This window comes from Enterococcus sp. 3C7_DIV0644 (assembly GCF_002141235.1).
Taxonomy (GTDB): Bacteria; Bacillota; Bacilli; order Lactobacillales; family Enterococcaceae; genus Enterococcus_D; species Enterococcus_D entomosocium.
This window is the reverse complement of sequence record NZ_NGLK01000001.1, coordinates 3234238-3290457: the sequence shown is the minus strand read 5'-3', so window position 1 is coordinate 3290457 and position 56220 is coordinate 3234238. Positions and strand designations below refer to the sequence as shown.

Sequence of the window (56220 nt, the reverse complement as noted above, 5' to 3'; positions counted from 1 at the left end):
AAGGCTGCTTTTTCCTGCTGACGGCGCAACGGTGTAGGGATGCCTAAAAACTCAAACTGATGCCGCATATAGGCGGCCATTTTTTCCCTTCGTTCTTCATCAGCCAAAGCAATCATCGTTTCATATACTTGATAGATCGTCATATTGGTCCTCCTTTTTAGGTCTACTGATCGTCAGATGTTTGCCATAAAGGCAGTACGATATTTTCATAGGTCAGAGGATCGAGATTTGTGACGGTGATTCCCAAAAGACGAATGCCTTTTTCAAGACCTAAAATCTCTTCCCAAATGAGACTGGCTTCTGAAAATAACTGTTCTTTTTTATGAACGTAAATCGGCAAAGTCACTCGTTTAGTGATCGTAGAGTAATCACTGTAACGGACTTTCAACACGACTGTTTTGCCATGTTTCTGTGTGCGCTTTAGTGATCTCTCAACTTCTTCTGCGATGGCGCGTAATTGACTTAAAACTTGTTCTTCACTCGTTAATGGATTGCCGTATGTATGCTCCTTACCGACTGATTTTCGTTCTCTGGTCACACTGACTGGTGAATCATGGATTCCTCTAACTTTGCGATACAAAGAATACCCCATTTTGCCAAATTCGCGGATCAACGCCATCTCACTCCAAGCGTATAGATCTGCTCCTGTAAAAATGCCTAACTCATGCATCCTGGGGACAGTTTTCTTCCCGATCCCATGAAATTTATCGATGGGTAGTTGTTGTAAAAAGGCCACTGCCTCATCCGGCATCACCACTGTTAACCCTCGTGGTTTATGATAATCCGAGGACAATTTTGCCAAAAACTTGTTGTAACTGACGCCTGCCGAACAAGTCAAATGGGTCTCATGCCAGATGTCTCGCTGAATCAGACGAGCGATCTTAATTGCTGAAGGACAGTTGATTTTGTTCACTGTGACGTCCAGATACGCTTCATCAATTGAAACTGGTTCGATGATGTCGGTGTATCGGTGAAAAATTTCTCTGACTTGCTGGGACACTTCACGATACTTTTGATGATTCCCCGGTTTAAAAATCGCTTGCGGACAAAGCTCGTAGGCTTTTTGTGCGCTCATTGCCGAATGGATGCCATATTGTCGCGCCAGATAATTCGCTGTCGTGACCACTCCTCGGCCGCCGGTATCACTTGGGTGACGGGCAATGACAAGGGGATGCTTGGCCAGCTCAGGATCATCCCGTTCTTCCACCGAAGCAAAAAAAGCATCCATATCAATATGAATAATTTTGCGGCTCGTATCATTTTTTAAGGGAAATTGCAGTTCCGACATCGTTGCTCACCTCGCTTCTTATTATAAACGAACAGAAGTTCCCTATCAAGCAAGGAATCGAGGGAAGCACGCAAAAAGGACCAATCTTCATTGGTCCTTCCTTCTACATTCACTGCTTTTGCGGCCCTCTTCATGGTCCAAGAAGTTCTACTATAAGGCAGCTTCCCCTCGTTCATTAGTGCGAATCCGAATCGCTTCTTCCAAAGGGTAGACGAATATTTTGCCATCACCGACTTCATCTGTCCGACAGATCGATACAATCAGCTCAATCACGGCATCGACTTTTTCATCTGCCAAAACAAAGCGGACATTTACTTTCGGTAAAAGAGTCGTGATCACTTCTTGGCCACGAATAAACTCTTTTAACCCTTTTTGATTGCCACACCCGAGAACTTGACTGACCGTCATCCCACTGATCAGATCCGATTGATCCAAAGCGGCTTTTAGCTCCTCTAATTTTTCTTGGCGAATAATCGCTTCAACTTTTTTCATGACTGCTCCTCCACTCTTAAGAATCTAACCCCATAAAGGTAGGATAGGCCGTTTCATCATGTTCGATCCGATCCATCCCCACCGCTTCTTCTTGCTGAGATACGCGAATCGGCATCACCCATTTAATCAAGGTAATTATGACAAAGGATAGGATACCAGCGAACAAAATCGTAAATACGATACTTTCGGCTTGTGCGATAAAAAGATCAACACCGCCATAAAGCAATCCTGAATGTCCACCAACAGCGGGATCGGCAAAGATCCCGGTCATCAAACCACCGAAGATTCCGCCTACCCCGTGACAACCAAAGGCATCCAATGCATCATCTAACCCTAATCGATGTTTGATGACGGAAATAAAGAAGTAACAAAACGGACTGACTAAAGCGCCAATGATAAAGGAAGACCAAAGGGAGACAAACCCCGCCCCTGGTGTGATGGCAACTAAGCCCACAACTGCACCTGTACAAGCACCGACGATTGTCGGTTTTCCCACGACGATTTTTTCGATCAGCATCCAAGAAAGCATCGCACTGGCTGCTGCTGTATTCGTGGTCATTAGGGCGTGGATCGCTAGACCATCAGCTGCTAACGCAGAGCCAGCATTAAAGCCAAACCAGCCAAACCATAAAAGACCGGCACCTAGTACAACAAAGGGAATATTATGAGGACGATATTCGGTTTGATGAAATTCTCGTCGCTTACCGACAACGATCGCTAAGACTAGCCCACTGATTCCCGAACTGATGTGAACGACATTGCCTCCTGCAAAGTCGATCGAGCCGATCGCATCTAAGAAGCCACCGCCCCACACCATATGCGCCATTGGAAAATACACGAAAACCAGCCAGAAGCCAATAAATAGAAAAATAGCAGAGAACCGCATTCTTCCAACGACTGATCCAGTGATAATCGCCGTTGTGATCAAAGCAAACATCATTTGAAAGGCAGCAAACAACCCTTCTGGAATTCCCTCTCCTTCTGACATCGAAACATGATTGAAAAAGACTTTGTCTAAATTGCCAATAAATGATCCTGTCCCGCTAAAGGATAATGTATACCCTAGAGCGACCCAGAGGACGGACGCCAAGCCCATCGTACAAATCACCATCATCATGGTATTGAGGATGTTTTTGCGTCGTTCCAATCCTCCATAAAAAAATGCCAATGCTGGAGTCATTAGAAAAACCATACCGCTACAAATTAAAATAAATGCAATATTCCCTGTATCCATTTTACACGCCTCCCTTTCTATATGTTAGCTATCCTAACACCATATTTTCGAATAATCTAGATTTTTCTGAGAAAAACATGAATTTTCTGAAAATAGCTGACTTTATATGTTAGGTAATATCACATAAGTGAGCGTGTAGTACAAAAAAATACCGAGAGAAGTCTCGGTATGATTACTCTTCTATTTGGTGATACGCTTGATAGACAAGCTGTTTCTTTACTTGATTACGTTTAGCCACTTCTTTGATTGCTTCTTTTGAGGACATTTCGGCCTCTTCCATCAAGGCAGCTACTTGTTCTGAGTAACTTCCTTCATAAACAATTTCATGTATTTCAGAAGAGCCTTCCACCAACAGACAGCATTCTCCTTTGATTGGCTGCTGCTCTAAATAGTCGATCAATTCAGAAAAGGTCCCTCGCAAGTATTCTTCATGGATTTTTGTCAATTCTCGGCAAATGACTGCCTGACGTTCACCAAATACCTCTAGCATTGTTTCAATCGTCGCTGCGATTCGATAGGGTGACTCATAAAAAATCATCGTTGCTTTCTGGGTCGCTAATTCACTCAAGGCTTGTTTTTGTTCTTTTTTCTTACGAGGTAAAAAGCCATAAAAAAGATTTGGTTGCGGCGATAAGCCTGAAGCAATCAACGCTGTCAAACCTGCCGTAGGTCCCGGAAGCGCAATCACCGCGATTCCTTCAGCTAGACAGGCCTTGACTAATTCATGCCCCGGATCACTGATGGAGGGCATACCAGCATCGCTGCATTGGGCAATGGTCTTGCCCATCTGCAGCTGTTCTACCAAATGCGGAACTCGCTCTTTATAATTGTGTTCATGTAAGCTTTTTTGCGGTGTCGAGATCTCAAAATGATTCAACAATTTCTGGGTATTGCGAGTATCTTCACTTGCAATCAGGTCCGCTTCTTTTAAAATTTTGACACAACGGACCGTCATATCTTCCAAGTTCCCGATCGGTGTCGGAACAAGATACAGTTTTCCAGTGTCTTGTTTATAACTTTGTTGCTTTTGCATGTACTGCTCCTTTCGAAAAAAAGACCAGTGGAAACTGATCTTTTTTCTAACGAACCTATTAGACTGTCAGTCAGTTATTTGCCGCTTTCACGATAGATCACTTCTAGACAAAATGCACAAGGTTCATCATGTTCTCTGCGAGAACCGTATAAGTCATAACAAACATGAAATCCTTCTTCGTAAATCTTTTCTAAATTCATTCGTGATTTAGAAAGTTCTTGTTTGACCGATTCAGCGGGTGCATCTGCCACTTGGTTCAACTCACGAATGTGTTCACGTAAGCGTTGATTTTCCAATTCTAATGTCGTATTTTTTTCGACGATTTCTTGCAAAGACTGCTTCATTTCCGCTAGATTATTTAAGGAATTTTGCAACTCCGATTCTAACTGATTCAATCCGTCATATATTGATCGTTTGTCCATGCTCATTATGGTCACCTACTTATTTTGTCACTAGTTCTTCATAATCATATTCGATTGGTGTTTGCCGATCATGCAAACGGACTTTGATCACTCGGCTCAACAGATCCAGCCCAACCACACGTCCTTTGCCATCTGGCGTTTCAACTTCCTTGCCGCGATCCGGCAATTCTTTTTTCGCCCGCTCATATTCTTCACTTTCATACTTAAGACAGCACATCAAACGACCGCATAATCCTGAGATTTTCGCAGGATTCAAGGAAAGTCCTTGATCTTTAGCCATCTTGATGGATACAGGGATAAAATCCCCTAAAAACGTCGCACAGCATAGTTTGCGACCACAGGGCCCAACTCCGCCTAGTGCCTTCGCTTCATCCCTGACACCGATTTGGCGCAGTTCAATCCGGGTATGAAATTCACTTGCCAAGTCTTTGACTAATTCGCGAAAGTCAACACGGCTTTCTGCAGTAAACGAAAAAATCAGTTTTGTCCGCTCAAAGGTATAGGCTACTCGAATCAGTTTCATTGGCAACTGATGTGCGCGGATTTTTTCTTTTCCAATTTTTAACGCTTCATCTGCCGCCTTTTGATTGGCTGCTGCCTGTTCCAAATCTTTCTTCGTCGCCCGACGTAAGATAGGTTTGACTACCTGAGGCAAATCGCTCTCATTCATTTCTCTGCTTTTGGTGACGACTGTGGCAAGACATTTAGCATCTTGTGCTTCCACGATGACTTGGTCATTTATAGTATAGGTCTGTTTTTTCGGTGTGTAAAAATAAATCTGGCCTACGTCATGATAACGCACTCCGACAACTTCGATCATCTCTGGTCTCCTTTTCCGGCTGCTGCGTTTTATCCATAGATGATTTTCACGGAAAATTGTTCTGCCACACCTTGGAAAGACACATTGGCTTGCAACTTTTTTTGTGCTTGCAATGCGGCTTCAATGGCACGATTGATCTCTTTTCCCCATAAACCTTGCCCCAACAATCGATCCCGCTCCTCTTGAAAGTAAAATAACAAGAGCAAAAAGATTTCTGATTGCTGATTTTTTTCTTTTGCTAGACCCAATAATTTTTTCTGAACAAAAATAAATGCTTGCGGGTCTTTCTTCAAAAGGTAATTCACCCAACGCTTAACAGCATCCTTAGTTTCATTAAACCATTCATCTTGCGAGATTTCAACTGCTTTATGATAACTATTGGTCAAGTGGCTTAGAAGTCGGCTTGTCTCTTTAGAAAGTCCCTCTTCTTGTAACTTTTCTTGCAGTTTTTCTTTTGACAAAGGAGAGAAATGAATGATCTGACAGCGAGACTGGATGGTTGGCAAAATACGACCAAGGCTCTCCGTTTCTAAGATCGCCAGAAAGTTTCCCACTGGTTCTTCTAAAAACTTTAGTAAACTGTTGGCAGCGCTGTTGTTCATTTTGTCAGCTTGAGACAAAATAAAGATTTTCAAACGGCTTTCAAAGCCGCTTTTTGAGAACTCCTCTTGCAGCTGTCGAATCTGGTCGACTTTGATCATCTGCCCATCAGGTTCAATTTGGATAACGTCAGGATGCTCTCCTTGGGCGATCCGTAGACAATTGCTGCATGCACCACATGGCGCTTCTTCTTGTACATTGGCACAAAAAAGGCGTTTTGCGAGCCATAGACTTAGTTCATGCTTGCCAGTCCCCTTGTCCCCTTCAAAAAGATAAGCATGAGCAATGCGCCCATGCTTGATACTTTTTTTTAGTTGGGCAAAAACAAGAGGCTGGTATTCTTGTAGAAATAACTCCTCCATGAAATGCTCCTTTTTTAATATTGATGGAATCCGTCAACTGGCAGCACGAATACGGTGGCGCCACCGACTTCGACTTCGACTGGATAAGGAACTTGACCATCTAAGGATATATCTAGTGACATCGGTGTCGAGACATATTGCTTTCTTGATTGACAGGTTTTTTTAATCAATTCTAACGCATCTTGCACACGGTCATCTTCAATACCAATGATAAACGTACTATTACCAGCCTTTAAAAAACCACCCGTTGATGACAATTTTGTAGCACGGATATTGGCATCAATAAACTCATTTGCCAAACGATTACTGTCTTTGTCTTGTACGATTGCCATAATTAATTTCATGGGACCATCTCCTTTGTGTTATCCAACCTACCCTAGATTGATTTGAAGTAAGCAGGATACGATTCAACGATTGCTGAATAGCTGGATTCAACAACTTCTTGTAACCCCATTCTAGCATCAATCTTATGAATGCGTACAGGATTTTCTTCCGCTAGCTTTAGATACGCATGACGAACCCGTTGATGAAACTCCAATCCTTCCGAATCTAGTCGGTCATATTGATGTGCACGATTTTCTTGGATGCGACGCAAGCCAGTATCAGAGTCAACATCTAGATACAAGGTAAAATCAGGGGTCGTTCCTTCCGTCGCAAACTCGTTGATCCGTGCGATCTCAGGAATCCCGATGCGACGTCCAGCTCCTTGATAGGCAAGCGAACTGTCAACAAAGCGGTCACAGATCACGATGTGTCCGGCGTTCAATGCCGGCAGGACAACCTCAATCAAGTGTTGGCGGCGTGCCGCTGCATAAAGTAAGGCTTCGGTCCGCTCATCCATTTCTTCATTTCGCGGATCTAAAATAATTTTACGAATTTTTTCAGCGATTTTAACTCCGCCAGGTTCTCTTGTTTTAACGATTTTTCTTGTTGCTTCAAGCTGTAACCGAGGATACAATTCTTCGATCACACTGGTTTTTCCAGCACCATCCGGTCCTTCGATGGTTATAAACAATCCATTCACCCTAATTGCCTCCAATATCTTTATAATTCTCGGCGACCTTCTACTGCTTTTAGCAAGGTCACTTCATCCGCGTATTCAATATCGCTGCCCACAGATAAGCCATGAGCCAAACGCGTGACTTTAATACCGGCAGGCTTGATCAAACGCGACATATACATCGCCGTCGCTTCGCCTTCCGTGGTCGCATTGGTCGCAATGATCACTTCTTTGACCTGATCATCATGCAGCCGCTGTATCAGGGATGCAATGTTGATATCTTCTGGACCTGTCCCTTCCATCGGGGATAACACGCCATGCAGCACATGATAAAGTCCATGATACTCGCGGACTTTTTCTAATGCCATGACATCTTTAGGCTCTTCAACTACTAAAATCGTTTCTTTGTCTCTTGTGGGATCACTGCAGATTTCACAAGGATCTTCTTCCGTTATATTTCCGCAAATACTGCAAAAGTGCAAATCTCGTTTAACACTAAGCAACGATTTAGCAAACTCATTGACGACTTCTTCTTTCATATCAATCGTATAAAATGCCAAACGTGTTGCGGTTTTTTGTCCAATTCCCGGCAGTTTCATGTAACTGTCGATCAATCGGGCGATCGGTTCAGGATATTGCACCGTCATTTCTCCTTTTATAGACCCGGAATGTTTCTTGTATATTTGCCCATTGTTTGTTCCGATTCTTTTTCAATTTTCTTTAATCCGTCATTGATGGCTAAAATGATCATATCTTGCAGCATTTCCACATCGTCAGCATCAACGATTGCTTCATTGATAGCAATGTCTTGTAACGTCTTATCGCCAGTAAAGGTCGCTTTGACATAGCCATTTGTCGATTCGCCGATAAATTCTTTGCTGTTTAGTGCTTCTTGTTCTTTCATCATTTCTTTTTGCATTTTTTGCATTTGTTTCATCATGCCTTGCATATTTCCCATGCCTCGCATCATTATTCATCACTCCATATTCATTAATTTTCTTCAATGCTGGTTAATTCACCAAATAACTCTTGCGCTTTTGTTACTAAGTCGTCATTTTCTGGTTCGACAGGAGCGGCTTCGGTCTCTTCTTGCTCTACTTCAATTTCTGACTCTTCCGTTGCTTGACCGCCAGCCAAAAACTCTTGTCGTAGCGTCGGCCAACTTTCTTTTGTAATAAAGACAGCCTGTGGGGCGTAGTCTTTGATCATACGGGACAATTGATTATGGATCATCAATTGAAACTCTTGGTCGTTACTTGCTCGCTGACATAAGATCTCATAGTCAAAAGCGATCACGACGCCCGATTCGCTGGCAGCTTTAGCTTCACTGGAGTGCAGCATAGCTCTTTGCGTCACGGAAAGAGACATCAAAAGATCGTCCCAAACATTACGAACATTTGCCAAGTCTTTCTTCGTTGCACTTTTCAGTACTTGGAACACGCGTTCCTTTGGTAAACGGAACGTAGTGGTCGCCTTGGTTTTCTTCACTGGCGCGGTGGTTTCAGCAACGGCACCTGTCGGTCGATTCTCTTGCAGTCGTTGCACCTCTGCCTGAAGTTTTTGCAGTGCTTGACGTAACTGCGCCACTTCTTGACTATTGTCAGCTGAATTGCTGGCAACAGCAGCACTTTCTGGATCATTGGCTAATTTGACCACAGCCACTTCCAAATAGATCGTAGGATTGTTCGTAAATCGTACTTCATTTTGCGTATCGTTTAAGACCGTGATCCAGTGATAGATTTTTGATGGCGGGGTAATTTTTGCCAGTGTTTGAAACGCTTCAGTCAACTGCAGAGACTTTTCAGATAGCAGCTGCGGCGCTTGTTGATACATCAGCAAGTCTCGACAATAAACCAACAAGTTTTCCAATAAACGGCGGGCTTCTTTACCAGAGGCTAATAACTCCCGCAAGGTCGCTAACGCATCGGCAACTTCTTTTTCCCCACAAGCCTGCATCAGACGGTCCATCATTTCATAGGACAAGCTGCCCGTCACTTCTAAAGCATCTTGGGTCGTTACGGTTCCATCACTAAAAGCGATCGCCTGGTCGGTGATACTCAAGGCATCCCGCATACCGCCTTCTGCGGCTCGCGCAATGATCTGTAAAGCTTCTGCTTCGTAATTGATCTCGCTAGTAGTAAGGACCGTTTCCAAATGACCCACGATGTCTTGCGTATTGATCCGTTTGAAATCAAATCGTTGGGTTCGGGAAATAATCGTTGCTGGAATCTTATGGGGCTCTGTTGTTGCCAAAATAAAGACAACATTTTTCCGTGGTTCTTCCAATGTTTTTAGTAATGCATTAAATGCGCCTGTTGACAGCATGTGCACTTCATCAATGATATAAACTTTGTATTCTGCTTGGGTCGGTGCATAGTTCGCACGATCACGAATAAAGCGAATTTCTTCTACACCGTTGTTACTTGCCGCATCGATTTCGATCACGTCTTCTTGCGTTCCAGCTGTGATTGAGCGACACATGTCACACTCATTGCAAGGCTCGCCATTGACTTGGTTCGGACAATTGATGGCTTTGGCAAAAATTTTCGCTGCACTTGTTTTCCCGGTTCCTCGAGGGCCCGTAAACAAGTAAGCATGCGAGATTTGATTTTGATCGATTGCATTTTTTAAGGTTTGGGTAATTGCTTTTTGTCCGACAACATCATCAAAACGCTGAGAACGCCAAACACGATATAATGCTTGATAGGCCATAGTTTTCCACACTCATTTCAAAATTCGCTACCTTCTATTATACGTAATATCAGCTAAAAAAACCACCGTTTGCGTGGTGGAATCTCAAAAGAAATGGAAATTTAATTCGAAGAGCCATTCCGCGCGCTTTCACTCACTATATCCTTTTATTCCTCCCTATTTTCAAGAAAAAAGACCATTCCTCTTCTCCAACTTTAGACTGATAACGTAAATCTCACCTCCTATGGTATAATGAATCTACGTTCATCTATTGTGATGAAAACAATTTAAAGGAGGACTGAAAATGGGTATTATCAAAGCGGCAACAAGCGCAATTGGCGGCGGATTAGCAGATCAATGGCTAGAGGTGATCGAGCCTGACAATATGAGCGATTCGACAGTAATGACAAAAGGTGTCAAAGTGCGGCGTAATGACAAACGCGGTTCTAACAGAAAAGGCACGGAAGATGTCATCACTGATGGGTCAGTGATCCATGTCTATCCGAATATGATGATGTTATTGGTTGATGGCGGGCGAATCATCGATTATACCGCTGAAGAAGGCTACTATACCGTCAAAAATGAATTAGCGCCTTCGATGTTGAACGGTTCATTGAAAGATGCGATTTCTGAAACCTTCGACCGCTTTAAGTTTGGCGGCGTTACACCACAAAAACAACAAGTTTTTTATATCAATCTTCAAGAAATCAAAGGAATTCGCTTCGGTACTTCATCGCCTTTGAACTATTTTGACAACTTTTATAACGCAGAACTATTCTTACGGGCGCACGGAAACTATTCCTTACGAATCACCGATCCAATTTTGTTCTATACGAATGCGATCCCAAAAAACAAAAGTCAAGTCGATATCAACGACATCAATGAGCAGTACTTAGCTGAATTTTTGACCGCCCTACAAACAGCGATCAACAAAATGTCCGCTGATGGCGAACGAATTTCTTACGTTCCATCTAAGAGCATGGAATTAAGCAAATATATGGGAACGGTTCTTGATGACAGCTGGCGAGAACTCCGCGGCATGGAAATCGTTTCTGTTGCCGTCGCAAGCATCTCTTATACGGATGATTCCGTAAAACTGATCAACATGCGGAACCAAGGGGCAATGTTAGGCGACCCTTCGATTCGTGAAGGCTATGTTCAAGGTTCGGTTGCTCGTGGTATGGAATCTGCCGGTAGCAATGCCGCTGGGGCTACGACTGGGTTTGTTGGCATGGGCATGGGGATGAACGCTGGTGGCGGTTATTTGAACCAAGCGTCACAAAACAACCAACAGCAAATGCAGCAACAGGCTTCTGCACAAAACAACGCAGATCATTGGGACTGTCCACAATGCGGCACCTCTAATACTGGTAAATTCTGCAGCAATTGCGGGACGCCAAAACCAACGAGCGATGGACCAAGCCTGAAAATGAAATGCAGCGATTGTGGTGAAGTGATCGATTTAGCCAACGGCATTCCAAAATTCTGTCCGAATTGCGGCAAACCTTTCAAAGGTGTCCCAGTAGACTAATTGAGGAGGATTGCTGATGGATGTTATCACACATAAGTGCCCCAATTGTGGGGGCGCTTTAACCTTTGAACCTGGTGATCAAAAATTTCATTGTCCATTTTGTCTGAGTATTTTTACTGAAGACGAAGTCACTGCCTTCGAAGAAAAGCAAAAAGAAGCGCAGATGGCCGATACTCCTGTCTCAGATACTTCTGCAGCGACCGAGACTGAACCGTCCCTTCAAGAAGAAGTTAGAGAGCAAGCCGATGCACAAGCGGGGCAGATGGACCTTTTCACCTGCCCCAGCTGCGGTGCTGAAATCGTGACGGATGCGACTACAGCCGCAACCTATTGCTACTTTTGCCATAACCCGGTCGTTTTGTCGGGACGGCTTTCAGGAGAATTTTTACCTAACAAAGTCCTCCCTTTTGCCATCGAAAAGGAAGAAGCAACTGCGAAATTCTTAGAATGGGCGCAAAAGAAAAAATTTGTGCCACGGGATTTCTTCGATCAAGCACAAGTAGAGAAATTGACTGGTGTGTACTTCCCTTATTGGGTCGTCGATGCTGAGATGAATGGCTCGCTTTCAGGTATGGGTACCTCTTTGCGTATTTGGCGCGTTGGTGATATTGAATATACTGAGCACAAACAATACGATGTCTTGCGACGAGGAAAAATCAAGGTGAATGAATTGCTCAAGCATGCGCTGTCAAAAAACGTTCAGCAAAAAATGGTGACTGGCGTTCAGCCGTTTCCCCTTGAAAAAGCTGTTAATTTTCGCAGTCAATATTTAGCCGGCTTCCAAGCAGAAAAAAGAGACATTGAATACATTGATCTTTCTGACGAAGTCAAAAACGAATTATCGGGTTATGCTGAAAATCTGCTAGCAGGTACCGTCAATGGCTATACTAGTTTTAAACGCAACAATCGTTCCATCAATCTAACAAAAGAAGAAAACAACTACGTTTTGCTTCCTGTATGGCTAGTGACCTATCGAGCCGATGATGAAAACAAGAGTGCCTTTTATTATGCGATGAATGGGCAAACCGGAAAAGTCAGCGGTGTTTTACCGATTAGTTACAAGCGCTTGGGAATCGTCAGTGGCGCAATTTTCGCGGCAACGACCATCCTCGCATTGATTGGAGCGTATTTCTTATGAAAAAACTATCTTATTTGTTGTTACTGCTGGTTGGTTTTTTCTTAACCGCCCTGCCCGCCTTCGCAGCCGAAGAGACAGTCGCAGACCACGCTGGACTCTTTACCGAACAAGAGATCCAGAAGTTGAACGAAGAAGCAGAAGCGCTGAATGCAAAGATCAAGGGCGAAGTTTTTATTCAAACAACAAACAGCAATACGGGAGATATCGAGTTGTACACTGATCGATATCTTTCAAGACGGATCGGCAACGACAACAACGGTTCGGCATTGGTGATCGATATGGCGCAACGGAAATTTCACGTTTCGACTTCCGGAAATATGATCGATTATCTTACCGATTCACGTCTAGATAAGCTACTTGATTCGGTATTTGACCAGATGGCAGAGGGAAATTATTATCAAGCTGCATTGGTCTATCTGCAAAAAGCAGAGGGTTTTGTGGAAGCAGGTGTTCCAGCCGATCATTATCGTATCGATCGTGATACCGGAAAAATTACTTATTACAAAGTGATAACGCCACTAGAAATTGCTATTTGCTTAGCGATCGCGGCAGTGATCAGTATCGCTTTTTTCATCATTGTTAAATCCCGTTACCAATTAAAAATGGGCGGCTACAAATTTAACTATCTAGAAAAATCAAGTATTGATCTGACCCAAAAAGAAGATCGCTTAGTCAATTCCTTTGTCACAACCAGACGCATCCCCCGTCCTTCGAATAATGGTGGAGGCGGTGGTGGCGGTTTTTCTGGCGGCGGCGGTGGCAGTACGACCCACTCTTCTGGTGGCGGAACATTCGGCGGCGGCGGACGCAGCTTTTGATTTTTCAAGAGTTCCTTTAATCAGGAACTCTTTTTTTATTGACAATTTTCATAAAAACATCTACCATTTAGGAAAATATAGGAAATAAGTTGATTTTATGTTTGAAATTATTAGAAACAATAAACTTTTTATCAGTTTGAGTAGTTTGCTAGTTTTTTTGACTGTCCTGACAAACCTCGCTTTCCCTTTGCTTCTACAAGAAGATCACGCACTGCGCTTTGATCATCTCGTCGGCTTATTAGCGTTCATATTAAGTATCACTTATTGCGCGCAATTCTTATTGATTTTGATGAAAGAGCGCTATGCAGCTTCGATGAATGTTCGCCATCTCTTAGAATTGTTAAAAAAAATGAAAAGGAAGAGTTATGTAGAACTCTCTGAAAAGGAGCCCACTTATCTATTAAACCGCATCTTTGGCGTTGTTGATTCCTTATACTTGTTTATTTGCGGTAGTTTTAGCGAATCCATTCGCTGCTTTTTCTTATTGCTGATCCCACTTTTTTTGTGTTTCCAATTGCATTATTTACTGGGTTTCATTTTACTATCGCTATTTCCCATCAATGTTTTTGGGTTTCGATGGATCAATCAACAGTTGAGTATTAAGATGAAAAATATGCAAGAAGCATTTGCTCTTAGCAATAAGGAAATGTTAACAACATTGTCCCATATTGATACAATGAAGCAATGGAGTGACGCTGTTCTTGAGCAGCTGTTTTCCTCTCAATTGACATCGATGTATCAAACATTAGCAAACACCAATACTTTTGCCCAAACGACTAGTTTAGTCCTTAATGCGATCAATCAGATCGCCCAGATCGGCGTCTATTTGTTTATGATTCAAGGAATATTACAAGATGAACTGCCAACCTCTGCGTTGATTTTGATTGGCGTGCTATTACCCATTTACTTTTCTGCATTAAGTGGTTTAACGAAAATCAATCTTGATACAGCTACTCTGAGGACCAATCAACGTTTTGTTAACGAAGAATTGGCTGCTCCCGATGACCGCTGGAACCAAACGTGTGAAGCTACTCTGAGTCTTACTTTCGACCACCCTGTCGTATCCATTGGCAACCACAGCTTTTCCTTTCCCATTGAAGAAACCTTGAAACCTGGTGAACATATTTACTTGGCTGGCGCTTCAGGAAAAGGAAAATCAACGTTTTTAAAGGCAATTGCTGGCCTTTATCCATCAGAAGGAATTTCGCTTTCAACGAAGAGTAAACGCATCAAGCCAAGAAACCCTGAAACAGATAAAACCCTCTACCTTGCTCAAGACCCTACGATTCTCTCTCGGACAATTGAAGAAAATCTTGTATGGGGAAGAAAAATGACGAGAGAAGAAAAAATAATTATCGAAACCTCTGGTATTTTAGCGCCCATTTTTCAACAGCGCTCATGGACTAGCAGGCTTACGGAAAATGGTGCCGACTTGTCTGGAGGAGAAAAGCAAAGAATCGCTCTAGCTCGCATATTATTAAGTGATGCCGAAATCATTCTTTTAGACGAAGCTACCAGCAGCCTTGATGATGAAGCTGCCGAAAAGATTATGAAGTATTTAAAAAAACATGCAGAAAAACGCATGATCATCTATACTAGTCATAAGAAAGAGGAGCAACGCTTTTGTGATCGTACAATCGCTTTGTAGGAGGAACCGATGAAAGATTATTATACCGTTGAAGAAGTCGCTGAAAAACTGGGCGTAACGACTCGAACCATCCGAAATTATCAAAAGACCAACCAACTTAAAGGGACAAAAATTGGCGGGCAGTGGCGCTTTTCTTACAAAGATGTGGCTTCGTTGATGGGCGAACCATTTGAAGATCCCCTGCTTTCTTTTGCTTCAATACGTTCAGAAAAACAGATACCCGAAAGCTTACTTGCCATTGATTTCTTTATTGAATCAGAGGAATTGCTACAACAGCAAAAAAAAATCGTTATTGATGAGTTCAATGCACTTTACTCAGGGGAAAGTCGGCGTTTTTACTTTGAAAAAATCAACCCAACGATGGCACGATTTACATTGATCGGACCGTTGAAATATGTAACAACCTTTGGACAGTGGATCGAAACAATACTTTCTCTCCCAAAGTAATCATCTGAGCGCCTGCTTTGAATTTAAAAGAAGAGACCCAATTAGGAGAATGTCTAATCAGGTCTCTTCTTTCTTTTTTTAAAGGCTTGTTGCACTCAGATGATTTCCTTAAACACAGAGAAATCAATATTGCCGCCGGAGACCAATGCCACAGTTTTCTTTCCTCGAAGCAAATGATCGATCTGTCCGCTTAAAATCGCCGCCGTACTTAATGCACCAGCCCCTTCTGCGATGACTTTTTCCCTCAATGCTAAGTAATGGATCGCTTGTTCGATATCGGATTCTTCAACTAAGACCGTTTCATCGATACGGGTCTTTAAAACATCATAGGTCAGTTCCCCTGCCAAAGCAACATCACAGCCATCGGCGATCGTTCTACTGCGGCGATTGGCTACTAGCTTTTGCTGCCAAAGTGAGGCGATCATGCCATAAACGCCATAGGATTGAACGCCGATGATTTTGACTTCTGGACGAAGTTCTTTTAAGGCTAAAGCAATCCCAGCAATCAACCCACCACCGCCGATGGGAATAATGACATTATCAACATCTGGAAGATCCTCCAACAGTTCGATCGCAATCGTTCCTTGCCCCTCCATTACTGCACGATCATCAAAGGGAGAGACAAATACTTCGCCACTATCTTTCATGGCGTCTAGTGTCAGTTGTTTGGTTTCATCAAACGTCTCTCCTGCTAAAACGACTTGTGCGCCATAACTTCTTGTCGCCTCTATTTTTGTTTTGGCAGCCGTTAATGGCATAAAGATTCGGACATTGATCCCCAGTAACGATCCGGCGAGAGCAACACCTTGCGCATGATTTCCTGCAGAACAGGCAATGACACCGCGAAGTTTTTCTGCATCAGTCAATGACGCGAGTTTGTTATACGCCCCCCGCGCTTTAAAGGAGCCGGTACGCTGTAGATTTTCTAATTTCAAAAATATCGTGCCCTCTTTTTCTTTGCCTAAAATATTACTTGGTGCAAGTGGTGTATGGATCATGATTGGTTTCAATCGTCGATACGCAGCAGCGATCCCCAGACTGTCCGTCAACACTTCCTCAATCACAAACGTTCCCCCTTTTTTGTTTTTTTATACTCTCATTGAAGCACAGAACTTGTAGAAAAACAATCTGGGGAACTCGTACAAGCAAAGATCGGTTCCCCTTTCTTTACACGTCACTGTCACCAAATATTCTTACAGAAGAATTTTCAGAAAATAATGACATTTCTTTTCTGAAGTGCTATACTTAGAAAAATTAAAAAAGGGTGTGAACGAATGACAATCGATTGGTCAAATTTAGGGTTTTCTTATATCAAAACGCCATGGCGTTTTTTGGCAACATGGAAAGACGGTTCTTGGAATGAAGGCGAACTTACCGAGGATAATTATCTGCATATCCACGAGGGATCAACCGCTCTTCATTATGGACAGCAATGTTTTGAAGGACTAAAAGCCTACCGAAGAAAAGATGGCGGCATCAATTTGTTCCGTCCAGACGAAAATAGCAAACGGATGAACCGCAGTGCCTATCGCCTGCGTATGCCAGAGGTTCCTGAGGCCTTTTTCTTAGATGCGGTAAAACAAGTAGTAAAAGCAAATCAGGAATATGTTCCGCCTTATGGCAGCGGCGCCACCTTGTATATTCGTCCTCTATTGATTGGCGTCGGAGAAAATATCGGTGTCAGCCCAGCACCAGAGTATATTTTTACGGTTTTTTGTATGCCGGTCGGACCTTACTTTAAGGGCGGATTGACACCAACCAATTTCATTGTTTCTGATTATGATCGCGCGGCACCAAATGGTACTGGCGCAGCCAAAGTTGGTGGAAATTATGCGGCGAGTTTGTTACCTGGATACGAAGCCCATCAACGGAAATTTTCCGATTGCATCTACCTTGATCCAGAAACGCATACCAAAATCGAAGAAGTCGGTTCTGCCAACTTTTTCGGGATCACGGCTGCTAATGAATTTGTGACACCAAAATCTCCTTCTATTTTACCAAGTATCACAAAATATTCATTGCTGCATCTAGCGCAACATTCATTAGGATTAACCCCTGTGGAAGGTGATGTTTATCTCAATGAGCTGGATCGTTTTGTCGAAGCGGGTGCCTGCGGAACAGCTGCTGTTATTTCCCCGATCGGCGGGATCCAAAACGGCGAGGATTTCCATGTGTTCTATAGCGAAACGGAAGTTGGTCCACAAACAAAAGCATTGTATGACCAATTGACCGGCATTCAATTCGGCGATATTTCGGCACCAACCGGTTGGATCTTTGATGTTCCATTGGATTAAGCGAACCGGGCTACATCCTCTTCAACCGAACGATCACTACGGACCGTTCGGTTTTTCTCTTTCTATCGATCAATTTATCATCACTGCATCAGAATTGATTGCCACAACTCTTTTGACTTGTTACAATCATAGCAAAGGGAGGCGTAATGATGGGCAAACGATTCGGCTATTCTTTGCTAGCAACAGCCTTGTATTTGGTGGTTTCCAATATTGGTAATCTCGTTTTTGGTATTAACCGCAGCTTTAGTTGGACCACAACGTTGTGGGAAGCATTTTTCTTTTTTATTTTCGTGTTCTTATTCCAACAATTTCGAAAAAAATAAGCAGCGATCCTCGCTCATAAAAAAACGAGGATCGCTGCTTATTACTTTTTAGGAATCTCAGCCTCTAACAAAAAAAGCGCCAAACCCCTTCATACGAAAAGATTTGACACTAAGAAAAATTATTTAACTGTTACTGAAGCGCCAACTTCTTCTAAAGCTGCTTTCAATGCTTCAGCTTCGTCTTTAGAGATGCCTTCTTTAACTGCTGAAGGAGCTCCGTCAACGACTGCTTTTGCTTCTTTCAAGCCTAAGCCAGTTGCTTCACGAACTGCTTTGATAACTTTAACTTTTTGATCGCCAGCTGCAGTCAATTCTACAGTGAATTCAGTTTGTTCTTCAGCAGCACCAGCATCGCCAGCTCCACCAGCTACAGCTACAGGAGCTGCAGCAGATACGCCAAATTCTTCTTCGATAGCTTTAATTAAATCGTTTAATTCTAAGATTGTCGCGCCTTTTAGCTCTTCGACAATGTTTTCAATGTTCAATGCCATTTTGTTTTCCTCCATTTAAGTAAGTAGTTTAGTTTTTAATACTGAAAAATTATGCGGCAATTATGCTGCATCTTCTTCTTTTTCTGCCACTGCTTTGACAGCGTAAGCCACGTTGCGGATAGGTGCTTGTAGCACAGATAGCAACATAGAAAGAAGTCCTTCGCGGTTTGGCAATTTCGCCAATGCAGTAATTTCTTCCAATGAAGAAACTTTGCCTTCGATGATACCGCCTTTGATTTCTAAAGCTTTTGCGTCTTTTGCGAAATCGTTAATGATTTTTGCAGGTGCAACAACGTCTTCGTTACTGAATGCTACGGCAGTAGGGCCAGTGAATACTTCACCTAAACCTTCTAGACCAGCTTTTTCAGCAGCACGAGAAAGAATTGAGTTTTTGATAACTTTCATCTCAACGTTTGCATCACGCAATTGTTTACGTAAGCGAGTTACTTCATCAACAGTTAGTCCACGGTAGTCAACAACGACTACAGATGCGGCTGCAGAGAATTTTGCACTCACTTCATCAACGATCGCGGATTTTTTAGCGATAGCTGCTTCACTCATTTATATTTCACCTCCTGATTTTGATGGAAGAGTTTCTTCGAAACAAACTGTTCCTTTGTCCTATAAAGGACAATAAAAAAACTCTATGCCACCGTAGACATAGAGGGACTATTGAAGATTCTCAATAAACGTCCTCGGTAGGAAATTAAGGCAAATGCCACCTACTGTCTTCGGTACAGTTAAACTTTTAACCTTGACTACCTTACCACAGATAAGGTAGTCAAGTCAATAAAAGTTTTGAATTTTTGTATTAAATTAGAAAGAAGCTTGTTCTACATGGATCCCAGGACCAAATGTTGTTGTAACTGAGATATTTTTCATGTATTGCCCTTTTGCTGCTGAAGGCTTAGCTTTCAACAATGTTTCATGGATCGTTTTGAAGTTTTCAATCAATTTGTCATCTTCAAAAGAAACTTTTCCGATTGGTACGTGGATGTTCCCAGCTTTGTCAACACGGTAAGTAACTTTACCAGCTTTTACTTCGTTAACTGCTTTTGTTACGTCCATTGTTACTGTACCAGTTTTAGGGTTAGGCATCAAACCTTTAGGGCCTAATACACGACCTAATTTACCAACAGTAGCCATCATGTCAGGCGTTGCAACAACAACGTCAAAATCGAACCAGCCACCTTGGATTTTTTGAACCATATCGTCGTCACCAACGAAATCAGCACCAGCTGCTTCTGCTTCTTTGGCTTTATCGCCTTTAGCAAAAACTAAAACTGTTTGTGTTTTACCAGTACCGTTTGGTAATACTACCGCGCCACGGATTTGTTGATCCGCTTTTTTAGGGTCTACGTTTAATTTGTAAGCAACTTCAACCGTTGCGTCGAATTTTGCAATATTTGTTTCTTTTGCCAAAGCTACTGCTTCTTCAACTGAATAAGCTTTTGTAGCATCAACTTTTTTCAATGCTTCTTGCATTTTTTTGCTTTTTTTAGCCATTTTGTTTCCTCCTTGATGTGGTTATAACGGTAGAACCTCCCACGTGTCCCATATTTTTCAATATGAAGCCGACTGAGAAGCTACTTCCTTAGGGCTGTAATTATTCTACAGTGATCCCCATGCTTCGTGCAGTTCCTTCAACCATGCGCATTGCTGCTTCAACGTCAGCTGCGTTTAGGTCTTCCATTTTCAATTCAGCGATTTCTTTTACTTGATCGCGTGAAACTTTTGCAACTTTTGTTTTGTTTGGTTCGCCTGAACCTTTTTCAACGTTTGCTGCTTTTTTCAACAATACTGCTGCTGGTGGTGTTTTTGTAACGAAAGTAAATGAACGGTCTTCGTATACAGAGATCACTACTGGAATGATCAAACCTGCTTGATCAGCTGTACGAGCATTGAATTCTTTAGTGAATCCCATGATGTTGATACCCGCTTGACCTAGCGCAGGACCTACCGGCGGAGCTGGTGTTGCTTTACCTGCAGGAATTTGCAATTTAACGATTTTTTCTACTTTTTTTGCCACGAGACATACCTCCTTGAGTCCGTGATGTGGTTAATTGGAGATCCAAATTTCTCCTCCCACTTTGGTGATTCATGTGCACACACAAAAAACGTGTGACGAAAGCACACTGGAATATTATAGCATCTTTATGGAATAATTCAAGGTTTTTCAGCTGATTTTTTTGAAAAAATGCTCACCAGCGCTTTTCGTTAGTCCATCGCTAAAAAAAGAAATAAAAATAACTTGCTTTTGGTCTGCTTTTTTCATTCTCTCATTTTTTTATGCTACACTACTACTGGAATTCTTCCCTATTCGTTTACTACTATCGAGGTGAAAAAAATGGAACAATTAAAATACCGCAGTGTATTTGACATAATCGGACCCATCATGGTGGGTCCCAGCAGTTCTCATACCGCCGGTGCTGCCCGGATCGGAAAAATCGTTCGCAGTATTTTTGGCGAACAGCCAGACAGTGTAGATATCCTGTTGTATGAATCGTTTGCTAAAACCTATCGCGGTCATGGAACCGATATTGCGTTAGTTGGCGGTCTCTTAGGCATGGAGCCAGATGATACTCGCCTAGCGGACTCTTTAAAAATCGCTTATGAGAAAGGGATCGAAGTCTTATTCGTCCCTAAAAAAGAAAAAGCGGAACATCCGAATATGGTCAAGATGATTTTGACAAAAGGTAGCCACAAACTATCTGTCACTGGCATCTCGATAGGTGGTGGCAACATTCAAATCTCAGAGCTTAACGGCTTCAAAATTTCTCTGACACTGGGTACCCCTACTTATGTGATCGTCCATCAAGATGTTCCGGGAATGATTGCGAAAGTAACCAATTTACTATCAGAGGCTCAAATCAATATCGGTACGATGACCGTTACGAGAGAAGCTGTCGGTGATAAAGCAATCATGATCATCGAAGTCGATCAGCGCAATGATCAGCTGGCGCAACAAATCAAAGTTTTGCCGCACGTTTACAGCGCTGCGTATTTTGATTAAAGGAGATAAGCACATGTTCTATACAATAGAAGAGTTAGTAATAGAAAGTAAAAATTATCCTTCCGTTGCAGAGATGATGATTGCGATCGAAGCAGAAAATACTGGTCGTAGTCGCGAACAGATCCTTGCAATCATGGAAAAGAATTTAGTTGTTATGGAACAATCAGTCGCTGAAGGTGTCGCTGGGGTAAAATCGGTGACTGGATTGACTGGCGGCGATGCGACTCGCATGAACGACTACCTTGCTGCCGGTGATTTTTTAAGCGGAGAAACCATTCTACAAGCGGTCCAAAATGCCATTGCAGTCAACGAAGTCAATGCGAAAATGGGCTTGATCTGTGCAACACCGACTGCCGGTAGTGCGGGTGTTGTTTCTGGTGTATTGATGGCCGTACGTGAGCGTTTGGCACTGACTCGAGCGCAACAAGTCGACTTTTTGTTTACAGCCGGCGCCTTTGGCCTGGTGATTGCCAACAATGCCTCGATTTCCGGTGCCGAAGGAGGTTGTCAAGCAGAGATCGGTTCTGCTAGCGCAATGGCAGCGGCGGCTTTGGTTTGTGCAAAAGGTGGCACCCCTCACCAAGCGGCTCAAGCGGTGGCGATCACCTTAAAAAATATGATGGGCTTGATTTGTGACCCTGTCGCGGGCTTAGTCGAGGTCCCCTGCGTGAAACGCAATGCCCTGGGATCTTCCCAGGCCTTTATCTCTGCCGACATGGCATTAGCAGGAATCGAAAGTGTCATCCCACCTGATGAAGTGGTCTTAGCGATGTATCAAGTAGGACGACAAATGCCTAGCATTTTCAAGGAAACGGCTGAAGGTGGTCTAGCCATGACGCCGACTGCCCAACGCCTACAGGCAGAAATCTTAGAAGCCAATCGTTGATGTTTTTTTAGAAATGAACACGAATAAAAACCAACCAAGAACAACCAATCTTTGCTTGTTCTTGGTTGGTTTTCATTTTCCCATTATTTCCAACGACGAAAAGGCAAGCACTCCCTACTTGTTAAACAAGTAACAAATGACATTGGCGGTTTTTCTACTCCCACTCGCCTACCCTATAGTGTTTCTTTTGGGCAACGGGTTTTAATACCTTCACAGGCTCGGAAAATTTAGGTTTTCCTTCTGTTTGATCCAATGGGACCAATGGCTGCTCGCTTTCTTGTGCTTTCAAGTCCATTTGTGGTTTTTCATCCTTGGTAGCTTGCGCCTGATCGGCTGATTTTTGCCAAAGCTGTTTGCTGAGATCCAATAAGGGAATGATCATCATGGCGACTAGCCCGCCAGAAAAACCATTGTTATACAGATTCAAACCTCCATGTAAGAAATCAATATTCAGTACCATTGAGGCGTGCACAAAACCGACCACCAAGCCGCCTTTCCAGCCATAGGCATTTGTTACTGCACAGAGCATCATCGCAAAAATCGCTGACGTGACTGTAACCGTCTCGTTGATGGTGTATACGCTCAATAGATTGGCAATCGTCACCCCTGCCAATAAAGGCAGCGAGTTAAAGACATGAGAGCCACAAGCAGAAAAGCCGATGACGCAAAAGATCGCACCGATAACTGGTCCATTTAAAACCGCACCAATACTGACGACATATGCCACAAGCAAAAACGTCATCAATCCCATGTTGATCATCGTATTATAAACGCCGGTATCACGTAAGATATCTCGTTCGATTTTGCCACTATGAGACCAAATCGCTCGCATATTCAATCGTTTTTTCTTGATTGCCATCAGCGACCCATAGCCTACGAACACACTTCCTAAAACCAGCATCATGAGAATCAAACGCGGCTGCTGTTCTTGCGACACCAATGTTCTTAGCTCAATCGTTAGGCCAAACATCCGACAGATAGCGGCGACTAATGTACACAACATTCCTGAAGTGAATCCAGCACTGTATAAACTGACGCTTTGAAAAAGTCCTTGAAAATATAAGGCCATGGGAACCATCAAAAAACCGGTAAAAATTCCAATACCGTACCCCATCACCAAGCTAAAATAAGGCGGTAGTGAGTCATTGAATGCAAAATAGCTGACGATTGGAGAAACCGACGATCCATACAATGCAATCAACAGAAATTTTTTCAATGGTTCATTCATAAAATACGAATACAGACGGACGCCTAAAAATATCGGGATAAAATTTAGTAGATTTTTCCCAAAAAAACCATACCCAGTCACCATAAAGATAGCAGACACCGCGCCTCCTGTGATCGGCACCCGATAATGATAGCAAATCGAGATCGCTACAAACGTCATCAAACTGCTGTTTAATAAAGCCGACCCTACAGAAGTCATAGCAATATAATCTGTCACAAGATGACTTTCCGAAAATAAAATCAACTTGAGCTCTTCGACTGCCACCCTTGGATCGAAAAACAACATGGCAAAGAAAAACAGCAGCAAATTAAAAAGAAACAACAAGCTATACCCATTATGTACAGAGATCATCCCTTTAGTATGGGGATGAAAATCATTGTGAAACTTTACTCTAAAAAAAGCAAATAATTTTGACATAAGACCCCTTCCTCTTATAAAGCGCTTACTCATTTTGAGAAAAAAAAGTGGGCCAACGAATTGGTCCACTTTATTCTCATTACTGTTATTTTACCGTAAATGAGCCGTTCATGCTAGTCTATCCGGCAGTTAAATTTTATCTACTTGCTCAAAATCAAGTTCTGTACTCGTTTCACGACCGAACATATCGATGTTCACTTTTAGTTTTTGTTTTTCTTCATCGATTTCTGCTACTTGACCTTCTAAACCAGAGAACGCACCTTCGATGATCTTGACGGTTTCGCCAATTTCTACTTCCAGTTCAACTGTCCGAGTACTCATACCGATCGAACGTAAAATTGAATTGATTTCTTCTTGTAATAAAGGCGCTGGCTTGCTTCCTGCACCATGGGAACCAACGAAACCTGTTACCCCAGGAGTATTACGTACAACGTACCAAGATTCATCCGTCATGACCATTTCAACTAATACATAGCCAGGAAATGTTTTATGAACGATTTCTTTGGTTTTGCCGTTTTTTTCTTCTGTTTCTACTTCTTCGGGAACGACGACACGGAAAATATAATCACCCATCCCCATGCTTTGTGCACGTGACTCTAGGTTCGCTTTTACTTTGTTTTCATAGCCAGAATACGTATGCAGTACATACCAATTTTTTTCAAAAGATTCCATTTTTTTCGGACTCCCCATCTTTTTTGTAAAATAAAAAAACCTCAGCTGCACCGAAGTTTTTCCTCAAAGCGATTATAGCACGATTTGTGATAAATGACTAGCGCTATCAGTAAGAAGTGTTACTTTAGGATCCAATTGAAGACCGTTTGAATCAGTGTGTCCATCACAAAGAACATCAATGCAAAAATAATGGTTGTTTGAATCACCACAAATGTATCTTTGCGTAATTGTTTTTTTGATGGCCAAGAAACGTTTTTCATTTCTTCAACAACATTTTTCAAAAATTTCATTCGATTCCCTCCTTACTTCGTTTCACGATGCAAAGTATATTGATTGCAATACTTGCAAAATTTGTTGATTTCAAGGCGTTCGCCTTTTTTACCTTCACTGACTGATTTTGAATAGTTGCGGGATCCGCAGACAGAACAAGCCAAAGCAGCTTTTTTCGTTGCCATCTTAGTGTCCTCCCCCTTTTTATAAAGTTTTCCAACACTAAAAATACCATTTATTTAAGATTGTGTCAATTTTTGATTTTCTGTCGTATAAATATAGTTTCTGCTGATTTTGTGGTATGATAATGGTGTTAAATGGGTATTTGGGAGGGAAAATTATGTTATTAAAAACAATGGTTTACAAAAAACGCGATTTAACAACGGTAAAGGAAACAGCTACCTTAGAAGAAGCGCTGGCAATTTTAGAAGAGTCTGGTTATCGTTGTGTGCCTATCCTAGATGAATCAGGAAAGATTTTTAGAGGAAATATTTATAAAATGCACATCTATCGCCATAAAGCAAATGGCGGTGACATGACTTTACCCGTCACCTATCTGCTAAAAAATGCGACGAAGTTCATTTATGTCAACTCTTCATTTTTTAAGGTTTTCTTCACAATCAAAGAATTGCCTTATATTGCGGTACTAGATGAAAACAATCAATTTTACGGCATCTTGACTCATAGTTCCTTATTGAATATGTTGTCACAATCATGGAGCGTCGAACAAGGAAGCTATGTGTTGACGATCGCATCAACAGGACAACAAGGCGACTTAGCGGTTATCTCAAAAATAATCGCAAAATACAGCAGTATCGCTAGCTGTATCACTCTCGACATCGGTAAAGACGAATTTATTCGTCGTACGATGATCACTTTACCAGCAAACACATCAAAAGAATTATGCGACAAGATCGTTGCGCAACTAGAAGCGAAAAACTTCAAAGTTGTGGAGATCGAAGACTTAAAAGCAGAATAAAATAAAAGATCATTCCTTCATTTCTTAGGAATGATCTTTTTTCTTGTTTTTTGAGAACCATCAAAGCAAAAAACAAGCTTTTTTTACACGCGCTTATCGAAGCGAACGGCACGATTGATGATATACATCACCGGTGCCGTAATCGTCATTACAATAAATTCACTCAATGCCGTTGTTGCAAATGTTGGCCAGAAAGGCAATGCTAAGGTGATATTTAGCATAATCGCAATCAGGAACATACTTAATGAAAAAACAATGGTATTAAATGCCAGTCTTACGAAAACATTTGGAATCTTCTTATATACCAATGCAGTTGCTCCTAAAGCCAAGAAGCTTCCGAAACCGCCGAATACGACATCCAAGATCCCCATTCCAAAGAACATGTTATACACTACAACCCCGCCAACGACACCCCACATCAATTTTCTGTTGAAAACGACCAAGTGATTCAATCCTTCAGATATCCTAAATTGAATCGCTCCTGAGGCAACGGGTGAGACTAGAACCGTTACAGCAACATAAAGTGCCATAATGATCCCATTGGCTGCGACGACACGCAAACGTTGATTGGTTAGATTTGTTGATTTTTCCATTTGATCCCTACTTTCTCCGAGTTTTGATTACGCGGGATGGTTGATGAACCGCGGTGCGCTTCGCACAAGTACTTATTATACACAAGAATATTGTTTTATCAACCTTTCCATGCACATTGTTCTCTTTTTGTTTTCCGTTTATTGTATTAATTTGGAGAAACTGTGTGGATGTTTTGTGGACGAATAAATTAAAAATGGCGTTATTTAATTTCTCCCCCTCTTTTCCTAGTGGAACACTATCAGTTTTTGTTTACAAAGTAAGAACCTTTTCTGTTACAATAATTTTATAAAATTAACGAGAGAGGGTTTGAAATGAAAAAAATAGTTTTGTTGGGATTAGGGATAGTTTTTCTTTCTGGTTGTACATCTAATAATAATGAGACGAGCGATTCTTCTTCACAAGAAAAAGATAGTGTTAGCAGTTCTGACTCAGTTGCTGCTCCTGTTACTGAGTCATCGCCAGAAGCTGAAGCATCAGGAGTTTCTTTTGAAAACACTACTCTTACAACTCCTGAAGGTATATTTACTTTGACTGGATCTAAAAGTAATGAGAGTGAAGATGGAGACAAGTCTATTTTTGTTACTTTTGATTACGAGAATACAACTGAAGAAAATCAAAATTTGGAGTTTCTTATTTGGGATTATTTCGATGCAAAACAAATTTTTCCAGATACAACAGAAACCTTAAGTCCATTAATGTATATGGATGACTTTGAATATTATGATTTGTACGATAAAACTCAAGTTGAAATTAACCCTGGCGCAACCGTTCAAGCCGGTTATGGATATCTACTTAAAGATGCTGATTATCCTTTAGTTATTGATTTTATGGAAGATCCTTCAACTCCAATAGGAAGAATAGAATACGACTATTAAAATTTCAAAGCTCCTACCTTATTTGGTAGAGAGCTTTTTTTTATTTTCTGTTCGCTTTACAAAACGAACGTTCGTTCGTATAATTCTTGCAAGGAGTGATTGATATGCAAATACCACTTGCGCACCAACGGACATATGCACTAGAACGCTACTACTACGAGTTTATTGAGAGGATGGGTCCAGCGCACCTGCTATATGAACAGTTTGTTCGGACGATGGAGAATTTCGGGAAACCTTACTTTACGATACCCTGCAGCTACAGCGGATATCCGGAAGAGCTAGCGTTTGTATTCAAGGTAGAGGGTGAAAATTATTTGTTTGATCATGTCAGAACACAATATAAGATACTTAGGAAGTACAATCCTGATGAAAAATATAGACCTGGCGGTAACTGATATGAATTTAATAGCCATGTACGAGCAAGGCTACCTGCCTTTTTCTGAGTTTAGAAATGAATTTCCTGACTCCATTTCTGAATCTCAGGAAGCTTTGTACGGTTCAAAATGTGTCGAGTTTTACGTTGCTGTCACTTTAGGTAAAACGGATTGTTGCTATTATGTACAAGCTTACGGAGGCGATTGTTATGAAATCGATGAAAGGCTATGTATCGAAGGTACGTGTATTGAAGATGAGCAAGACCCCTTTGGTGCGGTTTTCACTTAACGAAGTTAACTGCTTGATTGCTGCACACAGTTTGAACTTCCTAGCTGATGTGGACGAAGGAATGCAAATTGTTGTGTCTGGTGAGTATAATAGTAGGAAACAATTTGTTGTGAAAAAGTATACGGTGATTGGCAAACCGAAGATTATGATTGAATTCGAAGCAATGAAAAATGCCCCCTACTCTAATTGAGTAAGGAGTTTCTCTATTGTGTCATGAATTTACAATTATAATATGCTGAAAAACATAAAAATATTTTAGACGATATTCTAAACAAGAATATCTATTAAATAATAACCATGATAAAATAAATACGAAGAGTACTGGTCGCAGTCCAGAAAAACTTCCCCAAGTTTCCTGTGCCAGTACTCTTCTTAGATTAATGCATGTTGCACGATAAAGTCTAAGGTATAATTCAATTTAATACAAGCTAAATTACTTTCAAAATAATAAATAAGCTCCCTACTCTAATTTGAGTATGGAGCTTTTTATCTGTAACGAATCAGTTATTAATAATCCGGCTTACGATTCAAAACATTCGCAAGGCGGTTATAATAAGGCGCAGCGTCTGTCCAGTTTGTTAAGAATGGGACCTCTTTTCCTGTATTCGCATGATACACTTGTCGAATTGCTCTCATTTCATCTTCGTGTCCAATTGCATATGCATGCTGACCATTAAACCAACGCACAGGCGCATTTTTATTTGCTTGATAAAATACCCACATCAATATTTCCTCACTTTCATTTTCTGTATTGTCATTTACTGGTGTTAAAAACAAATCTGTTTCAAGTTGTCTTCGCGTCACAAGCCCCGGTATCACAGAGCCATTTCCATTTACATATTTTTTCATTTCGTTAGCTGCTGCTTGCCAATTTTTTGAATTAATATAAGTTAACAGTGTAGAACCCTGTAAAATATTTACACCCAAATTAAAGTGAAAACTTGCTAGGGCATCAAACTGGTTTTGGTTCAATTCTACCGTAACGTATTTATAAATACCGGGTAAATGGTTGGTTATATCCTGCTTCAGAAAATTGTTTGCTTGTTCTAAAGTAATAGTCATTCCAGCATATACACCTTGTGTATGACCATATCCTATTGTCCAAACGCCGACAACATCTTGGTACGCAGTCAAACTTAACCCTTCAAAACTTTTAATCAACTCAAAACCATTCTGAGATAGTTTCATATTTTCATTAGCCATTCTTTCTCCTCCTCCTGATGATTTTAGAAATCAGGTGTTCGATTCAAGACATTGGCCAAACGATTATGATAAGGAGTTGCATCAGTCCAATTTGTCAAAAATGGAACATCTTTACCTGTGTTCGCTTTATAAATTTGCTGAATTGCTTTCATCTCATCAGCGTGACCGATAGCATATGCATGCTCTCCATTGAACCAACGAACTGGTACATTTTTGTTTGCTTGGTAAAATACCCACATTAACATTTCCTCGCTTTCTGTATCTGGCATATTTTCATCATCTGCATTATTCAATCTATAATATTCAGTTGGTTCTGGGCCCATACGTCCATCTGCTACAGTTGTTCGAATGTTATCATCATATGCATTGCAATGAATGATTGTGCCGTTATCTAAAAAGACTCCCGTATGCCCATCATTTGCCCAATACTTTGATAGGAAAATGTCACCTCTGCGACATTCCGCTCGTGAAATTTTTTTTGCGATAGGCGGTAAAGTTGTATCGTGTAACGATCCGGTCCACCCCATACTTCCCACTGGGATAAATCCACCAGCAATCAAAGCGAAATACACTGCGGAACTACAGTCATAACTATTAGGTCCCAAACGTCCATCTTGGCTGTAGTTTACTTTACCTTCTCGGTCTTTAAACCACTGAATCATATTATTTATACTACCCAAATTTAAAGCCTCCTTTGGAAATATATTTCGTGCGTCCACGAGTTCGAAACATGTTCCCTATCTCCACTTATAGTATAAATCGAAGTATGAATCAAAAGAGGTCAAACCGATAACCAGCCTAACCTCTTTGCAATTTCATTAATAAATTCCGCATCTCTTCTCTTAATAGTAGACTCGCTTAGAAAAGTTTCCGCAGATACAACCGCTATACATTTTTTCGAATGACCATTGTAGTACTTCACATAAAATATATCTCTTACATCAAGTGTTGAATCTTCTAGAACACCATTGACCACTCTTAAAAATGATTTGTAAAATAAAATTTGATTCATTGTCCAGCTTGGATTTTCTTCACCTAATGGATACTCCATATAAGGGTTCCTATCTGTTGCAATAATATCTGAGAACTCTTTAAATGTTTTTTCGATCTTTTTATATTGCCATAGTATGCTGCGAATGTGTGCCCTAGTTTCATTAGTCATGCTGACAACTCCTATCAATGGTTTGCAAATATATACAAAATAGTTCTAAGGTAATTTGTTAATATTCAATGCTTTTTGCAATGCAGATACCACGTTTGAAACTGGACTGATAATACCATCTTGCTTAGTACCCAATCGCTTTTGTAATGCTTTGATTGTGGCTTGACCCATTAATCCATCTTGAGAGACTCCTAACAATTTCTGCAAAGCACGTATTACATTAGATCCTCTCAGTGTTTGATCAAATTGTGCGGCATAAATATTCTGATTAAATTTCTGCTTATACTGATGACTGATGACACCGTCTTGTGTGGTCCCAAAATATTGCTGCAACCGTCTTGCAGTAGCTGGACCAAACTTGCCATCTACTGATAAGGTAATATAACTTGGCTTACTAGCTGGCGTGCTTGGCTTTTCTGATGAAGTGTTGTTATTACTAGAATTCCCATTCGAGCCAAAGACTGCATCTTTAAATCGTTCTAATTCGCTTGGCTTTGCTACCCAAGGAGCCGGACAATTCTTACCTGTTACGTCAAAGTGTCGCCAAATCTTTTCTCTTGTAATATTAGGATAGATAGCGATCAATTCTTTAACAGTCTTAACAGTGTTTTGGAAAGTTTTTTCAGTAATGTTTCCCTTCTTATCCAAACACATTTCAACCCCAATCGTGGAGTAGTTAGCATTTCCTAAGATACTTCTAAGTGGATAGTACGGTTGGCCACTTACATATTTTTGGATGTCATTCGCATGATAAGCAACTTCATTCAACGGAATAATGCAGATTGCTTCAATATCATCAACGAACAATTGAGCCGAAGCATAGACACTACTCAAATTATTAAAATATGTTTTATGGTTTCGGGCTGTGCCACCATTGTTTGCAGTATAATGCATGATGATGCCTTTAATACCGCTGTTCCTGATACCTGGGCGAGAAAAATTGTTCATATTGATATACTCGTACTTAATAAAACTCATTTAAATCATCCTTTCTAAAATAAAAAGAGCGGCTTATTCAGCCACTCCTTGATTGATAATCCTGGTAAATGTTTGATGCAACCCTGTAGACGCTAGCCCACTAACTGCACCATAAACAATAGATTCAACCGTTAGACCGTTCATTAGAAGCCCTAATACTGCGCCTAGTACTCCGACGATCAATGGGATATAATCATTTACCTTATTAGTTAAAACTGGCGTGTTCTTAATAATATAGCCAACGACTAAACATGCAATTACAATCACTGGTACAAAGTTTTCTGTTACTACTGATAAATCCATTTAAATTCCACCTTTCAAATTTCGTAATTCTTTCTCTGTATTTATTAGTTTCGTTGACAATTCTTCGTTTTCATCCTCTAGTCTTTCAACTTCAGATTGATAAAATGCTATTTCTTTTTCGTACTTGGTTTTCATGATTTCAATTTGGTGTTCTAAACGATCAACTTTCGCTTCCAATCCTTTATTTAGTTCTTCGTACTTCTGATAAAGCTGAGTTGCATTTTTGATATTCGTTTCAGCTAAGTTCGTTTTATTCGTAGTCTTAGTAGCCGCATAGGTAATTAATCCAGTTACTAACGAAGGCAATATAACTATCCACATTTGCTCTGTCATATCTAACCCTCTTTCAGAGCGATTCCAAACGCTAAAAGCGCCATCGCTAAAGAGAATATCCAAACAGTATTTGCTGGCGGACTAATTAAGAATGAGATAGCAAAAACCATCCATAAAAATGATAAAGTTGTCAGTGAAAATCGTTTGAGAACTTTTTTGTTCAATACCACACCGAGCAACTTCATTAATCCCAGAATAACGAATGTTAAACTGATTAATTTCTGATCAAACATCCCATCTATCAAACGATAAACTTTATAGCTCTGAAGAATATTTGGATACAACAGAAGTTGAACTCCATATATTATAGACACTAGTGACAAAATCAAACTATCCCACTTTAAAGCCAACACTTTCCACATATGCCACCTGCTTTCTAAAAGGAAAAGGAGCAAGCTTACGCTTGCCCCTCAACTTCTTGTAATAAATCATCTTCAACTGTCCAAACCTTATCTTGGAAATCTTCGACATCCTTGCGGCATTCTACGCGATTTTGTCGATACAAATCTTGATTCTCAATCTGTTGATTGATATTCGTATTGCCAGCTGAATCTGTCGTTACAGTTGCCGAAAAATAAATTACACGCTGACCGTTTATTCTCGAATCTCCAGTAATACTAATTGCTTTCTTTACTTCTAATGCCATGATAGTTTCCTCCAATATTTTTTATTTAATAAGGACACTGATTACTCAGTATCCTTTTTTTCAAATTCATCAAGTAATCGATCATAAACTTCTGCATCTTTTCCTGATAGCATGCCATCGTAATCATCCAAGATTCGAGGAATTTCGTCAAAATTTCGGGCATACATGCCGCCTTCAATAACAACTTCTTCCTCCATGAGGATCGCTTGTTCCTTGTTAAATCCAGCTACATCTTTCGCATCCTGATCCTCGCCATCTTTTAGTTGCCCATTTTCATCCAACAAACTGAATTTTTCCATGAGCACCTTTTCTTCATCTGACAATTCTTTGAACGCTTCTCTAATCCGCTTAACTAATTTTGTACGATGACGACTGTCCTTATTTGCTTTGAGAGTCATACCTTCTAAGAAATTGATTGCTGGCGCTAACTCGTTGTTCTTCAATGTGATTTTCATTTGAATTCCTCCATAAAATAAGAGCTAAAAGCTATGCAGCCTCTAACTCTATTACTTTGTTTTTTAATTGATCGACTTCGTTTTTTAGAGACTGAATTTCTCGCTCGTGATCACTAAGGATAACATTTTGATACATGGTTAAACGATCATAAGCTAAACCCTCTACTTGACCAGAAGAGCCATACAAAACAACTTCTTTTAATCCTTTTAAATCAAAATCATCAGCCACAAACCCATAATACCTTTGCGCTTTGCCCCCACGAGCAATCTCAGCTTTGTCGTACCAAGAAGAAGGCAAAATAGACAAAAGTCGTTTTGCTTTAGAAATGACTTCCTCGGCCACTTGAATATCTTCTTTATACTTTCTTGCAGATGTTGACCGACCTATAGTTCCAGCACTTGTGATAAACATATTTGACGCACTAGAATATGTTCGATTATAAATGGCCATACTCCAAATTCTTGGCGTACTATCCATTCCTAGTGTTACACCTGCAGGTGCGTTAGAATAATAACTATCTCCGCCATTGTTTAGCTCCAATCGATCAGTTTTCAAAGTCATGTTCGCACCCGATGTGACGTTCAAATTAATAGTAGTGGTCGTTGCAATTTTTGTATTGTTGTATCTTGCTTCAATTGGTGTATATAGTGTTCCACTTTGATTATGTTTTATCCGAACTCCGTATTCTCCTTCTATAGATAAATAGTTATTCCCATCCATTTGCATGACATAACTATCTTTGTTACCTGTAACAATTCTTTTTGCTTCCACGGTATTCGTACTAACAAATCTAAGTTTTGCGTTTACTGTGTTGTTGAAATTTACTATGGCGTCCACATTCCCCAAACCATACATTTTCCACTCCATATTCGTTCTTGAAGACGTATCTGGAATTTGAAAGATTGGCATAGAAGTTGTATCAGTTGCTGAGCCGGTATTTATTGAAAATACCTCTCCTGGCATCTGTACAATAGCTAATCCCACAGGTTCTTTCGAAATATAAATAGGCTGAATTCTAGCTAATTCGTTTGTGCTTCTTCTAAAGTAGATGCTTCCTTTTAAAAGTTCCATACTATATTCACCGGAATCCGACTGAGTGATTTTCCCACCAGTCAAATCAATTGCATTTAAAGTGCCCGACACAATACTATTCGCATTCAAGTTGATAATGTTCACATTCGCTGCATTAAGCGTTCCTGTGGTAATCTTAGTCGCTGAAAGACTACCGATTTTAGCATCAGTAATCGCTGCATCTGCAATCTGTGCAGTGCTAACTGCGAGATTTGCTATCTGCGCTCTACCGATAACACCATCTTCAATATACGTTTGGCCAGTAATTTGGACTTTGTTACCTGCAATCAAAACACCATCTGTCGAGATATTTATTTGATTTACTACATCATCTTTTGATACTTTTAAGTTAATGGTGTCAGACAACTGAGTAATCTGTGATTGGTTAGAATTAGTAATATCAAACACTTCAAATTTTGCAACATACCATCGGAATGGAGCTTCAGGTGTAGGATTATCACCAGCAACTGATTGAATATACTGGAATCCAAACGTACTAAATGTTCCACCAGTACCACACTGTACTAAATAAGCATACTCAGACCATGTTCCAGTACCTTGTCTAGGCGTTAACCAACGAACTGAACTGCCATCACCTATTTGATTATGTGCATGATACAGAGTTCTACCATTTGGGATATTTGCTATAAATCTAATTATGAACTTAGCATTTACACGTGCATCTAGCCGATAATAGAATCCACCAAGTGCTGGACTTGAAGGGCCTTTTGTTTCTATCATCATTCGATAGGCACTGCCAGTGGGTTGAGTTCCACCTGAAGATAATGGTATATTCTGGCGTGTAAGAACAACCGAACCTCCCGCAGTGTTGTTGTACGGGATTAGGTTATTTGATCCTTTAAGGAATGTGGGATCCGCTGATAGTTGTAACGCTCCTGCCACTCTGCCTTTCCAATCCGTATTCACAGCGGTAGTATTCATTTCGGATACAGTAGAGGTCAATCCATTAGCCGTTGCTTCAACTTGTGTCGCTTTAGTCAAAGCAGAATTGGCCGTTGTCTCAACGCTAGAAATAGTTGTTTTCAGGCCATTCGCAGTTGTTTCGACTTGCGTTGCTTTAGTAAGGGCTGAATCGGCGGTGTTCTTGACACTAGCTACGGTTTGAATAGTTCCCTCAACTGTTGACTCAATTTGATTGACTTTTGTTGTTTGAGCTTTATCTTCAGGTGCTGGAGACCAGTCTGATAGTGCAACTCCTTCTTCGATTTGTGCACGCCATACTGTGAAATCTAATGAATCAGTATTAACTGGTCGATATAATACAAATTGCATTGCTGCTAAATTCACATTATGGTGAGCTTTCATAACAATTCTTTTAGTCTCACCAGGTTCAACAACAACTGATTGACTTAGATTATTATTAAAAGTTACTCGTTTATCGCCATTATTTTTTACATACATTGAGTGAACATAATCAGTATTGTCTTTAACATACGTAATTATATTACCTGGGAGTGTACCACAGATAGTTCCAGTACCACCAGTTACTACATGTCGAACTGCATTCGTTGCATTCCACTCAGGTACTGAAACTGTTGTATAGGTAATAACAGCACTTTGATATGCTCTGAATTTTGGAGCCTCAGATTCACTAACCCAGTTTCTAGCTCCAATATAGAAATCATTCTGCCATTCTTCCACACTTGTCAACGTCTGCTTAACACCATCAACGGTGGATTCCAGAACATTCGCCTTACTCAAAGCGCTGTTTGCTGTTAACGTCACAGTTGCTATTGTTTGTTTTTGGCCATCGACTGTTACTACCAATTCATTCAGTTTCTTCGTTGTACTTGTGGCAGTCGATTCAACATCCGTGATCCTTCCAGTTAAACCAGTGACTGAGGTTTCAAGCGTTGCTGTCCTACTTTCGACAGCATTCGCCTTATTATAGGCTTCGTTAGCTTTACTACTAATAGAATTAACTGTCCCATTGATCGTAGTAACATCAGAAACAAGCCCATTGACATCAATCTGGATTTTATCGGCTTTAGCCTGTGCAGACTGTGCATCAGCTATCGCTTGATCAGCAGCTTCTTGAGCATTTTCTCCGGCTTGTTTTGCCTGTTCGATTTCTTTCACCAGATCTGGATCTGTTGTGGTGGATACTTTAAACACCCAGTCCATCTCTCCAGAACTATTTTTCTCGTAAACCCAAATCTCTGTATCTACACCATTTGGCTTAAACCAAATATCGCCTTCTTTTGGATCTATAGGCTCTGTTTGATTGTAGTAATTGCTGTTCCATTTATTGGCACTTAGAAGAGATTCAACATAATCCACTCGTTGACTTAAAGGTCCACGGTATCTATAAGTTGCCTGTGAACTTGAATTGGTATTTGCTTTTGATTCTGCAGACATTCCACCATTAAAAGTGATATTGTAAGACAGATTAGGGACAGAATATCTAGTACCGTCTTTATCAACAATATAGATCCAGTCTCCTGCTTCCAAAATGGGACTTCCACGCCACTTCAATTCGTAAGGAAAATAATTAAGTGTCTTGACTAGCTCCCACATTTGATTCAAATGTGTTTGAGTCATCACTTTATTTTCAAGCTCAACTTGTGATCCATTGGTAGAACCAACGCGAATGACATCCGTTTCTTCTTCACCAGTTTTTACCGTGATGCCACCAATTCGATAACTGTTCTCATTTTTAGTAAATCCCTTTAACATATATGAGTCTGGAGTGATTTCAAAGTTTGTGGGTGCTAGTCTTTTTATTGTTAATTCACCCTTGCGGTTAAAACTTGCAAAACCACCTTCAAACTGAGCAATCAAACCGATTGCTTGGCGAAACGTATATCCTACAGGTTTCTGAACCCACTCAGTTCCAAGCGAGGCAAAGGATGCTTGATCGATTTCAACACCTGCTAAATTGGCTATTTCTAACGCAACTTCCCGATATGGCTTAGGATAGGTTAATTTTGATTCATATATTCCTTCCATGTAAATCATTTTGTCATTTGCAGTAATCGTAGTCTTATTACTGTTTCTATCACGCTCAAAGTCCGTTATAAAAAAATGACCTAATTTAGTGAACTGATATTCACCATTAATTAAAATCCCCAACTCTGGTTCAATTTCTAAATCTTCTTTCACTGTTTCTATAATTGTCGGAAAAACTATCTGAACTGAGTTCAGGGGGGTTGAGCCAATTTGGAAAACTTCACCCGAAATACTGCCAGAATCAAAAGAGAGTGAGGTAATATCCTCACTCCCATACGTAACGTCATTCATTTTTACTCTAATAGATAGCTGTCTTGAGGGACTTAACCAAGCTGCTATTACGTCATCCGTTGTGACTAACAAAATTACCTCACCTACCTTTCAATAAAACTCATCGTTAGCCCTTCCCATTTAGGCAATTTGTCGTGCCAGGAATATGCTGGAGCTGATCGATCGCCGACATAGAATGTTTTTGTAACAATGGCACCTTCCATCGGATCAGGATAAGTGACTTCAAAAAAAGGAGACATCACCGCTTTTAAAATTGGTGAAATCTCCGCATCTGTTAAGGCACCCCATTCAAGGTCCATTTTTCGTTTTGTAGCGATATAATCACGAGTCATATCGCCTTTCGCATTACGACCAGAATCACCATCAACTGCTTGTATACTTGCAGTAAACTTTTTAGGAGTCTTGATCGTAACTCCATTAATTTTCAAATATCCAACCATCAGATCAATCCTCCTAAATGTTTAATTCTGTATAACCAAGCTGCTGATGGTATTTGTTGATTTCTTTAACTGCAATACGACCGAATTCTTTACCGCCAATATTAATGACAATATCTCCATTTGGTGCTTGTGTTGGTGTTGCACCCAATGTAGAAATAGCATTCATCAATGTTGTTACCATAGATGAAGTGAAGTCTTTCATGCCGCCACCTTCATAATTCATTTGGTTATTGTTACTAAACGTACTATTCGACGGTGTGAATGTTGGTGTTTGGAACATTTCTGGCAACATTATGCTTGAGTTGAACATATCAAGTCCAAGATACTCAACAGCTTGTTGGATCAATTCAGCAGCACGTTGAGGCTTCTCAAGTGGAATGACCATCTCTTTCTTGTTGCCTTCTCCCATACGATATAAACCGTCTTGAGTTACCAAACCGCCATTCTCATATCCAACGCCTCGATAAGCTGCAGCAAGTGATCCATAACGACTTAATGCGTATCTCATAGATGCCAAAATATTCGACATTGGGTCCCAAATATTTTTGTTGTACGGGCTTCTTGCATAGGCTCTAAATGTTGGATCAATGACCTGCATCAATCCTTTAGAAGGGGTTCCGTTCTTAGCGTTGATATCCCAATTATTGATGGCGTTAGGGTTACCATTTGATTCAGTCTTCATTTGGTAAAGCGTGCGATTTGCATTGGCTAGTGAATAAATGCCTAGTTTGTTCAATGCGCTATTGACAGTCGATCGCCATCTTTCTACTGATGAACCATACTGACCAGCAACTGCTGCACCTCCAGATGCGCCAAACGAAGCATTCTTGTCTATGTCGCTTGCTCCGAGTGAGCCGTTGATATGCAAATGATCGTAGTGGTCATTTTGCGGCCATCTCACCCAACTTCCACTCGATCCAGTACCAGACATTCCTTTGCGGTCTCGAACTTTACCTTGGGTGATAACGTAAGCTACTTTTGAGGCAAAGTTATCAAACACCCAGTTCGCTGGGGCAAAGTATTTCGAAGATCCGTTCATACTTGCTGGATACGCAACGTCAATCGCTTGATGCTTCCCATGGGAATGTGGATCACCTGGTCTAAAGCCAGAAGTGATTCTCATACCAGGATATCGATCAACGGTTTTTCTAGCGATATCATATAGGTATTTGTATACACCCCAACTTCCCATTGATCCATCAAACGAACTATTTTGTGCTTCATATCCTGCATCGAACTTCGATTTAAACCATTCATAAGAACCTTCTGCGATCGTTCCAACGGAACCTTTCGCCATTGATAGAGCTGGTTCAACAGCGCCTTTCAAATTAACAAATTTAGAAATTGCTGCATTCAAAAGCTTCTTAGGATTTGATGCATAAGACCAAATATCCGATGCAATCTCTTTTGCGCCATCCCATTTCTCTTTTAGCCATTCGCCTACCCCATTTGCGTATGCTGGTACACCATACATTGCGGCAGTCTTTGGACCACTCAAGACGGATGTTCCTTTTGGAAGGTTAACCATCAGATTTCTTTGCGCTGGAAAGATACCAGTACGTCCATCAGGTGTCCGGTAAGCTTCTTGATAATTAGATCCTAACCCATCATTTACTAAAGCGGGTCCGCCCGGATGATAGCCGGTACCTTTAGCATAAGTAGGAATGGTCCATTTCTTCAGAGCGCTGTCTCCTGCTCCGACTTTACTTAGTACCCAGTTGATACCGCTGATAACACCATTGACACCTTTTCCGATAACGCCGACCATGCCATTGAAAATTTTACCTACTCCTTCTTTAACTTTCTTAGCGCCATTGCCAAGCCCTTTCCCTATTTTTTCTCCTAGTTCATTAGCCCAACCGGTAATCTTTCCGAAAGCTTCAGAAGCATTTGTCTTCATAGTATCAAACGAGCCACTCATGCTCGTTTTTAAATTACTAAATGCAGTACTTGCTTTTTCTTTAGCTGAATTAGCTGAAGTTGAAACCTTATCACGAATTTCATTCCATTTATCAACGGTATTATTTTTGACATTATTCCATCGATCAGAAACGTTATTCCGAAGTTCTTGTAATCGGTTTGATGCATTATCTTTTGCTGTTCTTGCTTTGTTTGATACATCTGTGGAAAAAGTATCCCAAGTTTCCTTTGTATTCTTCTTAATATCACTCCATCGTCCGCTAACATTATTCCAGATATCAGAAGCTTTCTCAGTAACTGTTTTCTTAGCATTATTCCAAGTGTCACTGGTCCATTTTTGGACATTGCCCCAAGTATCTGAAACGGTCTTCATTATTTTGCCAAAGCGATCATCGATAACATCTTTAAGTTCACCAATCGCTTTTTTAGGATTCTTAACTGCGTTAGCAACTTTTTCTAACACACTAGCAAGAAATTCTAACCCTTTTGTCAAAAGTTCAATTTGTCCAATAATCAGGAATTTAGCCACCTGAGTAAGAGGAACAATAACGACGTCCCAGAACCATTTAAAGATTGGTTTGAAAATCTCAATCACTTGGTTCAAGACCTTCAATGCTGCTGAGAACATATCAAAATACTTAGGCACATAGTCTTCAATGAAAAAGCTTGCCAAAGGTAGTAGAACGTTTTTATACAACCACTCAAGTCCATCGCCAACATTTTTCAGGATAGGACGAATCGATTTGAATAATCCATCTATCGCTTTAAGTAATGGCGTGAAATCAAGGTTTTTTGCCCATTCTTCTGTGGCTTTGGTCATACTGTTGATATTACCTAACAAATCATCTACAGCATCGAGTATCGTTCCGAAGATTGATTCTCCAACTCTTCCTTCTTTCCACGCCTTTTTAAGTTGCTCAGCAATGTTGCCGATCGTATTGAAGATATTCGTATAGATTTCAAGAATATTGGCAGCTATACTTTCTCCACGACCATCGTTCCATGCGTTTCGAAAAGCAACAGCAATTTCATGAAGTAATTCAAGAATTCGATTCCACATATCAAAGAACGATTGAATCAGCCTTGTTCCTCGCCCATCATCTTCCCATGCACGTCTGAACGCACCAGCAATATCACCAATTATGCCAAGTACATCTGCTAATAAAATCAGGATATTCTCAATGAATAATTGACCCGTTCCGTTTGTCCAAACTTCCATAAATGACTTGCCGATAGCAGAAGCTAAACCTATTACCTCACCTAATGCATACTTCCAAGCATCGATCACTCGTTGTCCTTGATTTTCCCATGCATCTTGGAAAGGCTTGAAGAAATCCTTCAACAAGTTTTGGATGTCTTTCATCCATTTAGGCGTTGAATAAGTGCCTGTCGCTGAACCAAAATCAATGCCAGGAGTTGTGGAATCTTCCTTCTTTTCATCATCCGTATCCATCGTTAGCTTGTTAATTTGGTCAAATCCCATGAGAGATTTTTGTAGTTTTTTCACTTTCTCATTGGCTTTATTTGCAGAAGACCCAGTATCGTTTAGCGCTTGGATATTGTCATACAATCCACTCGCGCCTTGTTTTGCTGCATCATAGGTTGTCCCGAATAACATTGCAATAAATGAAGCAAGCTGCCCCGTGAGTTGGGCTACTGTACTCATTAACGCATTCAACGCTGGTAAGATTGCCGTGTATAATGGATAGAATGCCGTCATAAGATTGACTTTAATCTGATTCAACGAAGCGCTGAATTGATCGTTCGTTTTCAACGCTGACATCATACCGCTAGCTAGTTTGGTAATTGCGCCACCTAACAGCTGATAAACAACCAATGAAGGTAACAGATATTTCATTGACTGACCAAAAGCATTCGTGCTTCCTGTCATTCGATTTGTTCCAGCTGTAACTTTGTTGGAGTTACTAGAAAATAGACTTCCGAACTTTCCAATAAATCCAAGAGAGTTCCTTAAGCCATTTCCGACGCTCCCGAATCCGTGTGAAACAGCATTGGACATGCGGTTGAATACACCGCCGTATTTAGAAACAGCTCGCTCAGATTGCTTCAGTCCTGTCCCCGTCATACTAGCACCGCTAGAAGCGTTGCCTGTTTGAATGGATGATTGTCCCAAAGCAGAGTTAACTCGTTGCAGAGCCTTTCTCAACGCATCTGCTCTGTCTTCTGTTTGTGCGTATTCTTTTTGCAAACGATCATTGTCACTTATAAGCTTATTCATTTTGATCGATTGTTTTTGAATCTCACCAGACGTTTTCAGAGATTGAGGAGTATCTTCATAGTTCTTGAATCCAGATGTAAAGCTGCCAGTTGGCACACGTTGATCGTTATATTCTGCCTTTAATGTTCGAATTCGTTTTCTCATCGCTTCAATTTGGGCTTCGTTTTGGCTCATGCCTTTTGTTATATTTTCTAAGGAAGACGGAACAGCGTCTAATTCACGCTTGATTGTATTACCCATACCTTTTGCCTGATCTTGGAATTTTGTCATCTGAGCTTGCGCTCGGGCGATTTGTTCATCGTATTTAACGACTTTCCCTGTATCTCCTTGACTGGATGCTGTTTGCCTTTGCGATTTCAGATAAGCAACCTTTTCTTGTGCTGCTTTTGCTTGTCCCATCTTGGCATTGATCTCATTCACCATCGCATCGATTTCCTTAGTCACTTTCGGACGAGCTTTACGTACACCTTTTGAAAAGTTATCGCCAGCAGATTCAGACGATTGCTTTGTCGATCGCTCGAAGTTTGCTAACGTCTTTTCTAGTGCTTGATTCATTTTTTCTAGTTGTTTCGTGAAATTGCTAGCGCCCTTTTCAATATCCATATTTTTCTCTGTACGATCCATTGAGTTACCGGACATTTGTTGGATTCTACTCATTGCACCCTCAATTTTTGGCAATACACTCTCTAGGGATTGCTCAACTCGAGCAGTGTTGATATCTAACAAGACTTCAAGTGTTTCTAATTCCATGCTTTCTCACCTACCTTTCTTCTATGAGTTTTCTTCTTTCTCTTGTTGCTTTGATAGCCTGTGCTTGGGCCAAGAACATTTCTTGCTCACGCTGCATAGCTTCTTGCTTTGTTTCTTCCTCCGTTTTCGCTTCTTCAACGGCTTGTTCAATTTGTTTGAGAAATGGATAAGCATCTTCAAATTTTGGAAACTTCTTCGGATCATTGAATGCAAAAACGGCTAACCTTTGCTGAGAATAGTCGAATAATGCTTTTTCTTTCAACTCATTCTCCTTGATTTTCTTGTTGACTTGAACTTGTATCATGATTTCTTCAAGCGTCATTCCCCAATATTCAGTGGCAGGGATTCCTGATTCGACAGCTTGCGGGTACATAAATTCAAGCATTTCGGATAGATTATCGAAGTTTTTTACAGAAGACTGTCTTCGCTGTTCGTTTGATCCAAAGATTCCCCATCTGTCGCTTCGTTCGCCGTTTCTTTCTTTCCGAAAAAACCAGCTTCATCCAAGAAGTCATTGATTTCGCCAAATAGATCCATCGTTGTTTTTCCTGATTCAATGTATTGCTCGAACGCATCAACGATTGCTTTATCTGTCACGCCGCTTGTTTTATTGGCACCTTGTAAGATAATCAATAAACTGTTGGCTGGTGGTAATTTGATTTCGCCTTGTTTTTTAACAAAAAGACCCATAATCCCTTCATCTAAGCGCTTTTCGATTGCTAAAATCGATTTACCATCTAATCGAAGTTGTAAAGTTAAGTCTCCTAATTGAAATGATTTAGTATTTGGCATTTGTACTACGTTACTTTTTGTCATGTATGTTTCCTCCTAATTTATAAAAATAGAGACTAAGGATTATCCCTCAGTCTCTGGTTCGTTCGTATTTTCCCCTGTGTTATCTTCAGGGGTTGTTACTCCCCCGATGGTGCAGGTGCGGGAATCATCTCTGGACCATCGCTCACAACTACACCTAGGTTAAAGCCGACCACTTGGTTAACTTCTACACCGTCGAATTTGTAGTAAGGCTCTCCCGTAAATTCTGATGTCATTCCATCTGGGAAGGTAATTGTCCAATCAACAGATTTTCCAGTTTCAACTAGTGCATGAATATCACGGAAGTTATCTCCTTGATAAACAATTGCAAATTCCAAGTTGTCAGTATCTTCGATACCTTTGATATAAGCTTTCTTTTCTGATCCCAAGTGTGTAACATCAACTTTTTCTGGGTCACTGCCCAATGCTGGGATAGATTTAACTGCTGCTACAGTTTTAGTTGTTGCACCATCTTTGTAGGTTAAGACGGTACCCTTTGATAATAGTCCTGCAAAATCCATGTGTAATTCCTCCTATTTTTTGTAAACATATTTCGTAACATTATCAACTACAGCTGTTACTTCAACGATGATTCGCTTTAGATCAGCCGTGTTAGCATCTTTAGCGGTACCAGAAAAACCAATACTACCGAATGTGCTTAAAACACTTTCAGCAATACTGGTCTGGCTTTTGTCTCCGTATAATTCAACTGTGATTGTCCAATCTGTTTGTAACTCATTACCCAACGAATCGATCTGATGTGGTTTGTTGGCAGTTCGATAAATAGCCAATGGGAATGTATTCCAAGTTGAAGGATAGTCCGTGGCAATCTTCTTGATGTCAGTAACGGATTGTAATACTTCAACAGTGACTGTCTTCATATTCACTCGTTCCATCACTTCAACTCCCTTAACTTGCGTTGTACATGTTCTTTGTAGATTTCAGGTGCTTCACCGATCAAATCTACTAAAGAAGGATACAAGAACGGTCGTGCTGGCTGTCCTTTGGTAATATAGAAGTCTGTACCTTGAACAGTCACACGAGGAATACCGTATATAGCTTCCAAATCCACAGCAACATCTTTTGCTGGGATAAACCATGCTGTTTGTGAGTAAACTGGTGTAAATCCTTCTGGTAGGTCTTTTTGACTAGCTTCACCGACAGGACCAGTACCAACTTCACGAAATAGCGCTTCTTGCTTGTCGGACCAGACACGCCCAACAATTTGGTTTTGTGCATTGATCACAACTTCATTCTTCAAACTTCCCAATAATTCACCACTAGAATATTTCATGCTAGACGATAATCGCAATTCAGCGGCTTGTTTAATCAACTCGGTAATTTCAAAAGTTGCATCCCACATCGCATCATCTAAGATTTGCGGTATTGCTTTGACTTTTCGCCGTAAACTTTCAAGGCCTTTGATTTCAACTCCCACGATTATCATTCCTTTCCAGCATAATATTCTTGTGTGTCGAAAATGTCTGGATAGATTTAATCGTGAAGTCTGGCTCCTCATTTTTGCCGACGTAGACGCAAATACCGTCTAACTCGTTTTGTCCTTCGTTGATCTTGTCGCCTTGGTACTTGCAAGCTTTCATTGTTTCAAGCTTGCTACCGTAAATTTGGACGTTTACCGAACCGCTTGCAGCTTGTACATTCATACGTAACTCAATTGGTGCAAATGGGTATGTGATTATTTCTTCTGCTTCTTCGTCATGAGTGACTTTTCGCTTTTTTAGGTAGACTGTTTGCAGGTCTCGTTCTCTAAGTCTCATCTGAACGACCTCACTTTAGCCACTCTGTAGCGATTGAGTTTTGATTGGATCTTTGCAGGCACACCAATTTCAAACGATTGAGATACGCCGCCCTCAGTACGAGCGGTTTCTCCTTCATTTCCTTCAGTATTTCTGCGAAAGATATACAAATCTTTAACAGAAGACGACATATTGCCCACAAGTACATCTCGATTGCAATAATCCAATGCATCATACATTGCATCTTTGATATCATCTTTCAAAACTTCTACGGCCGTTGGATCCGTGATAGAAAACTTACGCCCTAGTTCGACAGCAAGCTTATCTAGGACGATTTGATTTTGTTCGTTCATAAGCTATCACTCCTTTGAGTTAGCTTTTTTCTTCTGTTGTACTTCTTCAAAGAGAGTTGAGTTAAAATACTTCTTGTCGATTTGAAGTGTTTCTCCTGATTTATACCGGTGTCCATCATAGAACACCGGGGTATCTTTAACTTTTACCTTCATAAGCTAGACCTAAATCGGTTGTGCTTGGAACACTTCATCAGCAGCTGCAAATGAAGGTAATGCAGTTGCAACAGCTTTTGTCCAAGTTCCAACTGGATCACGAGTTTCGTCATATACAGAAGCTAAGACGTTTCCGACTAAGCTGGTATCGACAGCCGAATCACGAGTCAACCGAGTTTCTTCTGCGGTTGGCCCATATAATGTTTCACCCAGCAAGTCGTCATTGAACATTGCAAATTTGTTTTCTGGGAAGTATTTCTTAGTAGTGTATGTTCCATTAGCTTCCTGTACTTTGTATTTTTCATCGTAAGTACGGATCACTGGATAACTATGAGTTTCCATAAATGCATCCAGATCAGCTTGAGAAACTACACGACCAGAATCTTTGCCAAAGATTGCAGCAATGATTTTTGGATGGGTAGCCAGCGCTCGATAGATTTTCCGAGACGTTAATGCACGAGTTGGCTTAGTATCCAATGCATCAATCCAGCGCTCGATATCAGCCAATGGATCAGAATTTTCGTTCGTCCAAACGTTCGTACCAGTCAAGGCTTCTTTGTGTTCAGTAGGAACATGGTAATCAAGCGTGAAGTTCAATCCATTTTCTTTAACCGTAACTTGACCAGAGGCTAATACTTCCATACGCATAGCTTCCACACGAGCACGTACACCAGCTACTAATTGATCAATGTCATTGTAAACTTGGCCAACTAGATACGCTTGTTCTGCAGGCGTGCGTGGATTTTCCAATGCAATAATGTCGGTTTCTTTTAATTGCATTTTGCGTTTGATCAAGCTCAGTTCCAACTCTTGCTTGTTAGCAATACGGCTTCCAATTTCAGCCTCAGTATCGAAGTCGTGGATAGACGCTGCGATAGGAATACGGCTACCACCGCTTAATTGGTCCAATTTCAAAGAGGGTTGTTTGCGCTCAGGAAAAAGTGTTTCACCTAGCAAAGGTTTATATTCGCGATCACGAACATAGTTTAAAACTTCATTTTGTGTAAATAATTCCATAATTGTTGGCATGTTTGTTTCCTCCTGCTTTCTTTTATTCTCCGCCTCCAGCGGCTACTTTGGGTTTTTTATTAGCATCTAAGAAAGTGATATTCTTCAATGCAGTGATTGCAGCATCCGTGGGTGCTTCTGGCAAACGATCAGCCAATACATAACCACCTACAAGAATTGCTACTGGTTGCGAGCCTGTGTCAGCATCTACAGATACTGAATTGAATACAATACCTAAAGCTGTACCGTCATTAGCTGGATAAATTTCACCAGCTTTAAAAGATTTGTCAGCTTGGTAGGTAAAGTTTTGGAACGTTGCGCTAGCTAAGAAGTTTAACTGCTCAGCCGTTTTGATTGGTTTTACATACATTTGTGTTTCCTCCTATTTTTTTATTTCCAAAAAGCGTCATTGTCTGCTTTTGTACGACTATTTGCACTTTTGGCATATTGACTACCAATTGATTCTGCATCTGAATTGCCGCCGTTCCCTGCTGGGTTATCAGCTGATCCAGCAAGGCGAATATTAACCGCTTGTTCAACTGCTTCACGAAACGCTTTAGATACATTGCCATAAGCTTCATCCAAATTCTTTTCGTCTCCACCAAATAAAGGTGTTAATACAGTTGAGAGAGAGTCGGGTAATTTATCAGTGGATAAGCGTTTGATTACGCCCGCTTCATCTTTGTCACGTTTCAAAGCCACACGGTCAGCTTCTAATTGCTCACGCTCTTGCTGTAACTCGTATTGTGCCTTTTCTTCAGCGGACATCTGTCCTTTTTTCTCAGCATCTTGAATACGTTTTTCGGCTTCTGTTTGCCATTTGGACTGTGCTGTTTCAATGGCTTTAGAAATACGTTTGTCCACAACTGAATCGAATTCAGATTGACTGGCAAAAGAAATAGGCTGGCTTTCTCCATCATCCGTGCCACCGTCTGCATCGTCACCCGCGTCACCTTCAGCAAAGAATTGCAGTTTCATTTTCATCAACCGATTGCCATATTTCTGTTCTACAAATTGGTTCATTAACAATTTATTTTCTTTCATATCTTTCTCCTTTACCCATGCACACTCAAAACAGGCATAACAAAAAGCACCCCACCCACGCTTTCGCCCAGATACAGTGCTTTACATTTGATATTCTATTTTGAACCCACACACGTTATTAGATTTTACTTAGCTTTTATTGCCATCAAAGTTTGGGCATAAAAATAGCACCCGCTCAAACAAATGATTGGATGCTATTATTTTTCAATTATTGATTCTATTTCGTGTTCAAAGAAAGCAACAGATCGATCTTTTAGCTTTCCAGATTGCGGTTTGATAACCAAATATTCTCCTTCATCGTCATTGTCTTCACTAGTAGTGTAGTCAATTATTCTACCTGACAATATAACACCATCCAAGAATGTTACTCGGACTTCTTTTCCTAGATAGCTTTCTAAATCCATCTTAACTCTCTCCTTTCCACGGTACTAAATGGGTTCTATTTGCTGAATGATGAATCTTAAATCCTTTTACCTCTGAACCCGATCGATAATCAAAGCCCAAAAATGAATCAGTCATAATTTTTTCTTTGTTCATTCGACCGTTTTTATTAGTTTCGACAATCCCAGTACCAGCATACTTATCAAATAGCCCTTGAATATCGACATCATCATTGAAAAAACTTTTGCCTGGTTTAGCAGTATTTTTCATGTGAGGCGCTTGTTTGTCTGCATTTATAACAGAACCATATCTTCCGTCTTTCAGACGAGATTTAACAAAGTAATGATCTCTCAAAGAATCCCATTCATTACCCTTATTATACTTGATATTCTGGTACTTATCCAATGTCTGAGGTGCATTCTTATCACCTATTACATTTTTTAAGTTTCTGTATTCAGCATTATCTTTTGTAGCATTTTTTATCTTCTTTTTTTGCAACGCTATTTCATCATCCGAATACTTTTCCTTCAGCTTATCCATCCAATCATTATAGGTTGTGTCACCTCTGATTGGAATGACTATACCACTGATAGGATCTAAAGCGTTCCTAGGTAGCTTAAGAGTGCGTTTACTGTACATAACCGCTATTGTTCTACACCAAGGATGAAACGGCGGATACGTTCCGCTAGCACCGTTTACCTTAGCTTCAGAAACTGGATAAATTTTATGATCTTTGCCCTTGCAGATTTCAGACGTCCGCAAGTCCAACACAGCAACAAGCATGTATTCTTTAACACCGTTATCTTGCCACGCCTTGAGCTTTGCTTGGTTAGCCATGTAATTAGCTTCCGTTCGAATCAAACGCCTAGCGACACCAATAGAGCGGTCAAACTCATTTGCTATTGCCTTAGCCATTTCAAATTCTGACATACCGGTCATAGACTCCACGGCGAACAGCTCTTCTAACCTTGCTGCTAAAGCTTCAGTATCGCCCCACAGCCGTTTAGAATAATTTGATTCATGCCAATGGCTATCAAGAATGTTTTTCGTATACCTGGTAGATAATTCTTTGAACTGATAATCCTTTTTATTCCACACCTCTATGACTACACCATTCTTGGCATTCTCTTGCGCCTTACGAATGACTGATTCAGCAGTAGCCTCACGATATGACTCATGAATAGCATCTAAATAGAACTCTGTCTGCTTTTCTAGCTGAACATCAGCAACTTGCTTAGAAACTAAAAAAGACTTGGCTTTCAAGTCTTCTGCACGAGTGATACGCTCTTTAAATGCTAATGCTTGCAATCTGTTTTTTGCTGAAGATTGTAATTCTGGATCTTTCATCTGCTTGGATAGCTTTCTCAATTCTGCTAATTCTTCAACTGATGTTGTTTGATTCAGTATCCGTTTAGCTTCATCCTCAGATAGTCCAGAACGTTGCTGAGAGCGAGCGAATAACTTTCTAACCTTTTGGGTTAAGTAGGTCTGTGCTTGTCTGTATGCCTTGGCTACAGCTTCTTCGACTTTGATTGCGCCATCGTTTATCTTTTGTTCAGCATCAACATTGCGGCGCTCCCAGTAGGATAGCTTACGTTTCTTTTGAGCCATTTAATCAGCTCCTTATTTCACCCCACCAGTTAAAATGCTGATAGAAAATTTTAAAGCTTGCTCTTCGTTAAATCCCTCTTCTAAACATTTATCAAACAAATATTTCCCTTGCTTGGCTATATAATCTAAACCTTTTTGCATTTCAAAGAAAGTGGCCTCAAGTGTTTGGTTGTTCTCATTCATCTTCATTAGTTCGTTTAGCTGCTTTTCATTCATCTTCTTTGCCCTCCCCTAGCTCGTTGTCCAATTCCGAATGACTGTCTTCAGCTTGTACACCCAATGCTTTGGCTTGAAGCTTCATATTTTCCTCTTTTTGCTGATTCAACATTTCAACTACTTCTTGCGGATTGTCAATGTCATCCAACCATCCCAGGCTAATCAACAACGGGATAAACTCTTGTGACTCCTTGATTTGATTGATGATATCCGATCGGTTGATTGGCAAGTTAGGTTTGAACTTGATTGTTGTTCCTTCGACATCAACGTTATGGCCTTTTACATTTAAAATGTTTTGCAACAATTCCAACCGCTGCATGATTCCATCTTCTAAGTATCCAATTTTAATTGATAACACAAGTAGCAATCCAAACAACTTGTACTTCATAGCTTCACCTGACTGGGTTCCAGCAAAATTTTCATCATTTAAATTTGGCACATAAGTCGTCTTGTGGAAATCATCAAGTAAAGAGTCAGCCAACTTTTGTACCTGAGTTTCATCGAATGTGTTAGTAGCATACTGAAAATCTCCGCCCTCTTGTTTTGACGGGGCTTCAATGGCCATCGTCCCGTTTATCTCATCTGGTTTTTCATCTGGAAGACCAAATCCAAACATGATCATAATCGCTTTGACAAAATTCTTCTTGTCTTTGATACGATCAGTCTGTAAGACGTTGTACCCATCTATCTGGGACAATTGCTGCTCATAGTCGCCTTGTTTTTCTTCGTTATTCCTAAATTCGACCACAGGCACATCCTTGTAGTAATGTGGTTTAACTTTAGGATTCGGCGATTTATTGATTAAGCTTGTAGGGTCTAATCGCTTCGTTTTAGATAAATAAGTGATTACCCACTTTGAAGTGTAAACTGTTATCTCCCAGAATGTTCTTCTTTTCAAGTCACGCTTCTTGACCATACGAACAGCAAATAGCTTCGTTCGGTCGATAGTATCATCAACCACTAAAAACATACCTCTTGGATCAATCCAAGCAATCTTAGGTATGGTTTCAGGAACATCGTTTCCTTCGGTACCGGGTTTAATAGCAAGGTAATGTAACTCAAGTCCCATGCCCATTGTTGATAGACCTTTTTCTAATTCTTTATCGTGCTTCTTAATTTTCATCTTTTCTAACGCATCCGTAACAGGCGTAATGTCTTTATCCTTTGCTGGTGCATAAGATACAGGAGCGCCGACAGTGAATCCCACCATCATATCCGTTACATATTTAGCGTTGTTGACAAAGATTTCATCCATATCGTGTGGTGTTCGAATCTTCGTTTGTCCGATCTTATGTGGTTTACCTTCGTAGTAATCAAACAACATATCCAGCCGTGGTATTTCTTTTTTATGCTCATCCATGCAGAAATTAATTACTTCCATACTAGGGTTATTAATATCACCAGCTAATTCACGATCAATAGCAATTGCCATTCTTTCACCTTCTTTATTCCATCCATGTAGGACGATTAGTAATTTTAACTTTATTGCTCTTGAAGATAATCGTGTAAACGAAATATCTTACAGCATCCATTGCGTGGTCATTTTGCTTTATTGGCTTATCCTCCCCACGATCCATTGCTTTAGAATCCCATATATATGAACTAAATTCCTTAAGGGTATTCACACAAGAGGAATTAAACGCTATTTTTTCTTCGTTAAGGAGAGTACTAACAAAACGAATGCCATCTAGCACATCATTTTTTGCTTTTCTTATTTTGAAGTTTCGCTTCTTTAATTCGGCAATAAAAGAAGCAGCAGACGGATCCACAATCACTTCTTTGATTCGTATACCTTCTGTAAACTTCTGTAGTTCATCAGCAAATTCACTGTCTGTTTTTTGTTTCTTGCTATCACGTCCAGAATAATAGAACTCCTTCACGCAATACCAAATGCCATCTTTACCTTTTTGCCACAATAAAAATACGGTAGCGTTCTGCGTACCGTAGTCAATGCTTATATAATTATCGCCAAAAATAAAATCAATTAGTTTATTGTAGACATGCTTTGACTGATCAAACATATCGTAAATAACGCCTTCAGCAACTGTCCACAAACCAAGAATATATCGTTTGTAGAAGACTCCTGAATACATGCTGCGATATCTCTTCTTGATTGATTCATCTAAACTAAGGTTGTCATCCATCGTAAAGTGAAGATACACCAGATTTTTTTCTTTGATCTTGTCAATCCAATTCAGTTTGAACCAATGATATGGGCCATCTGGGTTGCAGTTGAACCAAAACTTTGAACCTTTCTCGGAACAACGTCCAGTCGCTTGGTTTACAAAAGATTCTGGCATAAGCGCTACTTCATCAAAGAACATGCCAGCTAATGTAATTCCTTGAATCAAGTCTTGCGATCGTTCATCTTTACCGCCGAAAACATAAAAGTAATTGGTTTTGCCTTTTTTGGTAACTTCTAGCATATTATCAGCACGGTGATCTTTGTAGCGATATCCTCGCGATAAAAGCATTAGCTTTAACCAAAAAAGCACGTTCCGCCGAAACGAACCAATAGTTTTACCTGCCATACCAAGGTTCTTGCTGTCAAATGTTGACATTGCCCACATGACATAAGATAAACACATTGAAATAGTTTTGCCTGAACGAATAGCGCCATCGGCTATGATTCCGTCTTTATCCTTAACGGCAGACTTCTTTGTCCACCAAGTAAGAATCATCTTCTGTTTTTTACTGAAAGGTTTGAACTTAAATACTGCCTGTTTTACTCTTCTGGCCATAGTTCTTCACCTTCAGATTCCAAAGCTTCCAGGAAACCATCATCTTCCATGTCAAACTCTTCGCTACCATCTTTATTCTTAGCAATAGCAGCAGTAATCTGCGCTTCTCTTAACCGATCGCCGCCAAGATATTTCATGAGTTCTGACATAGCTTTATGTTTGTCATACAGCTTGACTGAAACGCCGTCTTTACCTTTCTTCACTTCTTGAATAAGGGAACCATCAACTGAATCCGAATCTTTTAATCGTACAAAAGAAACTGGGCCCTCGCTACCATCACTGAACTGAACTATTTCTTGTCCAAACTCTGTAAAATCAGTGATATCAGAAAAGGCTTGTTTCATATACTCTTGTATCAAATCCTTAGCATCAAGAAAAACATCTTGCTGTAATTCAGCTTTAAGACGATACAATTCTTCTTTTATTACCACATTTGACAACATACGATAACCATGAGAATTTGCTGTTGTGTAATCGCATTGGTAAGCTTTCTGATATGCCTTAGTAGCATTGAAACACTCTAGGTAGTAAAGGCAAAACAGTTTTTGCTGCTCTGTTAGTTCATCATTATCTATTACTGGTTGCACCTCTTTTTTGTGTGCAACCTTTTCTTTTTTGGTTGCACCCTTTATTTCAGGAGGTGCATTCCACTTTCTAGACTTCCAAGACTTAACTGTATTGATAGATACATCATGTTTAGCGGCTATGTCTTTGTACTTCATGCCGTTTTGATAATCTATGTATGCTAACTCCCATTTCTGCACATTAACGCCGCCGCCTTTCTATAAAAATCTGTTCAACCTCTCAACAATATGCGAATCACTCTTCCAACCATGCCCAACATATATCAACCTATTCCGATCGATATACTCGTCACTAAACTGACCATAGCATTCAAGCAATGTGTGCTTAGATTTCAACTCCGCTTGTCGGATGTTCTTATGATTTAGTATTCCTACTGACAGCTGAATGTAATAGTAATATCTCGGCTTAGATGTCATATGTCACCCTCAACCTTTCGCTATCATATTCAAACAGCTGCAGCACCTTCTTGCCCATCGTCCAACCGTTCTCTATCTCGTAGCTGTCATTCGGCTTAATGGTCCCTAGCTGACGATGGATCACACCTTGATAATCGTTTGTCTGTTGTGTGTGGAAATGACCAGTGATTATCTCCCGTGTAGTTGCCTTACTCCATATATCGCTAAACTCAGTAGCAAACAACATCGGCAAAACCTTCCGCTTGCCATACTGCCCATGAGTAATCATGATCGCCACGTTATCCAGCATGAATGCTTGTCGATATTTGTTGTGTGCGTGCACTTGGATATCCGGATACTTGGCTTCTAGGTATAGGAGAAACATATACTCGATTGATCCGCTATGGTTCCCTTCAGCGTGTTCCACAGTCACTTGCTTCGAATGTCTCACACACTCAGTAATCAACACGTCAAAAAAGGAGCGAGCGTCTTTAATCGCTTGCTCCATGTCCACATCATCTAATTGTGTGCCAGCCATCGTGACCGACTTCTTAATCTGACTGCTATGGAATAAATCTCCTAGCTGACCAATAACAATCTGCTTATAGCCTTTTGAGATAACTTCAATCATTCTCGCTAGCTTATCTTGTAAATCCTCTAGCTTAGTGATACCAAAATGCCAGTCAGCCAATCCGATGAATAAGTTTCTGTCACCAGTCTTGATTGAGGTTAGCTTTACTGGCTCGATCGATTCGGTAAAAGATACTAAGTTAAATCCTTTAGGTTTCGGTCTAACAACTATCTTTGATTGATACAGCTGTATAAGCCCGTCTACTTGGTTGTTCTGTTCCCAGATGTTGTTAGTCGCTTGAACCAATTCCCAATTTTCTGGATCATAACCATGTGCTTTTAATACATAATCAGGATTCTTTGACTGTTCTTCAGTCATACGCAGTTTAATAAGGTTTGTCTGAGTACCATCTGATTTGATTTCTGTAGACACTACATTCCTCTTTGCCTTACCAGGTTGCTTAACACGCATATTCTTTTCGCTCGGTGGCAACTTCAACCTGGCACGTTTACTTCTAACGCTTGGCCATGAGAACTCTTTGCCGAACTCCTCTGACAGTATAGGCGCTATCTCTATATTTGTTAGTCCTCCATTTGCCAATTCCGACAATCGTTTGACCTGCTGTTCCGTCCATTTAGTAATGTCTGCCACCTCGCTTTTCTGCAATATAAAAAAGACCACTTCTATTATTGTGGTCTTAAAAAATATTAGTGTTACTAATTACTTATTTCGGATTTGAATTATCATTTTCCTTAGCATTATCGTTGATATTACAAAATAAACTACACCAAAAAACGACAGGCTCTTTTGCAAAAAAATCAAATAACCAATAAATAGATTAAAACCAAAAAACAAAATAGATACTTCAATTAGAATAGCTAACACAAAATAAGCTAGACCAAAATAAACTGGACTATAGTATTTATCAATATATCCTGCTGCATCCTTAATCTTCAATTCTTTTCTTGAAGTAAATTCTACAAGATTACCTAACATAGTATATAAAAATCCAGAAAAGATGGTATTTATGGTTAACAAATTATATAATTCATCTTTGCTATAATTATTATTAACGATATTAACAAAACCTAGAATATCAAATATAAAAGCGAACGATATGGAGAGTAATGAAAAAATAAAGACAATCATGGTAAGAGTATTATTTTTGAAATATTCTTTCATGTTAATCAGACCCTCCAAACTTTATTTTTAAACTTCAAAACCAATATAACTTAAAATATCTTGCTTATTCTGTTGTGTTTTTAACCATAATTGTTCTTCTATTGAACTTTGCAAGCGATTAATATTCGAAAAATTAGTATCATCATAATTAAAGTTAACCTTTTTTGTAAATGGATTTTCTACTAATTTAAAGTCTTGCATGAACTCATCTTTTTCATCTTTAGCTTTTACCTTTAGATCTACCCCCTTTTTCAACATGTTGGTAAAGAAATTGTTCGCATCTTCCTCTTCTTCAAATACTGAAGTTTTTCGTCGTGCTGCTTGTAATGTAACTGCCACTCGGATTCCCTTTTGGTTTTGTAACAAATCATATTCTTTTTCGCTAAGTTTTAACAGACTTTTGGTGTACTCCGGAGGTA

68 protein-coding genes, 1 pseudogene and 1 other annotated feature (1 of these 70 only partly in view) are annotated in these 56220 nt (G+C 40.4%); of the genes and pseudogenes, 14 read left to right on the top strand and 55 right to left on the bottom strand.

Annotation, left to right across the window (positions count from 1 at the left end; all coding sequences use genetic code 11):
• The 13 genes from A5877_RS15590 to dnaX form a co-directional block, all read right to left on the bottom strand.
• On the bottom strand, positions 1-143 hold the 5' portion of the coding sequence (locus A5877_RS15590) for a DNA alkylation repair protein (protein ID WP_086317212.1). The gene continues 514 nt to the left of window position 1, outside the view; 143 of the gene's 657 nt are visible here — the first part of the coding sequence; the start codon lies at positions 141-143; the stop codon falls past the left edge of the window.
• Between the two features lie 20 nt (positions 144-163).
• Positions 164-1288, bottom strand: a complete 1125-nt coding sequence (gene dinB, locus A5877_RS15585) for a DNA polymerase IV (protein WP_005236610.1) — start codon at positions 1286-1288, stop codon at positions 164-166.
• Positions 1289-1438: 150 nt separating this feature from the next.
• A complete protein-coding gene (locus A5877_RS15580) occupies positions 1439-1780 on the bottom strand; it encodes a P-II family nitrogen regulator (RefSeq protein ID WP_005229830.1) in 342 nt (113 codons plus the stop codon).
• 16 nt (positions 1781-1796) lie between these two features.
• Complete coding sequence (locus A5877_RS15575; RefSeq protein ID WP_005236611.1) at positions 1797-3014, bottom strand: ammonium transporter; 1218 nt, start codon at positions 3012-3014, stop codon at positions 1797-1799.
• Positions 3015-3186: 172 nt separating this feature from the next.
• The gene (rsmI, locus tag A5877_RS15570; RefSeq protein ID WP_086317210.1) at positions 3187-4047 is read right to left on the bottom strand and encodes a 16S rRNA (cytidine(1402)-2'-O)-methyltransferase; all 861 of its coding nucleotides are present in this window, start codon (positions 4045-4047) and stop codon (positions 3187-3189) included.
• Positions 4048-4121: 74 nt separating this feature from the next.
• The gene (locus A5877_RS15565) at positions 4122-4469 is read right to left on the bottom strand and encodes a DNA replication initiation control protein YabA (RefSeq protein WP_077452675.1); all 348 of its coding nucleotides are present in this window, start codon (positions 4467-4469) and stop codon (positions 4122-4124) included.
• A 19-nt stretch (positions 4470-4488) separates the two neighbouring features.
• Entirely contained in the window at positions 4489-5289 is an 801-nt protein-coding gene (locus A5877_RS15560; RefSeq protein ID WP_086317208.1) for a stage 0 sporulation family protein, read from the bottom strand.
• Between the two features lie 29 nt (positions 5290-5318).
• Entirely contained in the window at positions 5319-6251 is a 933-nt protein-coding gene (gene holB, locus A5877_RS15555) for a DNA polymerase III subunit delta' (protein ID WP_005236622.1), read from the bottom strand.
• A gap of 14 nt (positions 6252-6265) precedes the next feature.
• A complete protein-coding gene (locus tag A5877_RS15550; protein WP_005229817.1) occupies positions 6266-6595 on the bottom strand; it encodes a cyclic-di-AMP receptor in 330 nt (109 codons plus the stop codon).
• A 32-nt stretch (positions 6596-6627) separates the two neighbouring features.
• Positions 6628-7275: a dTMP kinase gene (gene tmk, locus A5877_RS15545; protein ID WP_005229815.1), complete on the bottom strand. Its 648-nt coding sequence runs from the start codon at positions 7273-7275 to the stop codon at positions 6628-6630.
• Between the two features lie 20 nt (positions 7276-7295).
• Positions 7296-7892 (bottom strand): recombination mediator RecR, encoded by a 597-nt coding sequence (recR, locus tag A5877_RS15540; RefSeq protein ID WP_005229813.1) that lies wholly within the window; start codon positions 7890-7892, stop codon positions 7296-7298.
• Between the two features lie 14 nt (positions 7893-7906).
• Entirely contained in the window at positions 7907-8221 is a 315-nt protein-coding gene (locus A5877_RS15535; protein WP_005236633.1) for a YbaB/EbfC family nucleoid-associated protein, read from the bottom strand.
• Positions 8222-8241: 20 nt separating this feature from the next.
• On the bottom strand, positions 8242-9963 hold the full coding sequence (dnaX, locus tag A5877_RS15530; RefSeq protein ID WP_086317206.1) for a DNA polymerase III subunit gamma/tau: 1722 nt from the start codon (positions 9961-9963) through the stop codon (positions 8242-8244).
• Positions 9964-10246: 283 nt separating this feature from the next.
• Between dnaX and A5877_RS15525 the strand changes: the two genes are divergently transcribed.
• From A5877_RS15525 to A5877_RS15505, 5 genes are all read left to right on the top strand, one after another.
• Complete coding sequence (locus A5877_RS15525; protein ID WP_086299567.1) at positions 10247-11473, top strand: SPFH domain-containing protein; 1227 nt, start codon at positions 10247-10249, stop codon at positions 11471-11473.
• A 16-nt stretch (positions 11474-11489) separates the two neighbouring features.
• Positions 11490-12611, top strand: a complete 1122-nt coding sequence (locus tag A5877_RS15520; RefSeq protein ID WP_086299568.1) for an ATP-binding protein — start codon at positions 11490-11492, stop codon at positions 12609-12611.
• Positions 12608-13429 carry a TPM domain-containing protein gene (locus A5877_RS15515; RefSeq protein WP_086317204.1) on the top strand — a complete coding sequence of 274 codons (822 nt, stop codon included), beginning with the start codon at positions 12608-12610 and terminating at the stop codon, positions 13427-13429. Before A5877_RS15520 ends, A5877_RS15515 begins: the two co-directional genes overlap by 4 nt.
• Positions 13430-13526: 97 nt before the next feature.
• Complete coding sequence (locus A5877_RS15510) at positions 13527-15077, top strand: ABC transporter ATP-binding protein (protein ID WP_086317202.1); 1551 nt, start codon at positions 13527-13529, stop codon at positions 15075-15077.
• 9 nt (positions 15078-15086) lie between these two features.
• Positions 15087-15524: a helix-turn-helix domain-containing protein gene (locus A5877_RS15505; RefSeq protein WP_005236643.1), complete on the top strand. Its 438-nt coding sequence runs from the start codon at positions 15087-15089 to the stop codon at positions 15522-15524.
• A 95-nt stretch (positions 15525-15619) separates the two neighbouring features.
• Here A5877_RS15505 and A5877_RS15500 read toward each other — a convergent pair whose 3' ends face one another.
• A complete protein-coding gene (locus A5877_RS15500) occupies positions 15620-16588 on the bottom strand; it encodes a pyridoxal-phosphate dependent enzyme (RefSeq protein WP_005236650.1) in 969 nt (322 codons plus the stop codon).
• A 210-nt stretch (positions 16589-16798) separates the two neighbouring features.
• Between A5877_RS15500 and A5877_RS15495 the strand changes: the two genes are divergently transcribed.
• Positions 16799-17818, top strand: a complete 1020-nt coding sequence (locus tag A5877_RS15495) for a branched-chain amino acid aminotransferase (protein ID WP_086299571.1) — start codon at positions 16799-16801, stop codon at positions 17816-17818.
• Positions 17819-17967: 149 nt separating this feature from the next.
• On the top strand, positions 17968-18141 hold the full coding sequence (locus tag A5877_RS17255; protein ID WP_005236653.1) for a hypothetical protein: 174 nt from the start codon (positions 17968-17970) through the stop codon (positions 18139-18141).
• A gap of 119 nt (positions 18142-18260) precedes the next feature.
• On the opposite strand, the gene rplL is transcribed toward A5877_RS17255, so the two are convergent.
• The 4 genes from rplL to rplK all read right to left on the bottom strand — a co-directional run bounded on the left by rplL (position 18261) and on the right by rplK (position 20661).
• Positions 18261-18632, bottom strand: a complete 372-nt coding sequence (gene rplL / locus A5877_RS15485; RefSeq protein ID WP_003127081.1) for a 50S ribosomal protein L7/L12 — start codon at positions 18630-18632, stop codon at positions 18261-18263.
• A 60-nt stretch (positions 18633-18692) separates the two neighbouring features.
• On the bottom strand, positions 18693-19193 hold the full coding sequence (rplJ, locus tag A5877_RS15480; protein ID WP_005236672.1) for a 50S ribosomal protein L10: 501 nt from the start codon (positions 19191-19193) through the stop codon (positions 18693-18695).
• A gap of 65 nt (positions 19194-19258) precedes the next feature.
• Positions 19259-19385, bottom strand: a sequence feature (ribosomal protein L10 leader region).
• A gap of 63 nt (positions 19386-19448) precedes the next feature.
• Positions 19449-20138 carry a 50S ribosomal protein L1 gene (gene rplA, locus A5877_RS15475; protein ID WP_005229790.1) on the bottom strand — a complete coding sequence of 230 codons (690 nt, stop codon included), beginning with the start codon at positions 20136-20138 and terminating at the stop codon, positions 19449-19451.
• 100 nt (positions 20139-20238) lie between these two features.
• A complete protein-coding gene (gene rplK, locus A5877_RS15470; protein ID WP_005229787.1) occupies positions 20239-20661 on the bottom strand; it encodes a 50S ribosomal protein L11 in 423 nt (140 codons plus the stop codon).
• A 318-nt stretch (positions 20662-20979) separates the two neighbouring features.
• Between rplK and sdaAB the strand changes: the two genes are divergently transcribed.
• Together sdaAB and sdaAA are read left to right on the top strand one after the other, a co-directional pair.
• A complete protein-coding gene (gene sdaAB, locus A5877_RS15460) occupies positions 20980-21645 on the top strand; it encodes an L-serine ammonia-lyase, iron-sulfur-dependent subunit beta (protein ID WP_086317200.1) in 666 nt (221 codons plus the stop codon).
• Positions 21646-21658: 13 nt separating this feature from the next.
• Positions 21659-22531, top strand: coding sequence for an L-serine ammonia-lyase, iron-sulfur-dependent, subunit alpha (sdaAA, locus tag A5877_RS15455; protein WP_008381622.1), 873 nt, complete (start codon positions 21659-21661; stop codon positions 22529-22531).
• A 154-nt stretch (positions 22532-22685) separates the two neighbouring features.
• Here the strand turns inward: sdaAA and A5877_RS15450 are convergent, their stop codons facing one another.
• The 4 genes from A5877_RS15450 to rpmG all read right to left on the bottom strand — a co-directional run bounded on the left by A5877_RS15450 (position 22686) and on the right by rpmG (position 25303).
• Positions 22686-24176, bottom strand: coding sequence for a DUF1576 domain-containing protein (locus A5877_RS15450; protein WP_008379789.1), 1491 nt, complete (start codon positions 24174-24176; stop codon positions 22686-22688).
• Between the two features lie 129 nt (positions 24177-24305).
• On the bottom strand, positions 24306-24848 hold the full coding sequence (nusG, locus tag A5877_RS15445; protein WP_005229769.1) for a transcription termination/antitermination protein NusG: 543 nt from the start codon (positions 24846-24848) through the stop codon (positions 24306-24308).
• 119 nt (positions 24849-24967) lie between these two features.
• Positions 24968-25138 carry a preprotein translocase subunit SecE gene (gene secE / locus A5877_RS15440; RefSeq protein WP_005229766.1) on the bottom strand — a complete coding sequence of 57 codons (171 nt, stop codon included), beginning with the start codon at positions 25136-25138 and terminating at the stop codon, positions 24968-24970.
• Between the two features lie 12 nt (positions 25139-25150).
• Complete coding sequence (gene rpmG, locus A5877_RS15435) at positions 25151-25303, bottom strand: 50S ribosomal protein L33 (RefSeq protein ID WP_005229764.1); 153 nt, start codon at positions 25301-25303, stop codon at positions 25151-25153.
• 155 nt (positions 25304-25458) lie between these two features.
• Between rpmG and cbpA the strand changes: the two genes are divergently transcribed.
• Positions 25459-26097, top strand: coding sequence for a cyclic di-AMP binding protein CbpA (cbpA, locus tag A5877_RS15430; protein WP_008379786.1), 639 nt, complete (start codon positions 25459-25461; stop codon positions 26095-26097).
• 83 nt (positions 26098-26180) lie between these two features.
• On the opposite strand, the gene A5877_RS15425 is transcribed toward cbpA, so the two are convergent.
• The gene (locus tag A5877_RS15425) at positions 26181-26690 is read right to left on the bottom strand and encodes a QueT transporter family protein (RefSeq protein WP_008379785.1); all 510 of its coding nucleotides are present in this window, start codon (positions 26688-26690) and stop codon (positions 26181-26183) included.
• Positions 26691-27002: 312 nt separating this feature from the next.
• On the opposite strand from A5877_RS15425, the gene A5877_RS15420 reads away from it, so the two are divergent.
• The 4 genes from A5877_RS15420 (at position 27003) to A5877_RS17395 (ending at position 28419) form a co-directional block, all read left to right on the top strand.
• Positions 27003-27566 (top strand): DUF5067 domain-containing protein, encoded by a 564-nt coding sequence (locus A5877_RS15420; protein ID WP_086317198.1) that lies wholly within the window; start codon positions 27003-27005, stop codon positions 27564-27566.
• Between the two features lie 104 nt (positions 27567-27670).
• Positions 27671-27961, top strand: a complete 291-nt coding sequence (locus A5877_RS17400) for a DUF5960 family protein (RefSeq protein ID WP_086317196.1) — start codon at positions 27671-27673, stop codon at positions 27959-27961.
• On the top strand, positions 27933-28229 hold the full coding sequence (locus A5877_RS15410) for a hypothetical protein (protein ID WP_176273490.1): 297 nt from the start codon (positions 27933-27935) through the stop codon (positions 28227-28229). Before A5877_RS17400 ends, A5877_RS15410 begins: the two co-directional genes overlap by 29 nt.
• Positions 28150-28419, top strand: coding sequence for a hypothetical protein (locus A5877_RS17395; RefSeq protein WP_086317192.1), 270 nt, complete (start codon positions 28150-28152; stop codon positions 28417-28419). Before A5877_RS15410 ends, A5877_RS17395 begins: the two co-directional genes overlap by 80 nt.
• 317 nt (positions 28420-28736) lie before the next feature.
• Here the strand turns inward: A5877_RS17395 and A5877_RS15400 are convergent, their stop codons facing one another.
• From A5877_RS15400 to A5877_RS15250, 32 genes and pseudogenes are all read right to left on the bottom strand, one after another.
• Complete coding sequence (locus tag A5877_RS15400) at positions 28737-29432, bottom strand: lysozyme (protein ID WP_086317190.1); 696 nt, start codon at positions 29430-29432, stop codon at positions 28737-28739.
• A gap of 23 nt (positions 29433-29455) precedes the next feature.
• Positions 29456-30112, bottom strand: coding sequence for a peptidoglycan amidohydrolase family protein (locus A5877_RS15395; RefSeq protein WP_086317188.1), 657 nt, complete (start codon positions 30110-30112; stop codon positions 29456-29458).
• A gap of 101 nt (positions 30113-30213) precedes the next feature.
• Positions 30214-30594, bottom strand: a complete 381-nt coding sequence (locus A5877_RS15390) for a transcriptional regulator (RefSeq protein WP_086317187.1) — start codon at positions 30592-30594, stop codon at positions 30214-30216.
• A gap of 45 nt (positions 30595-30639) precedes the next feature.
• Entirely contained in the window at positions 30640-31572 is a 933-nt protein-coding gene (locus A5877_RS15385; RefSeq protein ID WP_086317185.1) for an N-acetylmuramoyl-L-alanine amidase, read from the bottom strand.
• Between the two features lie 33 nt (positions 31573-31605).
• On the bottom strand, positions 31606-31875 hold the full coding sequence (locus A5877_RS15380; RefSeq protein ID WP_086317183.1) for a phage holin family protein: 270 nt from the start codon (positions 31873-31875) through the stop codon (positions 31606-31608).
• Complete coding sequence (locus A5877_RS15375; protein WP_086317181.1) at positions 31876-32208, bottom strand: hypothetical protein; 333 nt, start codon at positions 32206-32208, stop codon at positions 31876-31878.
• A gap of 2 nt (positions 32209-32210) precedes the next feature.
• Positions 32211-32570, bottom strand: a complete 360-nt coding sequence (locus A5877_RS15370) for a hypothetical protein (RefSeq protein ID WP_086317179.1) — start codon at positions 32568-32570, stop codon at positions 32211-32213.
• A gap of 35 nt (positions 32571-32605) precedes the next feature.
• Entirely contained in the window at positions 32606-32854 is a 249-nt protein-coding gene (locus A5877_RS15365; RefSeq protein WP_005237380.1) for a hypothetical protein, read from the bottom strand.
• Positions 32855-32895: 41 nt separating this feature from the next.
• Positions 32896-33309 (bottom strand): DUF1617 family protein, encoded by a 414-nt coding sequence (locus A5877_RS15360; RefSeq protein ID WP_086317177.1) that lies wholly within the window; start codon positions 33307-33309, stop codon positions 32896-32898.
• Between the two features lie 31 nt (positions 33310-33340).
• Positions 33341-37714: a hypothetical protein gene (locus tag A5877_RS15355; protein ID WP_086317175.1), complete on the bottom strand. Its 4374-nt coding sequence runs from the start codon at positions 37712-37714 to the stop codon at positions 33341-33343.
• An 11-nt stretch (positions 37715-37725) separates the two neighbouring features.
• Positions 37726-38082, bottom strand: coding sequence for a DUF6711 family protein (locus A5877_RS15350; protein ID WP_086317173.1), 357 nt, complete (start codon positions 38080-38082; stop codon positions 37726-37728).
• A 13-nt stretch (positions 38083-38095) separates the two neighbouring features.
• Positions 38096-42991, bottom strand: coding sequence for a transglycosylase SLT domain-containing protein (locus A5877_RS15345; RefSeq protein WP_086317171.1), 4896 nt, complete (start codon positions 42989-42991; stop codon positions 38096-38098).
• A 10-nt stretch (positions 42992-43001) separates the two neighbouring features.
• Positions 43002-43376 (bottom strand): hypothetical protein, encoded by a 375-nt coding sequence (locus A5877_RS15340; RefSeq protein WP_086317169.1) that lies wholly within the window; start codon positions 43374-43376, stop codon positions 43002-43004.
• Between the two features lie 23 nt (positions 43377-43399).
• Positions 43400-43807 carry a DUF6096 family protein gene (locus A5877_RS15335; protein ID WP_086317167.1) on the bottom strand — a complete coding sequence of 136 codons (408 nt, stop codon included), beginning with the start codon at positions 43805-43807 and terminating at the stop codon, positions 43400-43402.
• A gap of 95 nt (positions 43808-43902) precedes the next feature.
• Positions 43903-44325 carry a phage tail protein gene (locus A5877_RS15330; RefSeq protein WP_086317165.1) on the bottom strand — a complete coding sequence of 141 codons (423 nt, stop codon included), beginning with the start codon at positions 44323-44325 and terminating at the stop codon, positions 43903-43905.
• A 12-nt stretch (positions 44326-44337) separates the two neighbouring features.
• Entirely contained in the window at positions 44338-44700 is a 363-nt protein-coding gene (locus A5877_RS15325; protein ID WP_086317163.1) for a hypothetical protein, read from the bottom strand.
• Positions 44700-45242, bottom strand: a complete 543-nt coding sequence (locus tag A5877_RS15320) for a hypothetical protein (protein ID WP_086294680.1) — start codon at positions 45240-45242, stop codon at positions 44700-44702. The genes A5877_RS15325 and A5877_RS15320 overlap by 1 nt, the downstream gene beginning before the upstream one ends.
• Positions 45232-45582 carry a hypothetical protein gene (locus A5877_RS15315; RefSeq protein WP_086317161.1) on the bottom strand — a complete coding sequence of 117 codons (351 nt, stop codon included), beginning with the start codon at positions 45580-45582 and terminating at the stop codon, positions 45232-45234. The genes A5877_RS15320 and A5877_RS15315 overlap by 11 nt, the downstream gene beginning before the upstream one ends.
• Positions 45579-45914 carry a phage head-tail connector protein gene (locus A5877_RS15310; RefSeq protein WP_086317159.1) on the bottom strand — a complete coding sequence of 112 codons (336 nt, stop codon included), beginning with the start codon at positions 45912-45914 and terminating at the stop codon, positions 45579-45581. The genes A5877_RS15315 and A5877_RS15310 overlap by 4 nt, the downstream gene beginning before the upstream one ends.
• A 162-nt stretch (positions 45915-46076) precedes the next feature.
• Positions 46077-47096 carry a major capsid protein gene (locus A5877_RS15305; protein WP_086317157.1) on the bottom strand — a complete coding sequence of 340 codons (1020 nt, stop codon included), beginning with the start codon at positions 47094-47096 and terminating at the stop codon, positions 46077-46079.
• A 22-nt stretch (positions 47097-47118) separates the two neighbouring features.
• Positions 47119-47445 carry a hypothetical protein gene (locus tag A5877_RS15300; protein WP_086317155.1) on the bottom strand — a complete coding sequence of 109 codons (327 nt, stop codon included), beginning with the start codon at positions 47443-47445 and terminating at the stop codon, positions 47119-47121.
• A gap of 20 nt (positions 47446-47465) precedes the next feature.
• The gene (locus A5877_RS15295) at positions 47466-48119 is read right to left on the bottom strand and encodes a DUF4355 domain-containing protein (protein ID WP_086317152.1); all 654 of its coding nucleotides are present in this window, start codon (positions 48117-48119) and stop codon (positions 47466-47468) included.
• Positions 48120-48316: 197 nt separating this feature from the next.
• The gene (locus tag A5877_RS15290; protein ID WP_086317150.1) at positions 48317-48523 is read right to left on the bottom strand and encodes a hypothetical protein; all 207 of its coding nucleotides are present in this window, start codon (positions 48521-48523) and stop codon (positions 48317-48319) included.
• Between the two features lies 1 nt (position 48524).
• Positions 48525-49040: a polymorphic toxin type 50 domain-containing protein gene (locus A5877_RS17475; RefSeq protein ID WP_369596784.1), complete on the bottom strand. Its 516-nt coding sequence runs from the start codon at positions 49038-49040 to the stop codon at positions 48525-48527.
• Positions 49026-50111 (bottom strand): annotated as a pseudogene (locus A5877_RS15285) (minor capsid protein); the annotation flags it as partial. The pseudogene A5877_RS15285 and the gene A5877_RS17475, both read right to left, overlap by 15 nt.
• 12 nt (positions 50112-50123) lie before the next feature.
• Positions 50124-50327: a hypothetical protein gene (locus tag A5877_RS15280; RefSeq protein WP_086317145.1), complete on the bottom strand. Its 204-nt coding sequence runs from the start codon at positions 50325-50327 to the stop codon at positions 50124-50126.
• Entirely contained in the window at positions 50320-51759 is a 1440-nt protein-coding gene (locus A5877_RS15275; protein ID WP_086317143.1) for a phage portal protein, read from the bottom strand. Before A5877_RS15275 ends, A5877_RS15280 begins: the two co-directional genes overlap by 8 nt.
• A 13-nt stretch (positions 51760-51772) precedes the next feature.
• Positions 51773-53068 (bottom strand): PBSX family phage terminase large subunit, encoded by a 1296-nt coding sequence (locus A5877_RS15270; RefSeq protein WP_086317141.1) that lies wholly within the window; start codon positions 53066-53068, stop codon positions 51773-51775.
• The gene (locus A5877_RS15265; protein WP_086317139.1) at positions 53053-53832 is read right to left on the bottom strand and encodes a terminase small subunit; all 780 of its coding nucleotides are present in this window, start codon (positions 53830-53832) and stop codon (positions 53053-53055) included. The genes A5877_RS15270 and A5877_RS15265 overlap by 16 nt, the downstream gene beginning before the upstream one ends.
• 226 nt (positions 53833-54058) lie before the next feature.
• Positions 54059-55270 (bottom strand): helix-turn-helix domain-containing protein, encoded by a 1212-nt coding sequence (locus tag A5877_RS15260; RefSeq protein ID WP_139843938.1) that lies wholly within the window; start codon positions 55268-55270, stop codon positions 54059-54061.
• Between the two features lie 69 nt (positions 55271-55339).
• Positions 55340-55801, bottom strand: coding sequence for a hypothetical protein (locus A5877_RS15255; RefSeq protein ID WP_086317134.1), 462 nt, complete (start codon positions 55799-55801; stop codon positions 55340-55342).
• Between the two features lie 27 nt (positions 55802-55828).
• Positions 55829-56220, bottom strand: a 392-nt coding sequence (locus A5877_RS15250; protein ID WP_217809921.1) for a hypothetical protein, incomplete at its 5' end; no start/stop codon positions are given.

What these genes read in the sequence shown, in the direction of transcription:
- rplJ (WP_005236672.1), bottom strand. Translation starts at nt 19,193, where the DNA reads ATGAGTGAAGCAGCTATCGCTAAAAAATCCGCGATCGTTGATGAAGTG.
- A5877_RS15565 (WP_077452675.1), bottom strand. Translation starts at nt 4,469, where the DNA reads ATGGACAAACGATCAATATATGACGGATTGAATCAGTTAGAATCGGAG.
- A5877_RS15525 (WP_086299567.1), top strand. Translation starts at nt 10,247, where the DNA reads ATGGGTATTATCAAAGCGGCAACAAGCGCAATTGGCGGCGGATTAGCA.
- A5877_RS15450 (WP_008379789.1), bottom strand. Translation starts at nt 24,176, where the DNA reads ATGTCAAAATTATTTGCTTTTTTTAGAGTAAAGTTTCACAATGATTTT.
- A5877_RS15300 (WP_086317155.1), bottom strand. Translation starts at nt 47,445, where the DNA reads ATGTATGTAAAACCAATCAAAACGGCTGAGCAGTTAAACTTCTTAGCT.
- A5877_RS15370 (WP_086317179.1), bottom strand. Translation starts at nt 32,570, where the DNA reads ATGTGGAAAGTGTTGGCTTTAAAGTGGGATAGTTTGATTTTGTCACTA.
- A5877_RS15390 (WP_086317187.1), bottom strand. Translation starts at nt 30,594, where the DNA reads ATGACTAATGAAACTAGGGCACACATTCGCAGCATACTATGGCAATAT.
- A5877_RS15275 (WP_086317143.1), bottom strand. Translation starts at nt 51,759, where the DNA reads ATGGCAATTGCTATTGATCGTGAATTAGCTGGTGATATTAATAACCCT.
- A5877_RS17395 (WP_086317192.1), top strand. Translation starts at nt 28,150, where the DNA reads ATGAAATCGATGAAAGGCTATGTATCGAAGGTACGTGTATTGAAGATG.
- A5877_RS15255 (WP_086317134.1), bottom strand. Translation starts at nt 55,801, where the DNA reads ATGAAAGAATATTTCAAAAATAATACTCTTACCATGATTGTCTTTATT.
- A5877_RS15335 (WP_086317167.1), bottom strand. Translation starts at nt 43,807, where the DNA reads ATGACAAAAAGTAACGTAGTACAAATGCCAAATACTAAATCATTTCAA.
- rplA (WP_005229790.1), bottom strand. Translation starts at nt 20,138, where the DNA reads ATGGCTAAAAAAAGCAAAAAAATGCAAGAAGCATTGAAAAAAGTTGAT.
- A5877_RS15385 (WP_086317185.1), bottom strand. Translation starts at nt 31,572, where the DNA reads ATGAGTTTTATTAAGTACGAGTATATCAATATGAACAATTTTTCTCGC.
- A5877_RS15520 (WP_086299568.1), top strand. Translation starts at nt 11,490, where the DNA reads ATGGATGTTATCACACATAAGTGCCCCAATTGTGGGGGCGCTTTAACC.
- A5877_RS15295 (WP_086317152.1), bottom strand. Translation starts at nt 48,119, where the DNA reads ATGAAAGAAAATAAATTGTTAATGAACCAATTTGTAGAACAGAAATAT.
- A5877_RS15550 (WP_005229817.1), bottom strand. Translation starts at nt 6,595, where the DNA reads ATGAAATTAATTATGGCAATCGTACAAGACAAAGACAGTAATCGTTTG.
- A5877_RS15365 (WP_005237380.1), bottom strand. Translation starts at nt 32,854, where the DNA reads ATGGCATTAGAAGTAAAGAAAGCAATTAGTATTACTGGAGATTCGAGA.
- rplL (WP_003127081.1), bottom strand. Translation starts at nt 18,632, where the DNA reads ATGGCATTGAACATTGAAAACATTGTCGAAGAGCTAAAAGGCGCGACA.
- A5877_RS15305 (WP_086317157.1), bottom strand. Translation starts at nt 47,096, where the DNA reads ATGCCAACAATTATGGAATTATTTACACAAAATGAAGTTTTAAACTAT.
- A5877_RS15270 (WP_086317141.1), bottom strand. Translation starts at nt 53,068, where the DNA reads ATGGCCAGAAGAGTAAAACAGGCAGTATTTAAGTTCAAACCTTTCAGT.
- A5877_RS17475 (WP_369596784.1), bottom strand. Translation starts at nt 49,040, where the DNA reads ATGGATAAGCTGAAGGAAAAGTATTCGGATGATGAAATAGCGTTGCAA.
- dinB (WP_005236610.1), bottom strand. Translation starts at nt 1,288, where the DNA reads ATGTCGGAACTGCAATTTCCCTTAAAAAATGATACGAGCCGCAAAATT.
- A5877_RS15575 (WP_005236611.1), bottom strand. Translation starts at nt 3,014, where the DNA reads ATGGATACAGGGAATATTGCATTTATTTTAATTTGTAGCGGTATGGTT.
- A5877_RS15350 (WP_086317173.1), bottom strand. Translation starts at nt 38,082, where the DNA reads ATGGTTGGATATTTGAAAATTAATGGAGTTACGATCAAGACTCCTAAA.
- sdaAB (WP_086317200.1), top strand. Translation starts at nt 20,980, where the DNA reads ATGGAACAATTAAAATACCGCAGTGTATTTGACATAATCGGACCCATC.
- A5877_RS15280 (WP_086317145.1), bottom strand. Translation starts at nt 50,327, where the DNA reads ATGAATGAAAAGCAGCTAAACGAACTAATGAAGATGAATGAGAACAAC.
- A5877_RS15345 (WP_086317171.1), bottom strand. Translation starts at nt 42,991, where the DNA reads ATGGAATTAGAAACACTTGAAGTCTTGTTAGATATCAACACTGCTCGA.
- A5877_RS15560 (WP_086317208.1), bottom strand. Translation starts at nt 5,289, where the DNA reads ATGATCGAAGTTGTCGGAGTGCGTTATCATGACGTAGGCCAGATTTAT.
- A5877_RS15410 (WP_176273490.1), top strand. Translation starts at nt 27,933, where the DNA reads ATGAAAAATATAGACCTGGCGGTAACTGATATGAATTTAATAGCCATG.
- A5877_RS15505 (WP_005236643.1), top strand. Translation starts at nt 15,087, where the DNA reads ATGAAAGATTATTATACCGTTGAAGAAGTCGCTGAAAAACTGGGCGTA.
- A5877_RS15315 (WP_086317161.1), bottom strand. Translation starts at nt 45,582, where the DNA reads ATGAGACTTAGAGAACGAGACCTGCAAACAGTCTACCTAAAAAAGCGA.
- A5877_RS15510 (WP_086317202.1), top strand. Translation starts at nt 13,527, where the DNA reads ATGTTTGAAATTATTAGAAACAATAAACTTTTTATCAGTTTGAGTAGT.
- A5877_RS17400 (WP_086317196.1), top strand. Translation starts at nt 27,671, where the DNA reads ATGCAAATACCACTTGCGCACCAACGGACATATGCACTAGAACGCTAC.
- rpmG (WP_005229764.1), bottom strand. Translation starts at nt 25,303, where the DNA reads ATGGCAACGAAAAAAGCTGCTTTGGCTTGTTCTGTCTGCGGATCCCGC.
- dnaX (WP_086317206.1), bottom strand. Translation starts at nt 9,963, where the DNA reads ATGGCCTATCAAGCATTATATCGTGTTTGGCGTTCTCAGCGTTTTGAT.
- A5877_RS15515 (WP_086317204.1), top strand. Translation starts at nt 12,608, where the DNA reads ATGAAAAAACTATCTTATTTGTTGTTACTGCTGGTTGGTTTTTTCTTA.
- A5877_RS15360 (WP_086317177.1), bottom strand. Translation starts at nt 33,309, where the DNA reads ATGAAAATCACATTGAAGAACAACGAGTTAGCGCCAGCAATCAATTTC.
- A5877_RS15495 (WP_086299571.1), top strand. Translation starts at nt 16,799, where the DNA reads ATGACAATCGATTGGTCAAATTTAGGGTTTTCTTATATCAAAACGCCA.
- A5877_RS15420 (WP_086317198.1), top strand. Translation starts at nt 27,003, where the DNA reads ATGAAAAAAATAGTTTTGTTGGGATTAGGGATAGTTTTTCTTTCTGGT.
- A5877_RS15400 (WP_086317190.1), bottom strand. Translation starts at nt 29,432, where the DNA reads ATGGCTAATGAAAATATGAAACTATCTCAGAATGGTTTTGAGTTGATT.
- A5877_RS15375 (WP_086317181.1), bottom strand. Translation starts at nt 32,208, where the DNA reads ATGACAGAGCAAATGTGGATAGTTATATTGCCTTCGTTAGTAACTGGA.
- sdaAA (WP_008381622.1), top strand. Translation starts at nt 21,659, where the DNA reads ATGTTCTATACAATAGAAGAGTTAGTAATAGAAAGTAAAAATTATCCT.
- A5877_RS15325 (WP_086317163.1), bottom strand. Translation starts at nt 44,700, where the DNA reads ATGGAACGAGTGAATATGAAGACAGTCACTGTTGAAGTATTACAATCC.
- A5877_RS15330 (WP_086317165.1), bottom strand. Translation starts at nt 44,325, where the DNA reads ATGGATTTTGCAGGACTATTATCAAAGGGTACCGTCTTAACCTACAAA.
- A5877_RS15425 (WP_008379785.1), bottom strand. Translation starts at nt 26,690, where the DNA reads ATGGAAAAATCAACAAATCTAACCAATCAACGTTTGCGTGTCGTCGCA.
- A5877_RS15290 (WP_086317150.1), bottom strand. Translation starts at nt 48,523, where the DNA reads ATGGATTTAGAAAGCTATCTAGGAAAAGAAGTCCGAGTAACATTCTTG.
- A5877_RS17255 (WP_005236653.1), top strand. Translation starts at nt 17,968, where the DNA reads ATGGGCAAACGATTCGGCTATTCTTTGCTAGCAACAGCCTTGTATTTG.
- A5877_RS15580 (WP_005229830.1), bottom strand. Translation starts at nt 1,780, where the DNA reads ATGAAAAAAGTTGAAGCGATTATTCGCCAAGAAAAATTAGAGGAGCTA.
- holB (WP_005236622.1), bottom strand. Translation starts at nt 6,251, where the DNA reads ATGGAGGAGTTATTTCTACAAGAATACCAGCCTCTTGTTTTTGCCCAA.
- cbpA (WP_008379786.1), top strand. Translation starts at nt 25,459, where the DNA reads ATGTTATTAAAAACAATGGTTTACAAAAAACGCGATTTAACAACGGTA.
- A5877_RS15380 (WP_086317183.1), bottom strand. Translation starts at nt 31,875, where the DNA reads ATGGATTTATCAGTAGTAACAGAAAACTTTGTACCAGTGATTGTAATT.
- A5877_RS15535 (WP_005236633.1), bottom strand. Translation starts at nt 8,221, where the DNA reads ATGATGCGAGGCATGGGAAATATGCAAGGCATGATGAAACAAATGCAA.
- nusG (WP_005229769.1), bottom strand. Translation starts at nt 24,848, where the DNA reads ATGGAATCTTTTGAAAAAAATTGGTATGTACTGCATACGTATTCTGGC.
- rsmI (WP_086317210.1), bottom strand. Translation starts at nt 4,047, where the DNA reads ATGCAAAAGCAACAAAGTTATAAACAAGACACTGGAAAACTGTATCTT.
- A5877_RS15340 (WP_086317169.1), bottom strand. Translation starts at nt 43,376, where the DNA reads ATGCTTGAATTTATGTACCCGCAAGCTGTCGAATCAGGAATCCCTGCC.
- A5877_RS15310 (WP_086317159.1), bottom strand. Translation starts at nt 45,914, where the DNA reads ATGAACGAACAAAATCAAATCGTCCTAGATAAGCTTGCTGTCGAACTA.
- secE (WP_005229766.1), bottom strand. Translation starts at nt 25,138, where the DNA reads ATGAAATTTTTGAAAAATGTTGTTGAAGAAATGAAAAACGTTTCTTGG.